The following is a 57,671-nucleotide window of genomic DNA, read 5'->3' on the forward strand; positions in this document are numbered from 1 at the left end:
ATCTACGCTATTCGGGAATCGCCGGTTGCGGCAGGTGTCATTTGGGTGGGTGCCAATGATGGGCCCGTCCATCTTACACGCGACAATGGTGACAGTTGGCAAAATGTTACACCGGCCTCTTTGCCCAAAGGCGGACGAGTAGACGCAGTGGAACCTTCGCCACACGATGCAGCGAAGGCTTACATTGCGGTATTACGATATCAGTTGGGTGACTGGCGACCGTACCTTTATCGTACCAATGATTACGGAAAATCGTGGACACTGCTTAGCGGCCCCAAGAGCGGTATTCCACAAGATTTTCCCACGCGGGTCGTCAGAGAAGACCCTGAACGAGCAGGCGTTTTGTATGCCGGTACAGAATTTGGGATGTTCCTATCTATGGACGATGGCCAGACCTGGAAATCTTTTCAACAAAACCTTCCGGTGACGCCAATCACCGATATCAAAATCCATCAAGGAGATTTGGTTTTATCAACGATGGGGCGCGGCTTCTGGATCATGGATAATGTGCGCATTCTCCATGATGAAGCTTTGGCTGATTTGGCCGGCGAGCCATATCTGTTTACCATTCCCACCACTATTCGTCATCGTTCCCCAATGGGACGTAGTAATAATGAGGATTTGGAGTATACGAGCCCAGGGCTATGGGTGGATTATTTTGTACCAAAAGGAAGCAAAGCTCCGGTTGAACTACAGATTTCCGGCCCGGATGGTGCCTGGATAACGACTTTGGCCAGTGATAGCATCAAAGCCAGTCGGGAGTTGGTCGAAAACATGGGCCTCAACCAGCAAGAGTATTTGATCACCAGGGCCTTGAGTGCCAAACCTGGCTTGCAGCGTTACCGCTGGGATATGCAGGCACGCGGGCCATGGTCGGCCAACAAAAACAGGGCATATCGCAATGGCGCACTGGTACCCCCCGGCGAGTATACCGTTACCATGAAAGTAGGAAAATGGGAATCGAGTCAGCAGTTTTATCTATTACCTGACCCCAGGGTCATAGGGACTGGTGTCTCGGTTGCCGACATGAAGGCCCAATACGCATTGACCACAGAAATTACCAACCTTCTTACCCGTGCCCGTAAACTGGAACAAGCCTGGGAGAAAGCACTAAAAATAGCCAACGAAGATAGTAGTCAGAAAGCCTATGCGGAAGCGTTGAGCAGAGCTTTACCACAGTTGCAGACAGAAAAAGACATGATCTACCCCCAACCAAAATTACTTGATCAAATCGGGTACTTGGGCTATATGCTACGCGGCGCCGACCAACGCCCAGGCGATGATGCCTACGCTCGACTGGCTGAACTGACCAAACAGCTTAATGAGTTGGAAGAAAATGTGGAGGGGGCAAGGTGATGAGCGTATTCGGCAGGTCACTAGCCTTTAATTGGTAAAAGAGGAAATGAAAAGGATACTCGTAACAGGAGCAACAGGTAATATAGGGAGAGAAGTAATTCACTATCTCTGTGAATTGGATCAAGCATCTGAAATAATTGCTGCTGTCCGAAATGTTGAAACCGCTAAAAAGAAATTTCCTTCCGTTCAAAACTTAAGCTATAGGCCGTTTGATTTTGAGAACGAGGAGTTATTTGATACAGCATTTGAAAATGTTGACATCCTCTTTTTACTTCGACCACCTCCTATTTCACAAGTGGAAGCCGTTTTTCGACCTCTTTTATTATCTGCTAAAGAGAATGGCATCGATAAAGTTGTATTCTTATCGGTGCAAGGGGCAGAAAAAAGCACCGTGATTCCTCATAATAAGATCGAAAGGCTTATTAAATCGTTGGGCTTCAGATACATTTTTGTACGCCCTAGCTATTTCATGCAAAACCTGACAACAACCCTTCTTCCTGAAATACTAAAAAACCAAACGATTACCCTGCCTTCGGCGCAAGCTAAATTCAACTGGATTGACGTAAAAAACATTGGAGAAGCCACCGCTGTACTGATTAAATCATTTGAGGAACATCATAATAATGCTTACATCATAACAGGGGAAGAAAACAAACACTTTCAAGAGGTAGCGGACCTAATGAGTAAGGTTACAGGAGTGGATATTACGTTCAAAAGTAAGAACCCACTGAGTTTCTACTTCAGAAAGAGAAAAGAAGGAATTACGCACGGTTTCGCTTTGGTGATGACCATGCTTCATTTCTTACCGAGAATACAAGGGGAACCTGAAATTACAGATGATTTTTACAGAATTACAGGCAAGAAGCCTACCTCTTTGGCTGAGTTTCTCGAAAGAGTAAAAGACGAGATAAAACCATCTTCAAAGTGAGCTTTAAGAACTTTGCTGATCAGATTCCAAACTACATTCAATGTGCTTAATGCGACTTGAATATGGACAGTAGATATGACAACCTACTAGACGAAGAAACCCACCCTGTGTGGGGTAAATATGTTAGAAGTAATGAAAAAATCTTCTGGGAGGGTAACCCTCAAGTAGACATGTCTATTCGTCTTTTAGAAATTGGGCCCTATCATGATGTGATGATGGGAGCGTCGTCTAATTTTATCATTTATTTAATGGTACTATTTGTCATCGCAAGAGCGATCTATGGAGAAGATGGACTAGTGGCCGCTTTACCCTTTATTCTAACAGGAATCGGCTTGATCTTTGTTTTTGAATTATTAAGAAACAAGTCGAACAAGCGGATCAGGTACGCCGTCACTTCTAACTACCTGCTCATTAGATTTGACTACCTCGTTTTAAAAAAAATAGCGGCAATTCCTCTTTCTAAAGTGATATCAATATCACCAATCAACTATCAAGACAATACGACTAGTTTGTTGTTTCCAAATCACAATGAAACGAGAATCAAGACCATTGATTTTGTAACCGGAAAAAGAAGAGATCATACCTCGTTTGAGAGAATCGCAGATGGAGAAGAGGTACTGCAACTAATTACGGATCTAATCAAAGACAACAAACTAGCTCCACTTCAATATCATTATCCGATGATGAGGGAAAGTGTTGTACGTTTTTCGAGAAAGGTATACCAATTATTACTTTTTATTTCTGTATTGTACGTAGTCGACTTCTATGTTTTACCGAAAAGAACAACAACGGATTTCGTAATAGAAACAGTTTGGAAGACGCCGTTGGGATTTAACACAGGAGCTACCCATTACACACAAAAAGGATTTCGTTTTAGTACCGATAATGTATACTCTTTTTATGGTGACGAAAGCGAAGTAGTTTTCGATTACAGCCCTGTTTTTAAATCAGTTACAGCCCTTAAAACGTATAGAATGGATTATACTGATCGGCTTGATAATGATTTGAATTTACTAGGCAAATACGCAGCACTTATCTGTTTTATCACATTTTTAAGTGGAATAGTGATCTTAAATAAAACACCACTCAGCCAAGAAGCATATATGCAACTGATTGTTTGTACTGTCTTTTTCCTGATCTTGTTCTGGGTGGTCAATAATTGGTTATAGAAGCTGTCTGAAATGAATTACCAAATAGAAAGCATAGAAAAATCAGCATACCAAGAAGTCGTCGACGTTTGGGAGCTATCTGTTAGAGCTACGCATCATTTCCTCAAAGAAGAGGATATTGCGTATTTCAAACCCTTAATTTTGAATACCTACCTGGATGCGGTAGAGCTGAGGTGTGTAAAAAACAAGGATGGAGAGATCATTGGATTCAGTGGTGTAGCAGAAAACAACCTGGAAATGCTGTTTATTCACCCTGATGAGCGGGGGAATGGTATAGGAAAACTACTCTTAACATACGCAATCAATGAACAGGAGGTAACGAAGGTGGATGTTAATGAAGACAACAAACAAGCTCTAGGCTTTTACGAAAAATTTGGTTTCAAAACCTATAGCCGCTCGGCACTGGATGGGACTGGTAAGCCGTATCCCATATTGCACATGCAACTAAACAATGATGAAATTCGTAATTAACCAAAAACAAAGCCGAAGCTTACTGGAAGAACACGCAAAGTCTTCATTCAATTTTACATTCCTGGGTAGAAATGAATTATTTGTAGCTATTACATTCGTAATGGTTGGCATGTTTGTTTATCTGTTGAATGAGGAAAACAGATTAATTGGTCTGCCTGCGATGGTAATTGGCTTGTTAGAAATAATCAAATACCCAAATAGAGTGAAGCGATGGGTAAAGAAAAAGGAAAAAGAGATCATTTTTAATAAGGATCTGCTCTTTGATATTTCAAAGGATACTTTAAAAATCACTTATGACAAATTGGTTAAAACGCATGCATTTAGTAATATGCGAAAGTGTTTGGTTTCCAAAACAGGTATACTTTTTAAAATTTCATTGGCTGAATACTACTATATTTCCTTTAAATCTTTAGAGACAAAAACAGAGGAGGAAGACCTCCTAAACACGCTTATTGAGGGGTTTAGAGAAGAGCAAATAATCGTAAAGCGAACATAAAATAGTTACTCGTTTTTCAGGGTGAGCAAACCACACGTTAAGTTAATTCAAAGCCCGATACTCCGTTGGGGATATTCCTGTTTTTTGCTTGAAGAGCCGGGTAAAATGCTGTGGGTACTTAAAGCCCAATTCGTAAGCAATTTCACTAATGGATTTACTTTGGTCAAATATCCTTTCCTTGGCCATATCAATCACTTTAGCCTGTATGTATTCCTGAGCTGTTCTACCGGTTTCTTTCTTCACGAGATCACCAAAGTAGCTGGCGGAAAAATTTAATTCGCTGGCGCACCAAGCTACTGATGGTAAGCCAAGAGACTGCGGCCGATCGGTTTGGAAATAATTATTCAACAAATGCTCAAACCTTTCTAAAACGCCTTTATGAATATCGTCTCGGGTAATGAATTGACGGTCGTAAAATCGGATGCAATAATTCAATAGCATTTCTATATTTGATACCACAAGCCTTTTGCTGTGCTTGTCAATACCATGTTCTAGCTCAAACTCGATCTTGGCAAGACAGTCTTTGACGATTTTCCTTTCCCGTTCAGAGATATGGAGTGCTTCATTAGAATGATAACCAAAGAAGGTATAATCCTGGATGTTAGTGCCCAGTGAGGTACCACGAATTAGATCGGGATGAAAAACCAGCGCATAGCCTTTTGGCTGATACTTTTCGCCGGTGTGCTCTACGCTAACGACCTGCCCAGAGCCGATAAATACCAAGGTCCCTTCCTGATAATCGTAGGTGTTTTTTCCGTAGCGCAAATCACCACACTTTACCTCTTTCAGAAAGACGGTGTAGAAGCCAAAATACATATTGTAAGCATGTCTTGGGTTTGCGTTTGCGAGATCAATCACACTCACCAGCGGATGCAAGGTCTCCGCATTGTTAAAGGCGTTGTAATCGCTGACGGTCTCAAACCGAATTAGGTTATCCATCCCTTTTCTTGTTTATCCTCTTCAAATTTACCGTTTTATTTTGCTGTTAACCAACAAGCTTGTCGCTGATCAGCAATATTGGTAGCTAAACCCGTAATCTGTATAACACAGATACAGGTTTTTACAATGATCTTTGTACAACAAAGAAAAAACAATGAAACAAATAGCCTATTCTTTTTTATTGCTAGCCGCGCTTACCACCACAGTAATAGCTCAAGAAACACCTCTTTTCCCGAAAGGAGAAAAAGCCCCCAACGTTCATCATACTGGAGATGTTTGGCTTTATCATGTAAGTAATGCCGATGCGACTTTTGCATATAACCTGACCCTTGCAACTTTTGCTCCTGGAGCCAAACTAGATTGGCATCTTCATCCTGCCGGGCAGCAGTTACTCATCACAGAGGGCATTGGCTACTACCAGGAAAGAGACAAGCCAGTGCAAGTTGTTCATAAAGGCGAGGTCATCAAATGTCTCCCCGGCGTGGAGCATTGGCATGCTGCAACCCCAGATAGCGAGTTTGCCTATCTTGCAATCACAGGAAACCAACCAACACAATGGCTGGAACCATTAACAGAGGATGAATACAAGAACATCAACAATATCAGTAGTGTCGCAGCACAGGAAGTCATAGAACTCTCAAAAGAGAAATGGTTGTGGATGGCCGAAAAAAAGGTAGATGTCCTTACCGATCTCTTTCATGATAATGCGGTCTTCGTACACATGGGAGGAAGTTGGGGAAAAGAAAAAGAACTTGATATCATTCAAAGCGGAGGCATTCACTACAAGCAGGCCGACATTCATGAAGTATCCGTAAACATCATTGATGATACCGCCATTTTATTGAATAGAATAACGCTACTGGCGGTCGTTGGAGGTAATGAAGTGACCAATCCTTTTATGGTAACGGAGGTGTATAAACGACAAGAAAGTGAATGGAAATTAGCGTCTCTTTCCTTTACAAAGTTGTTAAATTAAGATGCGGTAATCAGCGTTGGATTTGCTTATCAATCGTTATTCTTTCCGAAAAAAGCAAAAAATGCCTTTGGTTAAAATGAATTTCAACAACCATTTCTTTTTGAAAATTGCTATCTTGGTAAAAGGTGGTTTAGTTATCCTGTTTTTCGGCTTGGTATCGTGTATTTCTTCTCCCGGCGATGCAAGCAGCATATCACCAGCCAATACCGACGAAATGATGGTGAGAATAGCAGACATTGAAATAGACTCCGCTTATCTGGAGGAATACATCGCCATCCTGAAAGAAGAATCAGAGGCATCCATTCGGTTGGAGCCAGGAGTGATCTCCATTTTCCCGATGTTTCCAAAAGAGAAGGCAACAAACATCATTATTGTAGAAGTCTATGCCAGTAGGGAAGCGTACGAGTCGCATCTGCAAACGCCTCATTTTAAGCACTACAAAAGGGCGACGCTCGACATGGTCAAGTCATTAAAATTGATTGACATGGAGGCTGTCGATAAAGAAAACATGTCCAAGGTTTTTGGTAAGCTAAACTCCTAGGCAATTAGGACGATCAATGAAAACTACCAGATAAAGTGTATTTTCGATTTATTAAAACAACAAAATGGCAATCGTAAAAACTTCCTTTAACAGACGGTCTTTTCTAAAAACTACCGCCATCGCCGGAGGGGGAATGATGCTTCATTTTTGTTGGTTTACTGCTTGTGAATCCTCCTCAAAAAAAGACGCTACAAGTCCTCCAGAAGAGTGGTTCAATTTCAATGGCTATCTGAAAATTGGAGACAACGGGCAGGTCATTATTTTGTCTCCCAACCCCGAAGGCGGGCAAAATGTCAAGACCTCCATGCCCATGATTGTGGCCGAGGAGCTGGATGTCGACTGGAAGGATGTCATCGTAGAACAAGCCCCATTGAATACCAAATTATACAGCCGCCAGTTTATTGGTGGTAGCCAGGCGATACGACATGGTTGGGGAGGACTGAGGATGGCAGGTGCTTCGGCGCGACACATGCTTCGTGAGGCGGCGGCTCAAGCTTGGCAGGTACCTCTGGCCGAGGTCACTACAGAAGCTGGCATTTTGCAGCACCAGCAAAGTGGGCAATCGACGACGTATGGCGAAATGGCTGCTGCTGCAGCCAAGGTGCCCGTACCTGATGAAGTACAGCTAAAAGAAGTACAGGAGTTTAAAATTATTGGCACTTCCCGTAAGAATGTAGATGCCAGAAAAATTGTAACCGGCCAGCCATTGTTTAGCATAGATACCAATAAGGAAGGTATGTTAATCGCGATGATTGTCCACCCTCCCGCTTTTGGGATGAAATTCAAATCAGTTGATGATTCCGCAGTTAGGTTGATGCCGGGAATTCAGGATGTTTTCACAATAAAGGTCTTGGCCGACGATTTTGACCGACAACACTTTGATACCTGTACCTTTCTGGAAGTTGTTGCTATTGTAGGCAACACCACCTGGGAGGTCATGAATGCCAAAAAGGCAATTACTATTGAGTGGGAACCTTTTGAGACTTATACGGAAAACCGAACGCCCTATGGTAGACCCAAAGAGGTGTTTACTATTCCTGCTGGCTTGGAGAGTTCTAGTGACCACCGGGCGAAGATGGCAGAAAAAGCTGCTCAGCCAAAGCAAGTTGCTCGCAAAGATGGAGATCCAGAGGCCGCTTTTAAGAACGCAGCAAAAACTATTGAACGAACCTATACTGCTCCATTTCTTGCCCACAACTGTATGGAGCCGATGAATTTCTTTGCGCATGTAACAGCAGAAAAAGCAGAACTGATTGGGCCTTTACAAAAAGCAGAACTGACAGAACAAACGCTATCCGCCCGATTGGGCTTGCCCGTGGAAGCTATCAACATCCAGTTGCCACGACTAGGAGGAGGATATGGACGACGCTCTTATGCGCATTGGGCGGTGGAGGCAGCACTCATCTCTCAAAAAATGCATGCCCCTGTGAAACTGATTTACACTCGGGAAGATGACATGACAGGGGGGATCTATCGTCCTGCTTATCAGGCGACCTACCGGGCAGCCATAGACGCAGACAACAAACTCACGGGCATACACATCAGTGCTGGCGGGATACCTGAAAGCCCATTGTACGCAAACAGATTCCCTGCAGGAGCCGTCGATAATTATCTTGCCGAAAGTTGGACTGTAAATTCCAATATCACTATTGGCTCTTTTCGTGCACCCCGCTCGAATTTTATTGCTTGTGCCGAACAGTCTTTTCTAGATGAAATAGCTGAAGCGATGGGGAAAGACCCTATTGATTTTCGTTTAGCATTACTCAAACGAGCCAAGGAAAACCCCGTGGGAGAAAACAATGACTATGATGCCGCCCGTTATGCTGGGGTATTGGAATTGGTGCGGGATAAATCAGGTTGGGACGATCCCTCCTCTGCTGGTACGCACCGTGGAGTCGCGGCTTACTACTGTCATAACTCCTATGCTGCACAGGTCCTAGATCTAAAAATAGACAATGGCCAGCCTATTGTGGAGAGGGTATGCTGTGCCATTGATTGTGGTATCGTGATAAATCCGGATGCAGCAACCAATTTATCAGAAGGTGCTATTGTGGACGGCATAGGAAATGCGCTGTACGGTGAACTCACCTTTAAAGACGGTAAGCCGGAGAAAAACAACTTTCATCAATATCACATGATTCGGATGTCGGAAGCACCGCGAAAAATAGACCTTCACTTTGTAGAAAATGACATTGACCCTACGGGATTAGGGGAACCAGCTTTCCCTCCAGTCTTTGGAGCTTTGGCCAACGCTTTGTACCAAGCAAAAGGAAAGCGCTTTTATGATCAACCGTTTAATAATAGACTTATTCATCCGGGAACATTTGGGGGCTGACTTGCTCTCTTCTGCTCCCACTTCGCAACCAAAGTGGTCACGTAGCTAAGGCTATGTTCCTACTTTGCTCGCTTGCGGGAACAAAAGATAGCTACGTCTTCCCACCAAAGCTCCCCGGACGAACAAGTCTAATGGAATAAATAATAATAACATGGCAAATTTTAGTCTAAACATCAATGGCAAAACCCAGCAAGTGGACGTCGACCCTGCGACGCCGGTACTATGGGTGTTGCGGGATCACCTCAATCTGGTGGGAACAAAATATGGCTGCGGGATTGCGCAGTGCGGAGCTTGCACCATTCACCTTGATGGGGTTGCGATGCGTTCGTGTATCATCCCTGTTTCTGCGGTGCGCGATCAGGCGATAACTACTATTGAGGGGCTTTCTGAGCAGGGAGATCATCCTGTTCAGCAAGCTTGGCTGGAGCATGATGTGCCACAATGCGGCTATTGCCAAGCAGGGCAAATTATGAGTGCTGCTGCACTGTTGAGTGACAACAGCAAGCCCAGCGATGAAGATATTGACATCGCTATGCACGGTAACATTTGCCGCTGTGGCACCTATACCCGAATAAAAGCAGCCATAAAAACGGCAGCGAAAGTAGGATAGTTGTAAACACGCCTGCAAAGCAGGTGGAAAACTTGGCCTAGCGATGTGTCGTAGTGGCCGGTTAGGCCAGACCCCAGGTTTTCCTGGGGGCCGATCCCGATTATATCGAGAGCTACAGAACGTAGCGCCCCAGTGCAAGCTGGGGAGGCCCCGTATTATTAATACAAAGATTAAAAATAGCATAAGATGACTACCCTTAAAACATCCATTGGTCGCCGTTCTTTTTTGAAATCCGCTGCTTTGACGGGAGGCGGTATGATGCTTGGGTTTAGCTGGTTGAGTTCTTGCCAGTCGAAGACGGAAGAAGAAGTGATGGCGATGCCAGAGGCCTGGTTTGAAATCAATTCTTACCTAAAAATTGGAGACAACGGTGTGGTGACGATCTATACGCCCAACCCTGAATTTGGGCAAAATGTTCGTACCTCGATGCCCATGTTGGTGGCCGAAGAATTGGATGTAGACTGGGACAAAGTGCTGGTAGAACAAGCTCCTTATCATCCTGAAAATTTCGGTTTTCAGTTTACGGGCGGTAGTCGGGGCATCATGTCAAGATGGGAACCGCTACGGATGGCAGGAGCATCGGCCAAGCACCTGCTACGGCAAGCGGCGGCTCAAGCTTGGCAAGTACCCTTGGAAGAAGTGACCACCACCACTGGCATGTTGCACCATCAAGCCAGCGACCGCTCAGCGGGGTATGGAGAAATGGCTTCGGCGGCAGCAAAGTTGCCCATCCCGGAAGAAGTGACCTTGAAAGAGGTGAAGGATTTTAGGATCATTAGCACCTCCCGCAAGAATGTAGATGCCAAAAGTATCGTTCAAGGCCAGTCCCTATTTGGGATGGATTACCATAAGGAAGGAATGTTGATTGCCATGATCGTGCATCCACCCGCTTTTGGTCTGACCCTGGAATCGGTAGATGATGCAGCCGCGAAAGCAATGCCAGGGATCAAGGAGATCGTTACGATAAAAAGCTTCCCCGACGGATATGAAAAGGGAGGGTTTGACACCAATGCATTCCCTGAGCTGGTCGCTATTGTCGGCAACTCTACCTGGGAAGTGATGCAGGCAAAAAAGGAACTGAAAGCTACTTGGAAACCGATTACAGCAACTACCGAAACGATCAATGGATTTAGAGGAAAAGAAACCAAGCATACCCCCGCTGGCCTGGAATCTACGGATAGCCACCGGGCTCAAATAGCAGAAGTAGCCAGTAAACCAGGGAAGATCGTCCGCCAAGACGGCGACCCGCAGGCGGCTTTTGATAATGCAGCAAAGGTTATTGAAAGAAGTTATTCCGCGCCCTACCTTGCACACAACTCAATGGAGCCGATCAACGCTTTTGCGCATGTAGAAGGAGATAAAGCAACGATTGCCGCGCCAATTCAAATCCCTGCATTGATCATCCCTACCATTGCTGCTGGCCTGGGGATTCCGGCAGAGAACATCGCTATGGAAATGCCGCGAATGGGCGGTGGTTTTGGTCGTAAAGCGTATGCCCACTACGTGGTGGAAGCGGCGTTGATCTCGCAAAAAGTACATGCTCCTGTAAAGCTGATCTATACGCGTGAAGACGATATGACCAACGGTATTTATCGCCCCACCTACCAGGCTACTTACCGGGCTGCTTTGGATGAAAACAACAACTTGGTAGCACTACATGTAAAGGCTGGCGGTATTCCAGAAAGCCCCTTGTTTGCCAATCGCTTTCCGGCTGGTGCCGTAGCCAATTATTTGGCAGAAGAATGGTCGATTGACTCCAATATTACCATCGGAGCTTATCGTGCACCACGCTCCAATTTTATGGCTGGCGCCGAACAGTCGTTTCTGGATGAAGTGGCCGAGGCCGCGGGTAAGGATCCGATTCAATTCCGGCTCGACTTACTGAAACAAGCGAAAGACAACCCGGTTGGGGAAGAAAATGACTACGATGCCGAGCGTTATGCCGGAGTATTGGAGCTTGTTCGCGAAAAAGCGGCCTGGGGGCAAAACCAAGGGAATGTCCATAGGGGCGTCTCGGCGTATTTTTGTCATAATACCTATGCTGCGCACGTTCTGGATCTGACGATAGAAAAAGGCAAGCCCGTGGTGCAAAAAGTATGTTGTGCTATTGATTGCGGCATCGTCGTGAACCCGGATGCTGCTAAAAACATGGCCGAAGGCGCTATCACAGACGGTATCGGGAATGCTTTCTACGGAGAGCTGACCTTCAAGGATGGTGCGCCGGAGAAGAGTAACTTTGATAAATACCGCATGATCAGGATGGGTGAAGCTCCTAAAGAAATTGACGTGCATTTTGTGCAAAACGAAATCGCACCAACAGGCATGGGAGAACCACCCTATCCGCCTATTTTTGGAGCCGTAGCCAATGCTATTTTCAAAGCCACCGGAGAAAGGCAATATGATCAACCTTTCCTTGGGGATAAGCAGGTTTTGGGATAGGCGCAAAAGACGAATAATAGATGAACCACGTACTGGTAGAACAATTGTCACAAATGACCGGGCTCTCCACAGAAGAGAAGCAGGCCATTGAGCAAAGTTTTCCGATCAAAACATTCAAAAAAGGTACTTTCTTGCTGAAAGAAGGGCAAATTGCCAGAGATGCATTTTTGATCATTGAAGGCTGCATCAGAAGGTACCATATTGAAGACGGAGAGGAAATTACTTCAGGACTTTATACCGAGGGGGATTCCATTGCCGACTTTAACAGCCTGGCCAACCAAAGCCCGTCGAAGTATTTTTTCGTTTGTTCGGAAAAGGTGACAGTAGCGGTTATCAATACAGAAAAAGAAGCTGCCTTGTACAAAAGATTCCCTCGGTTTGAGGCCATCTGTCGGGTAGAATTCGAGAAGATGGTGGGCAAAAAAAACGAAGAAACGGAAGCCTTTACCAGAAAAACGCCAGAAGGTAAATACCTTTCATTACAAGCCACTCGGCCAGGCTTACTCCAACGGGTACCGCAGCATCAAATTGCCAGTTACCTGGGAATAAAACCGGAGACACTTTCTAGAATTAGAAAGCGTCTCGCGGTTAAGTGAGCCTTTAGAAATTTAGCCCAAAGTGTAATCCTGGCTCAAACAAGAAGTACTTATTCCATTTATCTTCCTCAGCTTGAAAAGAGGCAGGAAGATTGGTATTGATGGGCCAACTTGTAGCAGCGATAGAAGGCTCGATAAATAGCCGGTTTTTAAATAACTCAAAGTGATAACCAAACCGGAGCGTCGTAAAAAGTTGAAACCCGTGTTGAATCTTATCTCCTTCTTCATCCAGATAGTTTTGCCGAAAGGCTGTGGCATGGACTTGCCCGTAAATACCTTTCCATAAGAAGCGCTTGTACGCCAATCCCATTCCAAAGGCTTTTACTTTGCCCGGAAAATTGGAGCTCTTGTTATCATAGTCAGGTCCGTAAGGTCGACCTAAAGGGCCTTGGTACGCCCAGGTGATGGCCTCGACCGAGATCACATTCTTGGGACTTAATCGGTAACCGTAATTGAGTTGATAATATTCCGGCGATGGCGACAAGATGGGAGTTGCCAACACAAATAAAGTGCTGCCAATGAAATGCCTTGGTGTAGGCGTTTTCTCGTCAGCTGTTTGGGCGGAAGCCGTTGTAAGGACTAGAAAACATAATGCGATTAAAAAACTAAAATGCTGTCTCATTAGAAGTAATTTTCTTCAAAGGTCAGCCGTAATCATCCGTGATCCATTGACTTTAGTCAAGAAATGAGGTTTGAAACATATTAGGGGCATATAGGAACACGCAAGTATCTCTTATTTAGCAACTTGGATGACCTTACGTTTCTTACATAGTTCAGTAATTTGTGAAATTCCTTATTTTGAATAAATGCGATTTATTAACGCTCTTTTTTGAAAAACTAACGTGCTTTATGAAACCATCTCTGACCTTTGCTACACTCTTTTTATTACTCAATATAACCTACAGCCAGAAGACCTACGCCCCACTACACGCCGAGTGGAAGTACGAAGGTTTTGATGTCTATTGCGAGGGCAACCACATCAAATACACCGTCACCAGCGAGCAATTTATTGACGATAAGGACTGCTCATGGATTACCGGTTATCAATGGAGCGATGAAGAAATGGGCTGGCTAACACAAGACTCGCTCTTGGTCTGGGAAAACGACCACAAAGTCTATTTTTACGAGGATACTTCCTTTTACCTGATGTACGATTTTGAGGCAGAGGCCGGCGATACGGTCATGTCTTACGATCCGGTAGATCGCAGGCTTTTTTCCATTACGGGCTATATGGAGGATGAAATGCTGCCTCATCTAATTCCCTATTATGTCATCACAGTGGAAGAAATAGAGATCAATGGCGTAATGTATAAGACCTTTGTTACCCCCGAAGAAGGAATAGAAAGTTGTACCACTAAAAGCATCATTATCGAGGATATAGGAAGCACTGGCATGGGGCTTACTGGCGAAACGTGTTTTTTGGTGACCATGGGGTGCCCTGGGCAATTTGTCTGCTACAATAATGGAACTGTGAGTTACGAATCCGGTTTCTTGTCCTGTGATTCGTTGACCAATGTGGGGGATATTCCGCTCAAAGACGAGGTCAAAATTTACCCCAATCCGGCTAGTGATCTCCTTCACCTGGATGTGCCATCCTCTATATCCATTATCGGTTATGTGATCCTCGATGCAGGGGGGCGCTTGCTACTAACGGGTGAGGACATTAGTACTATTGATATAAGCACTTTACCGAAAGGGGTATTTTATCTAAAAGCAAACCTAGCCAACGGAGAGGTGTTTCTGAAATCCTTCCTTAAACAATAGTCTATGTTACGTCGCCTCTGGAAACGCCTGAACGAAGGCAAATACGCCTCTTTTGAACAATTGACCCAGCAAGATGTCGGTAAAAAAGAAATTATTATTACAGCGTCTACCGTATGTACTGCGAACCTGGAAGGCGTGTCTATCTTGGTAGATGAAAAGGCCGCGTTTGTAAGTAAAGGCAACATCAAAGGCAACATCGTTTCCAAAGGAGGTAAGGTTATCATTTATGGTGAGTTTGAAGGATACTTACATTCTCTTGGTTTACTTCAGCTAAAAAAGGAAAGTGTTATTTCAGGCGATATTATTTGTAGCGAACTCATTGTCAGTCCGGGTGGTAAAATGGATGGAACATTTACTTTTTCTTCTCCCAATCAAGAGATTTCAATTGATATAGAACCGCTATCTCAAAGAGAAAGAGACTGGTTAGAAAGGGTTTAGCAGCATTTTTTTCCAAAACCGGTTACGAAACGCGATCTTTGGCAATCAACTAGGAGTAAGAGAATCATTATTCATACAAACAAGAAACTATGCGCTTAAAACTAAGCTTATTAACGATACTGTTTTCAATGGTATCTGTAGTGGCCATCGGGCAGGTCNNGCCACCTCCACCTCCACCTCCATCGGAAGAAATATTTATGGTAGTAGAGCAGATGCCGGAATTTCCAGGCTGCGAAGACATGACTGATAAGCAAGAACGCAAGCAATGCTCGCAGGAGGCCTTATTGGCTTATGTTTATTCCAACTTGGAGTACCCTGAACAAGCAAAAGAAAACCGCCAGGAAGGTATGGCAGTCGTTACTTTTATTGTTGCAAAAGATGGTTCTTTAGAAAACATTAAAGTAGTACGTGATCCAGGCGCGGGCTTAGGAGACGCCGCCGCTATGGTCATCCACAAGATGAACAAGGAAAATATCCGCTGGAATCCGGGCTTACAACGCGGTAGATCCGTTGCTGTAAGGTTCAATCTTCCCGTTAGATTCAAACTCGATAAAGAAGAAATTCCTACTCCTCAAGAAGAAGAGGAAGCCGTTGAGGAAGAAATGGAAATCACGGTAGCAGATATAGCGCCATCACGGGAGATGTTGCAACAAAGTGCCGTCGCTCGGGAATGGAGAGACGAAGAGGTGGTGGAAGATGCGCCGCCGCCGCCACCACTACCTGTAGTGGAAGCAGAAATAGAAGAAGACCTTCCTGTAGTAGAAGCAGACGAAAACTACCCACCCCCACCGCCGCCGCCACCTCCCCCTCCTGCAAGACAACAAGTGGCCGAGATATTCAAGGTAGTAGAAGATATGCCACGCTATATGCAGGCCGATTGCGAAAGCTTGGCTACGAAAATGGAAAAAAAGGAGTGTGCGCAAGAGGCCATGTTGTCTGCTATTTACGATAACCTACAGTACCCATCAATCGCCAAAGAGAATGGTGTAGAAGGCACGACGGTCGTAACTTTCGTTGTAGAAAAAGACGGGAGCCTGAGCGATATCCGCCTTGTTCGTGATATCGGTGCAGGCTGTGGTGAGGAAGCTGTACGTCTTGTAGAGCAAATGAGTGCGCCAGGCCAATGGGTGCCTGGAAAGCAGCGGGGCCGTGCAGTGAAGGTGCAGTTCAACCTTCCAATTAAGTTTCGTCTCGACGATTAATATAATGGTTGGGGACCCGACCGAGGCAACTAGGATAGGATAGACCACGGATTACCTTGCGGTGATCGTTGTTTCACTCCTCAGAGTTGAACGGATCAGACTGATTAACACAGATTTTTCTTAAAATAGGCCGTGAGCCTCTGAGAAGCTTGCTGCAACTCCGAGGTACTGCAAGAACAACTCTGAGAACAGGAGGGACGATCACCGCAGTAATCCCGTCAAATCCGTTCGATCCGTGTTCTATTAGGTCATATTAGCCGCTGATAAGTTTTGGTGTGTTCGCCAAAAAAAGGATAGAGGAACTAACTTCAACGAAGTCTAGTCCCTCTATTTTTTTTACAAAACACCTTGTACCTAATACTTGGTACCAAGTACCCAAAAAGTTACCACATCATGATCCAGCGCCAACCCAAGGCAGTGCTGTTCATAGCGCGGTACATTTCATTTCCTTTCCAATCTAGTTGCCCTCCTTCGTTGCTGCCGCTATCGCTATCGGTTGCAAAGAAAGTCTCTTTGCTATCGTAACTCAAAGGCTCCATGTCTTCTTTTACCAGCAATGCATTGATAGCCATTACCTCATTACTGAGGCGTTGGGCGAATTGAACATTGATTTGCTGCATGGCAAGGCTTAGGCGCTCTGCTTCTGCTACTTGCGAATCAGAAGGTTTACCAGGGTATTGGCTCACCTTCATGTAGAGGTTTGAGATACGTTCCCGGATCTGCTCGCCTTCATCTACATAGAAGTCCCCTTCCAAGGCTACGAGGGAATTCATGGTCGTGCGAATGTCCTGTGCCAAACGATCTACCGCTAACTGTCGCTTCTTCTTTAATCCGTCCAAGGCTTCTAATTGACCTGCCAGTTGGTCATACACTTGGTAAATGTAGGCCAGGTCTTCACTCATATCATAAAGCTGCTGGGTGACCTTGCGTTGCAAAGCACGTTCCTCAAGAGTGTAAGGGGCATCAGGGTCAAAAGCCAGGGTAAAGCTGGTGGTGTAGGTGTCTCTACCTTTGATCAGCTTTACTTCGTATTCGCCAGCTTCCAGGTTAGGGCCAAAAATGGAACCAAAGAGGGCGCTCCGATTGCGAGTAGGTGCTGCTTTGGGTTGCGGCAGGCTTGTAGGCATCCTCACCACATTGATTCCCGCAGATTTGCTTGCTTGAATTTCTTTGATCTTCTCACCGTCTTTGTAAATTTCGATATACATCTTACCAAAAGTATGGCGCTTCTGGCTGTAGTACATCACTGGGGCTGCCGAGCTGGGGTTGCCAGCGGTAAAGTTACCAGAACCTCCAAACCAGCTTCCGCCTGCACCAGGGTCACGCAGTAGTGTGGGAGGAAGTTCAAAGAAAGCTACTTTTTCGGTGAGCATTTCTGCGGTGATTTGCCGCAATGGGCTCAGGTCATCCAAGAGTATAATACCCCGGCCGTGGGTGGCCATCACTAGTGCATTGTCGCGCGGATGGATCACCATGTCACGTACGCCTACCTTCGGCATATTGTTGGTGAAACGTGCCCAGGTAGTACCATCGTCTAGTGATATGTATAGCCCAAATTCAGTGCCCAAAAACAAGAGGTTGGGTTGTACCAAGTCTTGGCGAACACTCAGGGCATAGCCTGATACATCTTCGGTATTGGTCAGGCATGTCCAGGTAGCACCCAGGTCGGTAGTTTTATAAAGATAGGTCGTCATATCACCCATTCGGTGGTGGTCGAACGTCACGTACGCAGTATTGGCATCATGTGGACTGGGATCAACGAAAGTGATCCAGGTATTTTCCGGGAGATCGGGAACATTGGCAATGACGTTTTGCCAATTTTTGCCACCATTACTAGTGACCTGTAGATGGCCATCATCAGTTCCTACCCAAATGGTTTGGTCGGCTACTGGCGACTCTGCAATGGTATATATGGTACAGTTGTTCTCTGCTGTAGAGTTGTCAATGCTCAATCCGCCAGAGGCAAACTGCTGCTGCTTGTCTGGGTTGTCTGTGGTAAGGTCTGGAGATATACGATCCCAGCTTTCACCCATGTCTTCACTGCGGTAGAGATACTGACTGGCAAAATACATCCGTTCCGGGCGCAGGGTACTGATATGAACTGGTGAGTTCCAGTTGTAGCGTAGTTCCTCCTCTCCTTCTCCACGGTAAGGGGCTATTGATTTGGCTTGTCCCGTTTTTTTATTGTAGCGAACGAGGTTGCCACCCTGGTATTCAGCAAAAATGATATCCTCTTGTGTAGGATGAGGGAAGGTGTAGAAGCCATCGCCGCCGTAGACATTGGTCCAGTCATTATTACTAATGCCACCGGCTCGGCGTGAGGGGCCAACCCAGGAGCCATTGTCCTGTAAGCCACCATAGACGTTGAAGGGTTTAGCATTATCTACACTTACGTGGTAAAATTGAGAAACAGGCAAATTCATCCACATTTTGGTGGTCCGGCCCCGGTCGATACTTTCGTAGATACCTCCATCAGTTGCTACCAGGATGTGTTTGGGGTTGGTAGGGTCTATCCAGATATCGTGAATATCGGAGTGGACGCTATTTCCTATTGCACGAAAAACGCGGCCCCGGTCTTCACTAATAATGGCATTCAATCCACACTTCGCAACAATACTATCGTTGGTAGGATCAACGGTCAGGTTACTAAAGTAAAAAGGGCGCACGGTAGTGCCAAAGTCATTGCTGGCCATTTCCCAGTTGGCACCAGCATCGGTGCTAAGGTATAAACCTTTCTTATCGGCACTTTTACATTCTACCGAAAGGTAAATGACGTCGCCGTTGGTGGGGGCTACACCGATAGCCATCCGACCGAGTTTTTCGTCGGGCAGACCATTTTGGATAGGTGCCCAGTTACTTCCTCCATCGGTACTTTTATAAACACCGCTGCCTCCGGTAAATCCAGAGTCAAATGACCATGGGTAACGGCGGAAACTCCAGGTGACAGCATAGACGATTTCAGGGTTTTCGGGATCGAAATCAAGGTCGGTTGCGCCTGTATTTTCGTCAATGTAGAGGATTTTCTCCCAGGTTGCGCCACCATCGGTAGTTTTAAAAACGCCTCTTTCTTCGTTGGCGTTCCACAAATGGCCGAGGGCGGCCACGTAGGCTGTATTAGGATCAGTAGGATGGATGATGATGTCAGAGATTCGTTCGGTATCATCCAGGCCGATAGCTTCCCAGCTTGTACCACCGTTGGTACTTTTGTACATCCCGGTTCCAACAGAGACGCTATTACGTGTCCATTGTTCACCGGTACCAACGTAAACCGTTTCCGGTTCACTGGGGGCAATGGCAATTTTGCCAATAGATTGGGTATGGTCATCAAATATAGGGCGGAGTACAGAACCTCCGGTAACGGTTTTCCAAACACCTCCGCCGGCGGAACCTAGATAAATGGTGGTAGGGTCATCGGGATGTACCGCAATGCTACTCACACGGCCACTCATTACTGCCGGACCGATCTGTCGGGCACGAAGGCCGTCGATTAGCATAGAGCTGGTCGTGATTTGGCTATCCTGGGCTTGGGCTTGATGGAAAAACAAAAAGCTAAAAAGAAGGGCGCAAGAGGTAAAAAGAATTCGCATAATGGATGTGTTTCTAGATATTTTTTTTCAGACTGTTCCCTGACGAACACTGGCCCTGACGACGTTTGCCGCAGGGCCAGTGAATAAAATTTCTGGCAGGCAGGGCAATTAGTTGCCTTTGTCTGCGGCCTTCGGGTAGACAAAAATGGTTTCGTCTAACTCTAGGTTTAGTTCAATCTTGGTAACTGTCATTGAAAACTGAGTGGCACCGCCTACTTTTGATTCGATGTATCTCGGGATCATTAGTCCTTCGTACTCTTCGTAGTCACTCAGGTAAGTCTCTACAGCTTGACCAGCCATCTGTCCTTCAGCAATGATGGTCTTTTGCATGATAGGCACTAGGTACTCGGGCTCAAAGTAATGGAATTCTTCCGTACCGTCCTTTTTTGTCAATTTAAGCTCGTAAGCCATTACTCCGTCTACTTCTTTCTGGCCCAACAACTCTATTGTGTGGCCTTTGTCAGCATAGTCGATGAAGTCATCCTCAAAGGTTTCTTTGGTGAATTCATTGGCCATTTCAGCAGGCATTGGCTGTGCGTCAGCAGCTCCCATAAATGGGTTGATCCACCATGCTGTTTCTCCATCATAAGCCTGGATCATTTCCTGGCCTTGAATGTTGATTTCCATACGCTGCTTGTTAGGTGGCATTTGCATGATTACGCCAGGGAATTCCATCCCCATCTGAGCCATTTTGGCTTCCATTCGCATAGAGGTCAGGGCTTTCCAGTTGTCTTTACCACCAATGTTTTCGAGGTAAGCCTCAATGATCTCATCAGCAGTAATATCCGTAACGGCCTTCTCTTGCGCGTTACCCATGAAAAATCCTAGAGAAAGTGCGCAAAGCAAGAAAATGTGTTTCATTCTGGTTTATTTTTTACGAAAATGATTGTGTAAGTTTTTAACAGGGTGCTTAGTCAGGCTTGTTGAAAACGAGCTTGCAATACCATTAGTAGCATCTGCTTCAAAAATATTACAACTGTAAGGTGAGAATTGTACGGGAAAAACCGAAAAATATTCGATGAAATAGGAAAACGGAGGGATGAATTTGCAAACTGACCAGGGTGATGGGCTACCTCTAACCTTTGCGTCACTCCTTCCTTGCGAGAAAAAAGCCGGAGGGGCGGGTCTAAAGCCAGTGCGTAGGCCAGCAGGCCGTAGCTCGGGGCCCGGAGGGGGCAAGGACAAAGGATGGGCAGCCGCTCCGTAGGGTCGGGTTTAAAACCCGACTACGGAGCGGCAGACAGCCTGGTGCCGAGGCACGAAGGCATGGCCCCTAGGGGTAGGAAAGTAAGTACGGTCGATAGATGTAACTTGTGGGGAGCCCTAGTCAGGAGCTTTGTATCTCTAGGCTTCGGTAAGAATATTTTGGGTGTGGAAAATAAAAAAATAAAAAAAAACAGATTTTCACTAACCTTTTTAATTTCTCCAACGATAGTAGGGATAGAAGGCATGATTAAGACGGCTGTATTAAACAGCATCCTTTATAAAGTCCTTCTCTAAAAAAACATTATCAACGTATATGTCATACGGAAAACATAGCACCGAAGAGAACTTGCGACAGGGATGCCTGGCGGGGGATCGGTTGGCGCAAAAGGAGCTTTACCGCCGCTTTTACGGTAAGCTTCTGGGTATTCCGATGCGCTATACCCGCGATAAGGAGGAAGCTACTGCAATATTGAACCAGGCCTTTCTAACCATTTTTAATGGACTCGGAAAATACCGGGAAGTAGGGTCGTTTCAAGGATGGATGGCAACCATTACTTTTAGAACAACGATGGATCACTTGCGTTACGAGCAGCGCTATCGGGAACGCATTAGCCTGGAAGCCAAAGAGGTACCCATTATGAGGAGCAAGGCCGAGGAAAATCTGGCTGTCGAAGAACTCATTCAGATTATTCAGCGCTTACCGGATCACTTACGTGTTGTTTTCAGCCTGTATGTGATCGAAGGATACAAACATGAGGAGATTACCAACCTGTTGGGCATCACCCTCAGTACGAGTAAATGGAGACTAGCTAAAGCCCGCGAGACCTTACAGTCTTGGCTGGGGCAATTGTATAACCAAAAAGGCAGATCGGCATGAGTTTCGACTACAACAAATGGGAAGACGAGCTTCGGTCTAAAGTAGAAGCACACGAGTTTGCCTTTGATGCCTCGGCTTGGGAGCAAATGGATGAACTCCTGGACCAAGGTGGCGGTACAATGGCACCCAAAGAAGAGGCTCCGCCAGCTAGCGGCCGCTTGACGGCATGGATATTTAGAGGCTTTATTCTGATCATTATTGGCGCCTTATGCTGGTGGATGCTTAGTGATACCAACAAAAACACTGTTACCCTGAGTAGCTTTAATATTACAACTACTCTCGAAAATACACCGACAGAAAACCCATTACACACCGAGAACGCGCCCTTTAAAGTGGAGGCAGGAAGCACGACGAATCCCGAGTACCGTCAACTTCCTGCCAATACCACGGAGTTTGTGGAAGCGGCGCCAGAGGCTACAAGCTTTTTAGCTACAGAAATAAACGCCAGCACACCTCCTAAAGAGGAAGAAACACAATCCTTACCCGACAGGAGTGCTGCTTACCTTACATTTCCTCTAAAAGGGAACACGACGATACCATTGCTGCCAAGTTTATTAGATGATAAACTTTCAGCGCCGGTTCTTGAAAGCCGAAAGCGAAAACGTGACCGGCGAACATTATACCCCGATGTGATCGAGCGGTATTAGGAACTCCTCTTATTAAATTATTCATTGAAAAAATAATAATCATGCATCGTATGAAACACCTCCTCTATGCCTGTTGCTTCCTTTTTGTGGGGATGATGAGCCAGGATTTAAATGCCCAGACAACAACGACTAGCCCACTTACCGTAGGTTTTGATGTTGGATTTGTTTTCAACCACAACAACAACGACTCGATAACAATGGCAAGGAATGCCCACACCCTTCAGCTACGCTCCAGTTATCGTTTTATGCGTTGGTTGGCGGTAAGTGCAAGTATTGGCTACGGCAATGTTAGTGAAGCCGGCGATTATTTCTTTACTCGCAACGGGAGTGCCCGTATAGGAGAACCCTGGACTTTTGTTAGAAAAACGCATCGCATTCCAGCAGCTATAGGACCAGAACTTAATTTTCGAATAGGGCAAGGAGATTTGAGTATTGCCGCGCAATTTGGTTTCATCTACAACCAGTCAAAAGTTTTTCTGGCTAATGCAACAGATGGTTACGGTCTACAGTACAAGTCTACACTTGATACCTATAACAGCCTTGCCTTTTCCTATACCTATTGGCCGCAAGAGCGCTTTGGCGTGCGTATCGGCATACAGTTTCAGGATTGGTTATCGAGCAGCTATTCATCGACGGAATTGACTGCTAATTCGCAGCAAAACTATCCAGACTTATCATCACTTGTTATTGCTCGTTCAAGGCCTTCTACCAATGCCTTGGAACTAGAATTATTTCAAATCGGGCTTACTTATCGCCTCTAAGAACGTGTTGCGTGCTCTCTCTAATTTCTGACCTCTAAATTCAAAACGAAAAATCATGAAATATTCCGTCCTGTTTGTCACCTTGTTACTGTCCGTTCTCTCCTATTCATTACGTGGACAAACCAGTACTAAAACCCAAATTTGGGTGGATGCTACTACCTCTTTTGGCTTCCTTGATTTTGATCCATTCAAGCTTGGTTTTGGGGGAGGCGTACAGCTCAGTCTGGAAAAACCGATAAACACCAAGAGTTCATTAGGTTTGTTTATTGGTGCTAGCAAAATGGGCAGCTACAACCGGGTATATGGAGAATATACCTACAACATACTCCCTAGTGGCTTTCAGCAAAGAGAGCAAAATACCAAACTCCAAGCGCTTGGCTTTTTTGATACCGGCTTGCGTTTTAAGCATCGCCCACAGCAGGCGTCGCCCTGGTCGTGGAGTATTGGTATAAATGCGTCGCTACTATTTCAGCCCGTTGGGCAAGAATACGATCGTTATGCCATTAGTGTCAGAGAACCTGAAATAGGAGAAAATGAATACGTGCATGGCTTCGTCACAAGTGGATTAATAAGCAGTAGTTCACTGGATGCTGAAGATTTTGCCAGCTACGACATTAGTGCGGAAGCAACGCTCTACTACGAAATAACGAAAGGTTGTGCATTGAGGGCTTCTTTCCGGCAGGGGACGAAAAACCTGATCAATCCATCTGTAGCTTCTACTGGAGATGCACAGCATTACCTCAGTATGTTGGCTGTGGGCTTTAGTGCGCGCTTGCGCTAAGCTGCTAATTAATTTACCATTCTAAACACTTTGGCAATTTTAGCTTTCGCTTGATTTGTCAGAGTATCTAAAAAATAAAACAATGAATTACTTATCCTACCTCGGATCAATGATCCTTTTTTTGAGCTTACTATCCTGTGATGAGGAAAACTACCTGGATATTGAAACCAATTATGACACGGAGTTTTTACAAATAAAAGGTGCGTACCAAGGCCCCGACGAGGCCAGTTTTGTTGACTTTCAGATTGATATTGGTACGCCGAATGATAGTACCATCTTAGAACAATACTTCTATTGGAACGCAGATGTATCCGAAGGCGAGCTAGGGCCAACCTTGATCGTTGGTGCTTACACCTCCCTGTCTACAATTGATCCTGTCAGTTATTTTGGGCTGCAATTCTGGTCCGACCAGTTACCTGCAACCCGGAAATGGACCAGCGAAGAGTTGGAGCAGTTTTTTGCCCCTGGTAATGTTTTTGAATTGGGCGAGGGCCCAGGCTTGGTGGATGTTTCTTTTCGTTATCCTGGTGTTGACGACTTTGGCTCTTTAGACGATATCTCTTCTAAATCCAGTTTCCTGGAAAACCCTGTTGGCCAGTTGACGGTCACTAAAGTTGAAGAATACAAATTTGAAGGCACAAGATTAGCCGCAAACAGGGGGACAATTTATGATGGAAAGCTGATTTCGTGCATAGTCAATGCAGAAGTAGGACTAAACCGTAGCACACCGAATTGGAGAAACACGGCGTCGTTGGCTACAGATGAAGTAGTTGCATTACAGGAGGTGGAGCTTACTTTTTTTGTGAGTTATTAATAAAAACACATTAAACACAAAAGCCCTCGCTGCCAATGGCAACGAGGGCTTTTTTATAGTAGCAATTAGCGCTAAGCTAACTTACTTATCTTCTGGTTCACGGCCACCATCAAGGTGATCCTGGTAAGCTACAAGCTCGTCCCATTTGCCATCGGCAGCAAGGCGTGCCTGCTTGGCCCATGTAGTAGGCTGGTGCATACGGTAGCGTGGTCCGGCTTCGTCGAGGATGCCTTGTACGGTTTCCGTAGCTGCGTTAGCTAGGTCTTCCCAAGTCTTGATGCCACCGTCGTGTAGTAGGCCTTCGATCTTAGGACCGACACCTTCTACCATCTTCAGGTCATCTTGCTTGATGCTTTTACCGTTTGGTAATTCAATTTTAGCGCCCGCTTTTTTAGGAGCAGCTTTCTTTGGTGCTTCAGCCTTAGGAGCTTCAGCTGCTACAGAACGTGCTTCAGCTACAGGAGCTGGAGCAGCTTTTTTAGCTGGAGCTTTCTTTACTGGAGCAGCAGGTGCTTCAGCTACTGCATCGGCAGGAAGAATGCTTACGTAAGTACGGTTAGAACGACGCTTGCGGAAAGTTACCGTGCCGTCGATCTTAGCGTGTAGGGTAAAATCTTTCCCCATGTATACGTTATCACCAGGATGGTACTTGGTACCACGCTGACGAACGATGATGTTACCTGCGATAGCGTTTTGACCTCCGAATAGCTTAACGCCAAGTCGTTTACTCTGACTGTCGCGTCCATTGTCGGTACTACCTACACCTTTTTTATGTGCCATGGTTTAATGCTTTTTAGATGAACAATGATGCAACCGACTTAGCCGGCGATGCTGTCTATTTTAATTTTGGTAAAATGCTGGCGGTGACCATTCTTGACGCGGTATCCTTTACGGCGCTTCTTCTTGAATACGATCACTTTGTCGCCTTTCTGGTGGCCTAATACCGTAGCATTAACCTTGGCGTCCAAAACCGGCGTGCCAATCGAGGTGTTACCGTCGTTGTTGATCATTAAAACCTGATCAAACGACATCTTATCACCTTCGCTTGCTTCTAGCTGGTGGACGAAGATCTCCTGACCTTCCTCAACTTTGAACTGTTGACCAGCTATGGTTACGATTGCGAACATTAGTAGTTGTTTGTTTGAAAAATTTCCTAACGGGCTGCAAAGATAAGCTTTACTTTGAAATTATTAGCGTTTCTGTTACTTTTTTTGTTAGTAGGTTGGTGGTGCTTATTCCCCTTCGAGGTTTACCCTGAGGGCGCAAAGCAGTCCACATCTTCCTACGGCCTTTTGCCGAAAGTCAGGCTTATTCATTTCTCGCCACTTCCCATAAATGATCAAGCAGCCGCCTGAGTAGGCTTTTGTTCTCGCTAAGTAAGATGGCTTGGGCGCGCATTTGTTGCCGAGGTTGCAATGTTATACCATAAGAAGTACGCAGACTATCTGGGAGCCCCAAGACCAAGCGATAGCTTCCTTCTCCTTCTGCATTTGCAGCTAATGCTATTTGCTGTACTTCTGCGCGGACCTGTCCAAATTCGCGGCTAGGGTAAGCGTCCAACTCCAAGTAGGCTTTAGCTCCGGGGAAAATTTTACCGCTGGCTATTTGTGGGAGCAGCCCCTCGGCAAGGTATATGCCTGTGGTATCGGCTGGAACAATACCCATGACGACCTCGTGGGGAGATACAAAAAGGCCGGGGTAGATATTTTCGTAGAAAGAAATACTGCCGCTTTGCGTTGCTCGCAGCAAGTAAAGTTCTTGCCATTCGTAAAGCTCTTGCTGCAGAAGGCGCAACGAAGCCTGCCATCTTAGCCAGCGTTCCATGATTTGGTCGCTGACATTTTCACCGAGCGCGAGGCGGCTTTCGCGTAGTTCAGCTTCTCGGTTCCGGCTTTCGATCAACCTATTTTCTTGTTGTTTTATTTGCCTTTCCGAGCGTAAATAATTGGTAGCAGCTTGATCTACTTCCAGTTGGCTGGCTGCTTCTTTAATGAAGAGTTCCTCATATTGATCCAATTGGTTGCGGGCAATTGCTGTTTCTAACTCCTGGGTTTCCAGTTGTTCCTGAAGACTGGTTTGCAGTTTTTTTATCTCTTGTAATTGTTTCGCTATTTCCCGGGCGCGTGGACTATTGCTCTGCCGTTGCAGCCAATAATCAATTTCTGTACTAAGGTTTTGTAATTGGGTATAAGTACGCCCCATGGCACCCAGCTTAAGGGAGGAAGGAAGAACAACGGAAGGGATGTCCAAAGGGCTGGAAAAGGGCGTTAGGTTAGCAATCAATTCCTCCATTTTCAAAACATCTTCCAAATCGGCAGGATTGTCGAGGGCGATTAATAACGCGTTGGTTTCTACAAATTCTCCTTCTGTTACAAGAACCTGGGCAACAACACCTTCTGTGCGCGTAACCACCGGTACAGGAGGAGCTCCCGATGTGATGATCACTTCCGTCGTAACCTTATCAGGATAGTTGACCCAACTGGTAAACAGCAGCAGCAAAGCAAAGAACACTACAATCACCCCACTACCCCAATACAGCATCCAGCCGGCAGGACGACCAAAAATGGCCAATGTATCCTCGGCTGGTTCAAGTGGAGGCAAAGAGGGGCGAGCGGGCATAAAGAATAATATTTAGTCCCCGTAAGATAAGTCAATTGTATTGCGTAAAAAACAAATTGAGCCTTCTTTAGGTTTTCAAAACAGCTAAAACGCTTAAAATGAAACGCTTAGCCCTCTACTCAGAAAACGAATACTCAATTTGTTTTTGTGCTGTTTTCTACCCTGTTTTTTTACGTTATTTTTGCACCATATGTAAATTTAGTTACCCAAAGAATGGATCCCAAGTGGTTGAGTGCCCTCAGGCAAGAACAAGCGGTAAAACGGAAAAAGAAAGCGACACAGTCTTCTGCTGATTTCCATTTTCGGTTATATAAAGAAGAGCAAGGAATCGCGCTACGAGTCGTCGATCCTAATGGAGCAGAAGTAGAAATAGATTACAATGAGAGCGTCGGCTACGAAAGGCAGCTGCTCAGCACTCTGCATCAATTAAAGCAACAGCAGGATTTTGTGATTGATTGGGCACAACCCAGTAACAGTATTTTCCTACATGAGCACCCCTACCTGCTAGCATTGTTGCGGCATTGCCCCCGATTGGAAAACGAAAAAGGGGAAAGCATTACTTTCTCAACAGCTAAGGGGCGGATGGTTTTTCAACTTGACCCCAAGGAAGATGACCAGCTAGAGGCCAGGCACTTCTTGATTGTTAATGAAAAGCGCCATGCGAATTTTGTGATGCTCACCGAAGATATGGTGCTTTGGGAGCAGCAAATTATCGAAGTCTCTCCCCTTGGTGGTGGCTTTGCCTTCCTTTCTGTTTTTAACACCACCATTAATAAAGCCGATGAGGTTTTCTTCTTGTCTCTCTATTTTAGCCAAATTGACAATATAAAACTGGTTTACAATCAATACGAGCTTCATCAAACCGAGCAGCTCATCGAAGCAGAGCCTTGTCTAGTATTCGAAAAAATCGACGTTGATCAAAGTCTCTATTTGAGGGTAGGCCAAACGCTGCCACATATTGACATTGACCGGATGCAGGATTATCCCTTGGTTCGCTATGCTCAGGTGAATGAACTGGAGAAAAGAATCACGCTGCGTGTGATTCGCCAAAATCAGTATGAAGATTTACTCTACTCCATGGAGCGGATGCTGCAAAAAGGGCGAGGTAAGCAGCAATCCTTCTTTCGGGAAGATAACTTGTTTGTATTGGAGCAGGATTGCGCCAGCACCTTTATCACCGAAAACCTCCCGAAGTTGTTGCAAAGCTACCGCGTATTGGGAGCAGAACAGCTGAAAGAATATAAAATCACGGTACAATCCCCGAAGGTAAGTATGCGCCTCAGTCACGGCATCGACTTTTTGGAAGGAGAGGTAGACATTGACTTTGGTGAACAAAGTATCGGGCTTTTTGATTTGCTGCGCCAATTTCAAAAACAACGCTACGTCGTTTTAGGAGATGGCACCACGGCGATTGTCGATGAACATTATGTGCGCCGGCTGGAACGGCTTTTTAAACATAAGGACAAAGAAAAAAAGACCCTGCAATTGTCGGTATTCGATTTGCCACTCATCGAAGATTTGATTGCAGAACAGACCGACCAATCTCCATTTAAGCGTTCGCGGGCTGTTTTTGAAGGTTTTGCTGATTTAGCAAAAAAGAAAACACAGCTACCTAAACTGAACGCTACCATGCGGCCCTACCAGAAATATGGGTTCAAGTGGCTGAACTATCTACGGGAGCAAAACCTGGGCGGCTGCCTTGCCGATGATATGGGCTTGGGGAAAACCCTACAAGCCATCAGTGTACTGGCCAAAGTTTACAGCAACCCGGAAGAAAAGCGACCTTCGCTGGTTGTGGCTCCTCGGAGTTTGTTGCAAAACTGGCGTAAAGAATGCGAGCGTTTTGCACCACAGCTCACCACCTACATCCACTACGGAACAGACCGAAACTGGGAAGCTACCGCTGGGTCGCAAGTTGTGATTACAACCTACGCTACGATGCGTAATGATATCAAAGACCTTAAAGACATTGATCTTTGTTATGTGATCCTGGATGAGTCGCAGAACATCAAGAACATTGAAACCCAAACCACCAGGGCTGTTTTGTTATTACAGGCGGATCACCGCCTTGCGCTCAGTGGTACGCCGATAGAGAATAATTTGGGAGAGTTGTATTCCTTGTTTCGTTTCCTCAACCCTGGTATGTTTGGCACGCTCAAGCAGTTTATGCAGGATTATGGCTATCCCATTCAAAGGGAAAACGATGCGGTAGCGACCCGTCATTTGCGTAAGAAGATATTCCCATTCATTCTTCGTCGACACAAAGAAGATGTATTGGATGACCTGCCCGACAAGGTAGAACAGACGCTGTATGTGGATATGAGCCCCGAACAAGCTCAGCTTTATGAGATGCGCCGCCGATACTATCAGGAGTTGATTGAGCAACAGGTAGCTAGCAAGGGAATTAACAAAAGTCAGTTTATCATATTTCAGGCCCTTAATGAACTCCGCCAGATAGCTACCATCCCGGAAAGCAAGACCAATGGCAAAGTGCAGTCGGCCAAAAAAGAATTGCTACTCGAACAACTTTGGGAAGTAATCGGAAATGGCCGTAAGGCACTCATTTTTGTCAATTTCCTGGCTGGCCTTGAGCTGCTGGGCAATGCGCTCGACGAGCAGGGCGTAGATTACGTAAGCATGAGTGGAGCCACCCGCAACCGGCAGGAATTAGTAGACCGTTTTCAGGAAGACCCTTCTTGTCGGGTCTTTTTGATGACGCTAAAAACCGGTGGCACAGGCCTCAATCTCACAGCTGCCAGTACCGTCTTTATCTATGATCCCTGGTGGAATGTCGCTGCCGAAAAGCAGGCCATCGACCGTACACACCGGATAGGCCAGGTCAATAAAGTCCATGCCTTGCGGCTTATTACAGTAGGAACCATTGAGGAGAAAATTCGACTTTTACAGGAAAAGAAACAAGAGTTATTCGATAATGTTATCGGTGCTGACGGCGCTGCAGCTAAGAATATTACGGCAGAGGATATCGATTTTATCTTAGGGAAATAGCCAGGAGAGATGATACAAGAAGATGGAAATTTAGGCTGGAAAACGAGTGATGTTGCAGAAGGTTTTGATGAATTGACTAAGAACGATTTGTCGCAAACCTTTTGGCGCTTGGCAGTGCCTTTCGTAAAAAAAGAGCGGAAGCTGATTTTGAGTCAGTTGCCTGCTGCTTCGGCTATCTATCGCGAGTGGGCGACTTATGGCAACCGCTCCCCTCAGAAATCTTTGATGATCAAGGTGTGTAGTTTGCCGTTCATGTCCAAGAGCTTGTATCAGCGTTTTGTAGCAACCCTTGACCCTGAGGTGAAGACCTTGATGGAATACCTGGCCTTGAAGGGGCCACTGAGTCATTTGATGATTGAGAAAGAACTGGCAATTACCACCTATGAAAAAGAATACCAGGAAGGTGGAATGCACCGTTACAATCGGCCGAGTATAAAACTACTGCCCCAGTTTCGTGTCTTACCCTACCGCGAGCCGTATAGTTATTATTATGGCAGAGAAGCTAAAATTGTCTTCCTGTTGCCCAAGCTGCTGCAAAAGATCGTCGCTATTCTCTCTTCGCCGATTGAGGCAAGGCTGCCGTCTTATCCGGAGTTGCCTGATAGTGCAAAAAAGATGAATGTCTTTTATGGGGAAGAGCTGATCTTACGAGAGTTGCCGGGGTTAATTATTTTCCTGAACAACAAGCGCCCTAAACTCAGTAAAAAAGGGCGCCCCAATGCTGCTTCCATCCGCGCTTTGGGTAAAAAGTTGGCACTTACGGAATTTTATCCGGCGACCAAGCAAAAGGAACTCATGCATATGCGGGCCAATATGCTGGCCAGCCTCTTGTTGCAGCTGGATGATTTGCCCAATAATGCAAGTCCGCCGGATTTGATCAAACATCTTTTTACGAAAACCTACCCCCAGCAATTTCGTTCCGCCCTGCATTTACTGACGTACGTTAATGGCGTTTCCAGCTTAAGAGCGCCCGCTTTCCGGAAGGTGGAGCATGATTCAGTGGAGTACTTTCAGCCGCTCTACGAACAAGGTTGGGTAGAGCATAAAGACTGGCAGCATCAAAAGGAGAGAACCGCCTACCATATTGATTTTGTTGAACCCAGAGAGTTGAACCGCTTAATGCTGGAGGTTCCAGGAGAATTTACAAGCAGTTCTTTTTCTACGACAATGGAGGTTGCTCCCTTTTACGGGCAGAAACTTATCCAGTGGCCGATCCTACGTGCGCACCTGTTCCTCTTTGCGGCCTGGGGGCTCCTTGACCTGGTGTGCGAAGAGCCCAATTGTAAAGGGATTGGCTACACCTGTGACAGTCCCTACGATGGCGTGAGATATATTCGACTTACCCCCTTGGGAGCCTATGTTTTAGGATACACAGATGAATACGAATCTGAAATCACGCAGCCCTTTGAGTTGGAACTCTCTGACGATGTTCTCTCCATTTTGCTAACTGCCGGCGACATGGAATTGGCCAGCCGTGCCATTGCATCTTTTGCGCGGCCCGTAGGCAGTAAACGCTTCCAGACCAATGCCGATATGTTTTTGCAAGACTGCAATACAGCAAAGGATTTAAAGCAGAAGATTGATCTTTTTAGCACCCTCTTTCCAGGTGACCTCCCCTCCAATTGGCAGACCTTCTTTAAGGAGCTTTCGCAAAAGGCCAATCCGCTAACCGAAGAAGAATTCCTCGTCTTTTCAATCAATCCCAATGATCAGAAGCTCTTGCAACTATTAGCTCAGGACGAAAAGATCCGGGAACTTTGCAGCAAGGCAGAAGGCTATCGTATACTGGTGCGAACCAAGGATTTTAAACGCTTACAGAAGCTATTGCGGGCTTATGGGTATTTGGTGGAGTAAGGGAGTTGCTTGCGTTGCATAGGCTGGAGAGTCTTTCACCGTTTCATCGGGATTTCATGGGTGCCGGAACCATTCTGTCAACCTGGTGAGGCTATCCTTCCCAATTTGCTGCAGACGCACATGGTCGGGCGATATTTCTTTTATTTTATAGATGATGTCGTCATGGGGAGGTTTTTTTTCGATTAATAAAACGGAGTCACTGAGGCGGATGGACCAGTGCCCACCCCCATACATCTTGCTTTTCTCGATGCCCCGATAAGTATAACTTGCGTCTGCACTCAAGAGGTGGTAACATCTATCATTGTCCAGCCCGGCAGGGTAGTCATTATGGTTCCACTTTCCTACTAACTGCTTTTCCAATATATTTCTATTGCCTATTTCTTTTAGTTTGGCTTTTTCTCGTTCTTCTTCGGTGGGCAAGAACATGTCAAGTAAAACCCATAATACAACGCCGCCGAGCAATACTAGTATTTTTGGAAGTTTCATACTTCGGTTTTTTCGATATTTGTGGGGCTGAATCAAGTTGAACATTTATCACCCCTGATGGAAGTTTTCGATAATGTCTATAGTATGAAAGCGCATTTCATCCGTTTGGCTTACCGATTAATTTAGGCTTTATTGAGTACCATCTTTTAAATATTTTTTATTCTCCTCCAACGCTAAGAAATCCGAATAGGATGCCAAAAGCGTCTGCTCTCCATCAATTACGTCCGCTAGGAGATAGGCGAATTTCAACATCACCTCTTCCTCTTTGTCGTTAACGTGCTCATAGGCAAAATCCGCAAATCTTTTTACTTTATCTGAAAGCAGGTTTGTTTGTAACTCAATATCTAACAGTTGCGAAATGAGCTTGAAATCAAGCAATTCGGCTTTGTTGGAGACGAAAAACCTTAAGCTTACATTCTTGATGGATGCGACTTGAAAGCCACCCGAATTTGCCACCAATTCACCGAGTGTCTGATCCTTTTCCTCTATTTGTTCTTCCAGGATTTCAAAAAGTTTGACATGTTTTTTTAGCACAGTATCTACCTCATTGTTGCTCAACCTAATTTCGTTTTCAATCGCCAAGAGTGTTTGTTCGATATACTTCTCATTGTCTTTTCTTTCTTTGTAATTACTTACTGAAACAGCAATCAATACCCCAAGGACCACGATGGCAATTTCCCGTAGAAATGAAACAATTTGGCTTCTCTTTTTCATTTTCTTTAGTTTGCTCACTAAAATTAGGCTTTTCCGGTATTCTGCACTTCTTTTTGAGGAGTTTGTACCACAAGGGCTTGCCCGAAAGTTGCGGAAATTTTTTTTTTTGACAAAATCTCTAAAATTGTCTCTTGAGATGAAAATACCTTCCCCCTAAACCACCCCATTCAACTTTGCATACTGCAACAACATAATGGTTTTCGCGTCCTTGATCTCGCCAGATTTTACCATCGCCATCGCCTGGTCGAGCGTATATTCCAGTACTTCGATGTCTTCGGTTTCTTCGGCCAGTCCGCCGCCTTCGCTTACTTTTTGGTGGGCTTCGTAGGCACCGATGAAGAGGTAAAGAATTTCCGTGACTGCCCCGGGCGACATATAAGCCTCCATCACTTTTTTAACCTCCTGAATGCGGTAGCCTGTTTCCTCTTCCGTCTCCCGGCGTACGCATTCGGCGGGGTCGGCCTCATCCAATAGGCCAGCACACGCCTCTATCATCATCCCGTCAGAATTACCGTTCAGGAAGGTGGGCAAGCGAAATTGGCGGGTAAGCAGCACGGTCGCTTGTGCTTTGTTGTACAAAAGTATCGCCGCGCCATTGCCACGGTCGTAAGCTTCACGTACTTGTTCTACCCATTCGCCATCTCGTTGCCGAAATTCATAGGTGTGCTTACGGAGAATGTACCAGTTGTCAGAGAGGAGTTCAGAGCGGTGATTGCGGATCATCTTATTGGAATTTCAGTGGACGCTAAAATAAATTTATTCAAAAAAAGAGGTTACCTTTTTCGTTGGTAACCTCTTCCTTTAAAGTTATGTTTTTTTATACATTTCTGAACGCTTCTTCCAAATCTGCGATCAGATCATCAACATCTTCCACACCCACGCTTAGGCGGATGAGGCTATCCGTTAGCCCTACCTTTAGGCGGTCAGCCTTCGGGATAGATGCGTGGGTCATACTCGCAGGATGGCCGATGAGGCTTTCCACACCGCCCAGGCTTTCCGCCAGCGTAAAGTAACGGGTGTTGGCCAAAACTTTATTAGCAGTCTCGAAGGTACCTTTAGGAAAATCAAAGGAAACCATCCCGCCAAAGTCTTTCATCTGTCGCTTGGCTAGCTCATGCTGTGGGTGGTCCTTTAGGCCAGGATAGTAGACCTTGCCGACCTTAGGGTGCGCCACCAGATATTTAGCAATCTTGCGGGCATTTTTACAAGAGCGTTCTACCCGTAAGTGCAAGGTTTTGATACCCCGAAGCATCAGGAAACAATCCTGTGGGCCAGGGATAGCCCCAACGGCATTTTGCAGAAAATACAACTGATCTGCAATCTTATCTTTATTGACAACCAGTGCTCCCATCACCACATCACTGTGTCCACCGAGGTATTTAGTAGCAGAGTGCAAAACGATATCCGCCCCCATATTCAAAGGGTTTTGAAGCACAGGACTGGCGAAGGTATTGTCTACACAAGTCATGATCCCCTTGACCTTGGCAATGGCAGTAACCGTTTCGATATCTACCAACTTGAGCATCGGATTGGTTGGCGTTTCAATCCAGATAAGCTTCGTATTCTTATTGATCTGCTTTTGGAGCTTATCAATGTTCCCAAGATTTACAAAATGAGTCTTGATACCATAGCGCTGGTGTACCTTTACCATCTGCCGGTAAGAACCGCCATAGAGGTCGTTCGTCGCGATGATTTCGTCACCAGGCTGCAGCAGGCGCATCACCGCATCCATCGCAGCTAGGCCACTGCTGAAAGTAATTGCGTGCTTACCGTTTTCCAGACGAGCCAGGTTGCGTTCCAAGGCTGATCGTGTCGGATTCTGTGTACGGGCATACTCAAAACCCTTGTGTTTACCAGGCTCTTCCTGAGCGTAAGTAGAGGTTTGGTAAATGGGCGTCATAACTGCTCCTGTAGCCGGGTCAGGAGAAAGGCCAGCATGAATGCACTTCGTTCCGAATTTCATCTTGCGGATATGTTCTAATGGCCACAATTTTAGGTTTTGTGACCACTACTTGATTAGGAATATACTATAGGGCCGCAAAGGTAAGAGGATTGGATTAGAATCTTAGAGCTTGCCTCACTATTTATCATGGGCCATGCCGGTAGTGGCGTTGCTGCGCACACGCCCCTACGGCACCAGGCTGTCTGGTCGCTATCGCTTCCGCCCATCCTCTTGTCCTTAGTCCCTCCGGGCCTCGCGCTCCGGCCTGCTGGCCTGCGCACTGGTTTTAGGGTGTCGATTGAGTTGGGCTGATCGTATCAACACGATCATACATTCAGGTGAGGCCAATCGTACCAGTGCGATCATACATTTGGGCCGCACCCTCAAAACCCAAAGTAGAAAATCGGAATTGGAAAACAGGAAGCTTTCACCGCACCTCGCACTCTGCCCGCACCTCGCACCCCAATCACACTTTCAGCGTGGAGCGAACAGCCGATCCCGCCGCATCCCGTTTTTTTCATCGGGAGCGGAGCAGCAGCGATAGTAGCGGTATGCATTGCTGCGCACTGCATGAGAGCGGATAGCGCGGTGGCCAGCCGCCAGGCGAGGCCAGCTGCCCACATAAACTAGCTTCTTGTTATAAAGACCAGTCTTTTGGTTTACGTAACTAATAACTTAGAAGAAGCCCCTCAAAATTGAAGCCCTTTTTTCTCCTGCATTTAGCAAAACATTAACGTTCTTTGTGTGTTCCAAACACCAATAAGCTGCGTCTAAAGGACGTTAAATGCTCGGAATAAACAACCCAAGATGACTATGTTTAAACAACTGATAATTACCAGCCTTGCTTTACTCTTTACCGTGAGTACTTACGCCCAAGATTATACCAAGACCGAAGACTCTGATCCGGAGGCACGCAAAATCCTGGATCAGGTACGGCAGAAATACGAAGCCTATTCTTCGATTGAAGCTGATTTTGCTTTGGACATTGAATTTCCAGAGCAGCCAAAAGAAACCCAGCAGGGTAAACTGGCCCGCAGCGGCGACAAGTACCGGGTAGAGTTTGGTGGTCAGGAAATATTCTCTGACGGCAATGCTTTGTACCTTGTTATGCACGGTAATCAGTCGGTGCAAATCAATACACTCCCTGCTCCTGGCGAGGATACCGGACTCCTGTCCCCACAGTCGATCTTTAATTTCTACGATAATGGTGAGTTTATTTATACCCTGATTGATACCCGCACCGAGAATGGCAAGGTGGTACATATCATCGAATTCAAACCCACCGATCGTAGCAGTGAGTATGCTAAATTGCGGATGTTGGTAGCCCGTGACAATAAGGAAATTGTAGAGGTAAAAGCATTTGCTAAAGACGGAAGCCGCTATACGTTCAAGTTGAAAAATGTAAACGCTAACAAGCAATTTGCCAGTGGTTACTTTGGCTTCAACAAAAACAAGTACCCCAGTTACTACGTAGAAGACCTACGTGACTAGGTCTCTTATTGCACAGAGAACTAAGTTCCATTTCTCTAAGGTTTTCAAATAGCCAGTACACTTAATGTGAACTATTTAGCTTGCTATTGAAAAAACGAAATAGAAATTTATTTTCGTGCTGTTCCTCGTTTTTTTACCTTTGTAAGGTGAGTTCCCGAGTACTGTAAGTGAACAGTATTCGGGATTTTTTCTTTGCCAATGGGCGATTCCCCGAGATCATTTTTTTTCAAAACCTGTTTTAGGTTTCTGCGATCTAATTACAAAACATTAACTCCTGTATGGCAGCCTGGAAATCAAAACTTACCCGCCCTTTTGCCAACTTGATTGCTAAAAGCATCGATCGCTGGTCTTCAGCACCTTTGGTAGCACAGGAATCCGTTTTTAGAGACCTGATGCGTGGTGTAGCACAAACCCGATTTGGACGTGATCATCAGCTTACGGCCAACACCAGCTACGAAGCCTTCCGCGAGCAGGTGCCACTGCGCGACTACGAAGACCTGAAGCCTTATATTGAGTACATCAAGCAAGGGGAAGAAAATGTGCTTTGGCCAGGTAAACCGGCTTATTTTGCCAAAACCAGTGGCACTACTTCGGGCGTGAAATATATTCCGCTGACGAAGGACAGTCTGCCCAATCATTTTGGCACGGCCCGTAATGCCCTCTTCAATTACTACGCTCGCACGGGTAAAGGCCAATGGATGGACGGCAAGCTGATTTTCCTTTCAGGCAGCCCGGAGCTGGAAGAGGTAGGAGGCATCAAAACGGGCCGCCTATCGGGAATTGTCAACCATCAGGTGCCGGCGTGGCTACGCACCAACCAACTCCCCTCCTACGACACCAACATCATTGAGGATTGGGAAACCAAGTTAGAGCGTATCGTTGCGGAAACACTCCCCGCCGATATGCGCCTGATCAGCGGAATACCACCCTGGGTACAGATGTATTACGAGCGGCTGCTGGAAAAAACCGGCAAAAAATACGTCAAGGATATCTTCCCAAACTATGACGTCTTTGTTTACGGTGGCGTCAATTTTGAACCTTACCGGGGAGCACTGGAAGAGCTGGTAGGCAAACGCCTCGACAGTGTCGAAACCTACCCGGCCAGCGAGGGGTTCATCGCCTTTCAGGATAGCCAGGCGGAGCCAGGGTTACTGCTAAATGTCGCCAGTGGCATCTTCTTCGAGTTTGTTCCTGCTGACGAAATTTTCAACGAGAACCCTACCCGCCTTTCCTTGGCCGAGGTAGAACTGGGGGTCAACTACGCCATCATCATCAACAACAATGCAGGCTTGTGGGGTTACAATATTGGTGACACGGTAGAGTTTGTAAGCACCCAACCCTACCGTATTAAGGTCACGGGCCGTATCAAGCACTTCATCTCCGCTTTTGGCGAGCACGTGATTGGCAAAGAAGTAGAGACGGCCATGCTGGAAGTTACCCAAGGAACAGAGGTTCGTACGACCGAATTTACGGTGGCTCCTCAGATTAGTCCGCCAGAAGGAGGCCTCCCCTACCACGAATGGCTGGTTGAATTTGAACACCCCCCCGCCGACTTGGACGACTTTACCCGCAAACTCAATGAAACAATGGTGGCCCAAAATATTTATTACCAGGATTTGATTGCCGGGGGGATTTTGCGACCACTTGTTGTTCGGCCTCTCCCAAAAGATGCTTTCCGCAACTATATGAAAACGCAGGGAAAGCTGGGTGGACAAAACAAGGTGCCTCGGTTAAGTAATGATCGGAAGATTGCGGATTGGTTTCAGGTTTGATTGTTGGATTGTTGGATTGTTGGATGGAAAACAAGGATTAGAGAAGCATAGTCGTGGCGTCGCAATGCGTCGCGACCTTGGCTCATATAATTCCGATTTCCCTCTTCCGATCTCCGACTTTAAGTGCCCTAGGGTGCTGGGTGCAACCTTAATGTATGATCGCACTGGTACGATTGGGGCGCCGCGAGCTGGGTGCGAACGTTTACACTTTTCCAACCCCCTACACCTTTATTCCGACTTTCCTTAAATTTGTGGTGTTCAAAAAATGGAAATATTATGCGTAGAATATTTGTTCTAGTGAGTTTACTTCTTGTAGTTACTGGCGGCTGGAGCCAGTCGGCGGAAGAACGTGCGCAAACAGCTTTTCAACAGTTGGATGCCCAACGTTACCCCCTGGCCATCGGTGCTTATGAACAACTGCTAAGTGAGGGCTATTCCTCGCCCGGGTTGCACTACAACCTGGGTTTGGCATACTACCGGACAGAAAAGCTTGGGCCCGCCATTTTACAGATGGAAAAAGCAAAAAAGCTAGCCCCTTATGATAAAGAAATCCGAAAAAATCTGGACCTGCTCAGGAATGAACAAGAGGACGGGCTACTCCCTATTCCCACCTTTTTTCTCTACGATTGGTGGCACCGCGTTGCGGCCAGGCTACAACCCGACACTTGGGGCGTATTGGCTATTTTTTTCACCTTTATCGGTGCGGCTATATTGATGAACTGGTTGTGGTTTCGCAACGGCGCCGGCACTCCGGCCTGGTACCCAACCAAGCGAGCAGCACAACTCCCTTTCTACGGCGCAATGTTGATATTGCTGGCCATCCTCTTTATCTTCTTCGCTAACAGCAGAACCAAGGCACTTGCACGTGCCGATCAGGCCGTCATTCTTTTCAAAAAAGTAGAGGTAAGAATTGCTCCGGGTACAGACACCGAGATCGACTTTGAGGTGCATGAAGGCCTCCGCGTACGCCTACTCGATAACTTCGAAGGGTGGAGCAAGGTAGAACTTGTGGATGGCCGAACAGGCTGGGTACAGGACGCTGAAGTGGGGGTGATTTAAATAGTTATTGGTTGGTTATTTTTTTAGGGGGAGCTATGCCATCGTTCCTCGGCACCCCGTGCTCCAGACGCTGTCTTACGCACTCCTTTAGTGCTCAAGCTCCCATTTCTATCTAAAAAACAGGGGTAACTACTCATTACTCCAAGCAAAAAGACTGAGCCTATGCAAGATAAACTTACCAACTTCTTTCTTAATCAAGAAGAGCCGCTACAGGGAACCTTGCTAGCGCTACATGACTACATTTTGGCGCTACATCCAGGAGTAAGCGTGGCATGGAAATGGAGTTCGCCTTTCTTTACCTACCAAGGCAAAAACTTCTGCTACCTATGGATGGATAAGAAAACCCGCCATCCTTACATCGGTTTTATCGATGGACATAAAATTGATCACCCTTTGCTTATCAGTGATGGGCGCAAGCAGATAAAGGTATTATCTATTAACCCCGAAGAGGATTTTCCTCACGAGGCCATGAAGCATATTTTCAAAGTAGCATTGAAATGGTCGCAGAATGAGGATAATAAATAAGATAAACAGTATAAATTAATCCTATCACTGCCCAAAGAATCGCGAGATAGGTGGCATGCCTGTCCTCTCGTTCATCTCTTTTGTCTTTGTGCCAGTTTTTTGTTGGTGAAATAAAAGAATATCGAACGAGTAGCCTTCTACTAATCTCCCCAATAGCTACTGCAATAAGACAGTAACTGAAGGTAGGAAACCACCAATAGTCAAATAATTCAGACGGAATATGATCACCAGCTACCCACCTCCAACAGCAGGCAATGATAAATAGTACTCCAAGGTGGAGTTTATTATTCTTTTTGATGCTTTCGTAAATCAATCTAAATTGTTTAATCGCATAGGATAATGTTTAGTATAATATAGCAAAATACAACCAACTTCTCCTCATGGAAACAACTCCAGAAATGCTCCTTCACTTCCCTTGCGGAGTCGCTATGAAAAATAGGTTCATGCTGGCCCCTATGACCAACACCCAAAGCTTTGAGGATGGCCGCCTCTCCGACGACGAATACCACTGGCTGACCATGAGGGCAAAAGGGCAGTTTGGGCTGGTCATGACGTGCGCCTCACACGTTCAGGAAATCGGAAAAGGATTCCCAGGACAGTTAGGCATTTTTTCAGACCAGCATATTACCGGACACCAAAGGCTAAGCGCCGGTATAAAAGCACACGGTAGCCTCGCTGTGATTCAATTGCACCACGCGGGTATGCGATCCCCTGCTGAATTGATCGGGCAAGCTCCGGTTTGCCCTTCCGACAGTGGAAAACACGGCGCTCGCGGATTGTCACTGCAAGAAGTACAGCAGTTAAGAGATGACTTTATCAAAGCCGCTCTTCGCGCAAAAGAAAGCGGTTATGATGGCGTAGAAGTTCACGGCGCACACGGCTATATCTTAACTCAATTCTTAAGCTCTAAAATCAACCATCGGACGGATGAGTACGGAGGAGGTTTAACAAATAGAGCTCGTTTGTTATTTGAAATCGTCAACGGCATCAGAACTGCTTGCGGCCATGAGTTCCTCCTGGGTGTTCGCCTTTCGCCAGAACGGTTTGGCATGGATTTACTAGAAGTCAAAGAAGTCTGCCAGCGACTAATCGACGAGGGGCAGATCGACTTTCTTGACATCTCATTATGGGATTGCTTCAAGCTCCCCCATGAGGAACAGTTTCAAGACAAATCGTTACTAGCCCACTTTGCTGATCTCGACTTCAAGCAAGTCTTATGGACGGTAGCAGGAAAGATTCAAACAGGAAAACAAGTACGTGAAATTCTTGATGCTGGCGTAGATTTCGTTTCCATCGGCCGCTCGGGCATCCTGCATCACGATTTTCCTTTAAAAGTGATGGAAGATGCTGATTTTACCCCTACGGATACTCCAGTATCCAAAGCCTATCTGCGCCAAGAAGGGCTGGGGGAGAAATTTATCAAGTATATGCAGCGATGGGAGGGGTTTGTGGGGTAGGGTGACGCCTTACTGTGCTGTTCAAAAGATGCTTTTACAAGGCAAAACTCATGGTATTAGGTACTTGATGCGGGCTGCTTCGCGCCCTCAGGGCAAAGGCTAGAGGGATAGTAGACCATTAAGCATTGATCCCAACTTCGATTATAAAAGCCGATGTTGGGAAATTTATTAGCCGTTTCTACTAGCGTCATCAACTCCGAGGAACGCAGGGACAACTCTGAGGAACGCAGTGACGATCACCGTAGGTAATCACCGAAGATAAAGCCCCTCTACACTTTACTCAAAGTGGCGATACAATCGACGCGCGTCCCTCTACGACTTTCGGCATTTTGCCGAAAGTCCAGCTAACCCCAACAAACAAAAAGCCTGCTTCTTGTTACAGAAGCAGGCTTTTCATTTAGCTGACTACGCTTGGCTAAAGCCAAGCTAGTCCCTTACCCTCCGAAATCATCAAAGGCGATGTTCTCTTCAGGAACACCTAGCTCGTCGAGGGCATTAATTACTGAAGCGTTCATCAATGGAGGACCACAGAAGTAGTACTCGATTTCTTCCGGCTCGGGGTGCTTGGTGAGGTACTGCTCCATCACAACCGGCATGATGTATCCCTTGAAACCATCACCAGGAGATTCTGTATCTTCCTTTACTTGCCAGTTGTCTTCGGGTAGTGGGTTATCCAGTGCCACGTAGAAGCGGAAGTTTGGGAATTCTTTTTCGATTTTACGGAATTGTTCGATGTAGAACAACTCGCGCTTGGTACGTCCACCATACCAGAAAGACACTTTACGGTCGGTCGTCTTCAGGGTGTGAAACAAGTGGAAGAGGTGCGAACGCAACGGCGCCATACCAGCTCCACCACCAATGTATACCATTTCCTTCTTAGTCGGCTTGATGAAAAATTCACCGTAAGGACCAGAGATGGTTACTTTATCGCCAGGCTTCTGATCGAATACATAGGAAGAACATACACCAGGATTTACATTCATCCAACCGTTGGTAGCACGGTCGAATGGAGGAGTAGCAATCCGGATATTCAACATGATGATATCACCTTCCGCAGGGTGGTTGGCCATAGAATAGGCACGGAACTGCTCTTCATCGTTGACCATCTTCAGGTCCCACAACTTGAACTTATCCCATTCATCCTGAAATTTATTAGGATCATCACCGTGGTGCTCAGGGTGAGCACTGATGTCGAAGTTCTTATAATCAACCGTAACTACAGGCACATCAATCTGAATGTAACCGCCGGATTCGAAGTCCATCTCTTCTCCTTCAGGTAAGCGTACAACAAACTCCTTAATAAAGGAGGCTACGTTGTAGTTAGAAACTACCGTACACTCAAACTTCTTGATACCAAAGATTTCCTCAGGAATACGTACCTGCATGTCCTGACGAACTTTTACCTGACAAGAAAGGCGCTTATTTTCAGCAGCTTCCTTACGAGTAAGGTGGTTCATTTCAGTAGGCAGTACGTCTCCACCACCAGCATCAACGTGACATTCACACATGGCACAAGTACCACCACCGCCACATGCAGATGGCAGGAAAATATTCTGCTCAGACAGGGCGCCTAGTAGCGTACCACCTGGCTGCACCATCAGTGGGTTCTCTTCATCGCCATTCACGATGATCTTGACCTCACCCTGTGGTACTAGACGTTTCCGTGCTACAATGAGCATGAAAGACAAAAGCAGAATAATTGCTGTAAAAACAATAACCGCGTATAATATGATAATCATCAGCTATAAATTGTCAGTTCACTAATTATACTCATCCTTACTTAGGACCAGCAAATACCGCAGGGTCAATACCCATGAGACTCATAAAGGCGATTCCCATCAATCCCGTCAAGATAAATGCCATACCCAAGCCGCGTAGCGCAGGAGGCACATCTGAGTAACGGATTTTCTCGCGGATCGCCGCGATAGCAATAATCGCCAGGAACCAGCCAAAGCCACCACCTAAACCAAAGGCGATAGAGTTGCTCAGGTTATATTCCCGTGAAACCATAAACAGAGATCCACCAAGGATTGCACAGTTTACTGTAATCAGCGGAAGGAAAATCCCCAGTGCCGAATAAAGGGCAGGTGAGAATTTCTCTACGACCATCTCTACCAGCTGTACCATAGAGGCAATCACCGCAATAAAGAGGATGAAGCGCAAGAAGGTCAAATCTTGGCCAAAGAGGCCCGTTTCACTCAGAAGGTATTCATTGATCAACCAGTTGATCGGCATCGTAACACCCAGTACGAAGATAACGGCAAGCCCCAGTCCAAAGGCTGTATTCACTGACTTTGAAACTGCCAGGTAAGAACACATACCAAGGAAGTAAGCCAATACCATGTTTTCGATAAAGGCCGACTTGATGAAAATATTGATAAATTCTCCCATGAGAACATAAATTTTAAAAGTGGAGATTTTGTTCTGCTGATTTTACGCTTTTACAAGAAAATCAGGCATTCCAATCACTAAACTTTGTGAATTAAGGAACAGCACAATAATATTAAGATACGTCGACCAGCTTAGTATTGTAGCTACGCTGAATCCAAATCATAATACCAATGATAAACATTGCCGCAGCAGGCAATACCATCAGGTTATTGTTGGCGTACCAACCAAACCAACTGCCCAAACCAGATTCGGCAGCAGTATTAATCATGTATTCAACCTTACCTGCATTAGCGCCGATCAATTTCATCTCGATAGGGCTACCTGCGAAGAGGGTGCCTTTGCCAAAAATCTCACGTACTACACCCACAGCAATAAGGATAGCTCCGTAGCCAACACCGTTACCGATACCATCTACAAAAGAACGCCAAGGCTTATTGGCCATAGCGAAGGCTTCCAGACGGCCCATTACGATACAGTTCGTAATGATCAGACCGATATAAACCGAGAGCTGCTTGTAAACAGGATAGTTAAAGTACTTCAGCGCCATTTCTACCAAGGTTACCAAGGTAGCGATGATCACCAACTGTACAATCATCCGCACCGCCTTGGGGATAGCATTACGCAACAAGGACGTAAACAAGCTGGAAAATCCACAAACAAAAATTACGGCGATAGACATCACCACCGATGGATAAACCAGAGATGTTACTGCCAGCGCAGAACAAATACCCAATACCTGTACCGTAATTGGGTTGTTATCGTTGAGAGGATCAGTCATGAGCTTCTTTTCGACTTTGCCGAATAAAGGCTCTTTTACTTCTTCCACATTTTTCACCTCAGCCATTGTATTGCTTTTTGGTTGAATTGTTAATTTCTTAATTATTGAGGCTTACTCCTGAAGCATGGATTCCATGCCACTCCCTTTGATCTTATTCAAGTAAGGAAGATAAAGTGCAATACCACTACGCAGCATTTTATCAACGCCGTCAGCCGTAACTGTAGCACCAGAGATACCATCTACTTCGTAGGTAGGGTCCTGAGCACCGCCTTTACGAACTTTTACAGACACAAACTCACCATCGCGGAAAATTTCTTTATCCTTAAAGTTATCCGAGAAGGTAGGATTATCCTTGATTTCAGCTCCCAGACCAGGGGTTTCGCCCTTGTGGTCAAAAGAAGCACCAGCAATGGTGCTAATATCACTTTTCAGGGCGATATTTCCCCATATTTCATCCCATAGTCCATTACCACGAACAGAAAGAATATAGAATTCCTGGCCTTCGTATGCGTACTTAAACAGAGGAAGAACACGCTCACTCTCGTCTTTCTTCTTCTCTTTAGCCATATCTATATCCTCGGCCATTATGCCGTCTACTTCTTGTCCTTGTGTATTGAGCGTTGTTTGCTCTACTTTCTCGTTAAAGATTTCCAGCACCTGCTCATCGGTAAGATCGTTGGCACCAACGTTTTCGCCCATGCCGAGGTAATCATTTACCGCCGCCAAAACGGCTCGCTTATTGAAAATATCTTCGTTCTGATCAGCAGTAGCTTTGGTCGCCTGACGAATACTCGTCAAAGCAAAAGCCACAATCACCGTCATCGTAACGACGAAAAATAAAACGTAATTCGTGCTATTCTTATCCATCGTATTTAACTTTTATAACAATCCGGCAGTGCTCTATTAGGGTATCACCCTGCCTTCTTATTGTTTTTTATTCTACACTTACTGTTCTCCACGTGCTTTGGCCAATGCTGCCTGCCGCTTAGCACGGCGATTTACATTTGCTTCAAACACGTAATGGTCGATCAGCGGAGCAAAGACATTCATGAACAGAATGGCCAGCATCCACCCTTCCGGATAAGCAGGGTTAAGGATACGGATTATCAAGCCAATGAAGCCAATGAAGAAACCGTAAATCCACTTACCTGTAGCCGTAGATGCTCCCGTAACAGGATCGGTAGCCATAAACGCCATAGCGAAGAAGAAGCTACCCATATAGAAATGGTAGTACCAAGGCACTGCCATGAATTTGAAAATGCCGTCGGTCTCAGGCCCGAAAGTATCGGGTGCAATACCATTGATCATCAATCCACAGGCTACAAAGCCAACAATTGCAGAAACCATGATACGCCAGTCTGCCACCTTAGTAAATACGAGCATCAAAGCACCTAACAGGATTAGCGGCTTAGATGTTTCACCGATAGAACCAGGGATGTGTCCCCACCACATATCGCTTACCGAATAATGCTCGGTAACAGCTGCCCAACCACCTTTGGCGGCAAGCCCCAGCGGTGTAGCACCCGTAAAGCCATCAACGACAGCCTGTTTGCCTTCACCAAAAGTTGCCCATCCAAAAGATCCGAAGATGCTATCGAGGATACCATAAATACCACCGTACTCCTGGCTAGCATAAGCACCAGCACCTACTTTTTCGATACCTGCAATCCATACTTCATCACCAGAGATATAAGTTGGGTAAGCAAAGAAAACGAATACCCGTGCCAGCAATGCAATATTCAGGATGTTCATGCCTGTACCACCAAAAGCTTCTTTACCAATAACAACCGCAAAGATGATTGCAACAGAAAGAATCCATAATGGAATATCAGGAGGCATGATCAATGGAATCAATGCACCAGAAACAAGGAAACCTTCTTCTACAGCGTGCCCTTTCTTGGCGGCGTAGTAAAATTCAACACCCAAACCAACAACGTGGGTTACCACAAAGATGGGGAGAATCTTTACCAGACCGTAGAATATTTTAAGGTGGATAGCCTCAAATGTACCGGTGTACATCCCCAAAGCATGGAAATGCTGATTACCGATATTATAAGTGCCAAAAACGTAGAGGAGTTGGAGCGCAACTACCACGGTAACCATGGTGCGCTTCAAATCCATACCATCGCGAATGTGAACTCCTTTGGCCGTAACCGTATCAGGAGTAAAGGCGAAGGTGAAAAAAGCGTCGTAAGCGGTATGCAAAAGTGGAGACTTTGCCTTGTCCGGTTCGATGCGCTCGAAGAAATTGAGCAGTGCCTTTTTCATATTATCGAGTATACTGAGTTATTGTTTAATCTTAATTATTTGTCCTAGCATTGCGCAGAAAATAAAACGCGATTTTTTTGAGTTTTTCAAATAGTTAAAACACTTGAAATGAATCGTTTATTCAACTATTATAAAAAACAAAATCACTTTTATTTTCGTGCTGTTTCCTAGCCTTGCTCACGCATGGTTTCCAATCCTTCGCGCAAAATCTGCTGAAGGGGTTGCTTGGATACACAAACGAATTCACAAAGTGCAACATCCTCTTCTACCAGTTCCAGAATTCCGAGGCCTTCCATCCGCTCAATATCATTGATCAGGATAGACTTCATAATTTGCTGTGGGTAGACATCCATTGGCATCACCTGCTCGTAGTCATTGGTCACTACAAAAGCACGCTTTTCACCATGCGTATTGGTATCTCCTTCAAACTTCACCTTCGGGAAGAGGAAGTTGGGGAAAGTATTGGAAATTGTAGGCCGTGGGCTCAATGGCAACAACCAACCGAACATTTCAAAGTAGTCACCTTCTTTGATCACTGTAATTTGATCATCGTAGAAGTTGAGATAGTTGTTCATCGCCTTTTGCTCACCAGAAAGCACATCGCCTGAAATGACGCGCACATGCTCTTCTTTTAGAAGACCTTTGAGTAACTCTCCAACATTAGCACCAGCGTAGGTACGTACGTAGTGGGGTGTTTCCAATTCAGATCCTGTCAGTGCAACAACACGAGAAACATCAAAACGACCTTCCTGGAACAATTTACCCAAGGTGATCACTTCCTGTACACCTAATACCCAAACAGTATCACTGCCACCTACAGGAGCAGTATGGTGAATTTGCACCCCAACATTACCTACTGGGTGTTTGCCCTTAAAGTAACGCTTAGATGCATTAGCCGCTTGCGTAAAGACAGCTGGAGGAGCCGTATCACCGCGGCCATCAAGGCCCAAATGCACTTGCCCATCGGTAAGACGAGCCAGAACATCAACACCTCCTTGGAAAGCTGCTTCCTGGCCTGCAACCACAACGGCGCTATCAGGAGCCAAAGGAGCAGAATCAAAAGTGCTCACGAAAATATCGCGAGGTGTAACTTCCGGGTTAGGAATCGTATTATAAGGACGCTGGCGCAGTAAAGACCACCCACCGCTTTCTTTCATGAAATTGACGATCGTCTCCCGGTCAGCTGTCTTCATATCAGGCTGACTGAAAGTACGGTATTCTTGCTTTTTATCAGCCAAGATTACGATCTCAGCGATTGCACGCTTCGCACCGCGATTAAGCTCAATCACTTCGCCACTTACAGGAGCAACGAAAGCTACGTCCGGCATTTGCTTATCGAAGAAAATTTGGTCACCAGCCTTAACTGATGCACCAACTTCTACCGTCATTTTAGGAATTGGCTGCAAGCCGCGGAAGCTGGGAGGTTGTACAGCGAAGCGGGTTACACCACTTGCTTCTTTAACCGCTCCGGTAGCTTCGCCTTCCAGCAAAATATCGTGGCCGCGGCGTAGAATGGTTACAGGGCTATTCGCCGTGTAATCAGCGACTTTACCGCCAAAAAGGTGCTTGAAGCCAGGAATCAATGCAAGGCCGCCATCTTCTACGTCGATATTATTCTGTTTGGCTTCAATGCCAATCAGGTTGTCTGCAACGTTGATCAGCATGCCGAAAAAGAGGATCACGGCAATACCAACCAAGGTATAAATAAAGATATTGGACCCGCTAGCTCCCTCATTTTGGGCTGAAAGCTCGAATGCCATAAAAAGCGTACCTAAGGTCAGCACAGCTTTGTTGAGGATACTTTTCATTATAATGGTTACCGTTTGTGTGGTCTGCTTAATTGCGCAAAAAACTCACTAAACAGCTCAAAATCAAGGAGTTATCCAAGAAGTGAGCCTTAAAACTCGACAAAGATATAAAGGTTCTTTGTTTTAATGACAATGGGGCAAATCCAAAATTTATAGTTTTCACCTATTTAGACTTAATCTAAATAAACAATTACTCTTTTACTTGCTTCCGCCAGGTGTAATAAGCATATACTACAATAACCGTATAAATGACCATTAGCAAGGCAAACAATACTGCTCCTCGGCTGTAATACAACCCCGCATAAGCCAAATCAACGACAAACCAGTAATACCAATTCTCTAGTTGGCGGCGTACCAACATTATCGTGGCCAGCACAGAAAAAGAGGTCGTAAACGCATCCCAGTAAGTAGCCTCAGCATTTGTATAACTAAAGAGGTAACCAAGTAGCAACCCTCCAGCTATGCCAACAACAAGATATAAGAGGTGATCTTCTTTTTTCATTCGGCTGATGCGCATTACGCCACCCTCCTCACTACCTCTTTGCCAATTGTATAAGCCCCAGAAGCCCATCGCTACATAAAACACTTGCAGCAACACATCAGAATACAATCCATAACCATAAGAAACATAAGCCCAAAGTGCACAACTGACGATGCCAAAAGGCCAGCACCAGGCATTATTCCTTGCCGATAATACCACGTATACCAATGCAGTGAGCGTAACGACCCAATCGAGCCGACCGAGAGCCATTATTTCCTGTACAAGCTGGGGGAACATAAGCGAATTTTATGGATGATCTAATTCATGAACCAAAAGTAGGCATAAGTACTTTATGGCAAAGCTATCATTCAAAATAGTGAAACTAAAAAAACATGAAATACCTAATTGTTATTTTGGCTTTACTTGGTAGTTATTCACTCCACAGTCCAAATTAGTTCTATCGACCTGTTCACCTCCAATGCACGGATGGATCAACGCAATTACGGCAACGGCGTTACCAAGCAATTGATTGATCGAGACAACCTAGCTAAACCTAGACTTGTGCTCTTTCTAGAAGTTTTCATATAATTTATATAATTCTTATTAGCGGCTGCAAATCGGATTTGCAGCCGCCTTTTTTTATCCCACTTAAAAGGATACCATTACCTTTGGTCAATGAGTAACAGAACGCTTGTTTTCAGCGCCACTAGTCTTGCCTTTTTATTGGTTTTTGTGGGTGCTATTGGCTACAGTAGCAAGGCCATTTTTATTAAGCTGGCCTACCGCTACGGTGCCGACAGTGTCTCGCTGGTAGCTTTGCGCATGGCTTTCTCCCTCCCCTTCTTCTTGATAGCAGCTGCATACAGCCAAAAGCAACGAAAAGCCAGTGACTTCCAATTGAGCAAAAAGCACTGGGGACAAATCATTGTGCTAGGCATCATGGGTTATTATGTAGCCAGCCTATTCGATTTTTGGTCTTTACAATACCTCACTGCCAGTCTGGGTCGGCTCATTCTCTTCACCTACCCTACCCTGGTATTACTACTTTCAGCTATTTTCCTCAAGCGCCGTATCAGTTGGGGCGAAGCGGGTGCAGTATTGCTTTCTTACATCGGTATAGCCCTGGCATTTTCGCAATCGGTCGAACTGGCACAGGGCGAATTCTTCTGGCGAGGGGTAGCCTTATCCTTTGGCAGTGCCCTGGCTTTTGCCATTTACTTGATGGGCAGCGGAGAGTTTTTACCCAAAATGGGTACACTGCGCTACAATTCAATCACGATGAGCATCGCTTGCTTTGCCATTATTATCCACCACGGCATCCAACACCAGTGGGCACTTTTCGATTTTCCGGCGCCCGTCTACTGGCACTGCTTTGGCATGGCCATGCTAGCAACTGTAATACCGAGTTTTATGGTTGCCGAAGGTATCCGCCGACTGGGAGCCGGACCAGCATCTATCATCAGCAGCGTTGGGCCCATTTCTACCATCATGCTGGCAGCTGTATTTCTAGGAGAAAGCTTCGGAAACTGGCAATGGCTCGGAGCCGTCTTGGTAATTGGTGGTGTGCTCCTGCTTTCGTGGTGGAAAAGAAAAAGAGGAACACCTTCCTCTACTAGCAATCGTGCCTAAATTATTATGGGCCTCCGCCTACCTACGGTGGCGTCAGGCTGTCCGTCTTTTCAATCCTCCCATCCTTAGTCCCTGCGCGCTCCGCTTACCGAGCTTCGGCCTGCTGGCCTGCGCACTGGTTTATCAAACAAAGACTATAAAGTTCAACGAGGCAACGCTGGAGAACGCTGTGACGATCTCTGTGGGTCATTACCACAAATAAAACCTCGACACCTTCTATCCTAGAGACGCAAAGTGGCACCTCCTCTTCTACAAATCTCCATCAATAGTCCGGCTAAGGGATAAAACACCCCACAAATGTCCGGAACATAGCAGTTGATATTCAACAAATTAGCGCTAACTTTATTGAAAAGGGAGAACTCCTTTTATAAACCCTCTTCCGATGGCAAAAAGAATACTTTATTTGTTGCTACCTATCTTCCTCTTGTGCGCCTGTACCGACCCCATTGTTCGGCAGGCTCCGGTAGTCGTTAACGAGACGGTTAGTTTAGGTTTTTTCGCCTTTACGGATGAAACACCCAACTTTACCCCTTATTACGACAAACGTACCCTTGTTTTCGAAAATGAAGACGGTCTGAGTTATATCTTCCAAATGAATCAGCCTATTCTGCAAAGTGAATACAGCTATCTAAAAACTTTTCCACATCCAGATCGACCGGGCGAATTCATCGACTACCGCTACGCTGGTAATCGGGCCTCTTTTGAATTTGTGTGTAATGAACTTGGTGCGAAGCTAGTGGTTGCTTTGAAGCCTGAATTATGCGAAGACCCTCAACTGAATCCGGAAATACTTCCAGTCGATTTTTTAGAGGTACGCGGCATTGGTTTCAATGATGGCGACGTAAACCTTCGAGACCCTGCACTAGCTGTAGACATCAAAAACAATAGGCCCTGCCCAGGAGGCCGAAGACTTGGAAACATTACCCTTGGAGGCAGGGAATTCAGCAATGTTACCTCCGAACGCCAGGAATTAGGAAGCCGCTATTTTGAGGTCTACTACTCCCCCGAAGATGGTATTGTCGCCTTCGGTACTACTTATCTTTTCTTAGTGCTAAAAGAGGCTTATTGACATTGAAGATATCAGTATACAATTAGGATAAGATTTTCATTGCCGCAGATTCGGCCTACTGCTTCCTATCAAATAGGCAGTACCTTTTACTCGTCAACTAAAGTCTTCTGCAAAGAAGGCCAGCAGTGCACAAACGGTATGGGGGTGCTTAAAACCGCCAGTGAGTAGACGCTGTTTCACCTTGTCGCGCGGCATGGCCACCAGCCTGATATCTTCGCCATCATCCATTTGAAGAGCGCCTGCCAGGGTAACATTTCTGGCAGAAAAGTGGTGAACAAAACCTTCCATAAATGCGGGGTTAGAAGGGTGACTACCGAGGGAATTCCATAAAGAAGCCCGGTATCCCGTTTCTTCTAGTAGTTCCCGGCGGGCGGCAGTGAGGGGGGCTTCACCAGCGTCAATCAGTCCGCCCGGTAGCTCATATAGGTATTCCCGGACGCCGAAGCGGTATTGTTTCACCAAGAGAATTTCGCCCGTGGCTGTTTCTGCTACTACCTGTACAGAATTGCCCCCTTCCAACAGAATCATTTTCTCTTCATGTCCATTACGCGGGTTCACCATCCAGTCGAAGCGTACCTTGAAAAGCTTCAGGTCTGGGCCGGGTTCGGAACGAGTGCGATGCCAATGCGGGGAGGTCGGGTTGTTATTATCCATATACTAGGGGTTGTTGTTTGGAACCACCAAAGGCACCAAAGATATTTTTATTGAACCATATGAGGGATTATAAGGAAATATAAGGCGGGGTCCAATAGGTTGGATTCACGATTTAGCACGCCGGCCCATTTTGAACCACCAAAGGCACATAGAGTTATTGAACCATATGAGGCATTATAAGGAAATATAAGGCGGGGCCCAATAGGTTATCACAATTCAGCACGCCGGCGCAAATGAAGCCCAAACCCACATCGGACATATAATAAAAAAGGTGTGCAGGGCAACCGCCCGTAACACGCCGGACGGAGGAGGAGCGGCAGCGATAGTAGCCTCCCCCAGGGGGCGAATAGCGCGGCGGCGAGCACCACCACCCGAAGGATGGTGGTGCGCTGCCGGCTGCCCAAAGACAAGAAGCTGCTAAAGCAACCAAAATGCAGGCTTATCGCCCAACTTTGGAGACAGCTTTTTCACACGTTTTTCGAGAAAACTCGGGATATCGGCGGTCTTTTCGAAGCAAAAACGCTTGGGAAGCTGGGTGTACAACGACTTGGGCGGTTTACAATTTTTGAGCATACAGCCGGCGTCGTAGGTATGATAAAAGATGCGGCTCACCCCTATTTCTTCCCACAAGAAGCGTAAGGTAGCAGTGAGCATGGCTTCGGCCCACACCTTTCCGTAAGCTTTTAGCACCTGCTGGAGGTAGTGTTCGTATTTGTCTACCTCCAGGCTGTGGCGACTACGCTTGGTGGTCCATTCTCGCCAGTTTCCATTGGCGTCGCGTTTGCGGTGCCGGTGCTCGATGACCTCCTCGTTGGCAGCTTTCCACCAGTCGGTCTGTACCTCCTCAATGAGGGCTTCTTCCAGGTTTTCGCTGAGGTCGATCCGTGCCCAAGCCAGGGTAAACTCTTTGCCTGCTGCCCGGCTTGGGTGCCCCCAATATTTGAAAGGATGCCGGTGTGTGCCATTCACCAATTGTTGGTACTCGCGATTGTGGTCGCTGGCAAAGTTTAACTGCAGCACCAAATTGTATCCCGGACGAGACGTCTGTGCCCAATTGCGGGAAAAATGACGCTCCTGCCCCCACTGGCCAAAGCTAAGGCGAAAAGACAACGGGTCTGCGGCACGAATAAGCTGTAGCCGATTGAAGTCAAGCATACCATCACCCCAGTTGCCACGAGCTTGTTGTAGCAGCGGCCGATCCAATAAACGCCCCCAACGACTATTGGCAATTGTTTTGATTTTTTGGGCAGCGGGTAGCGTTTGTCTTTCTAAAAGGTAGCGGGCGTATTCATCCTTGGCATAATAGAATACACGGCGCTGGCCTTCCAGCACTTCCAGGAGGAAGTCTAGTGAAGAACGATCCATAACCGTAAATTTTGATAGTCAAGCACTAAGCACTAGAGCAAGTAGATGAGCACATCACTTAGCCCTAAATAGTCTTGCTAATTCAGCTAAAAAATTGGTGATCCCCCTCTCTAATAAAGAGGAGCGGAGGTTTTCAGCATATTGGGAATTCGTCAACCAATGCTAGTCAGCCCGGCCGTATCCACAGTAAGCATGCTGAAAATCGAGAGGTTATGAAGGCAAAACATGGTAGGTAGTTTTTTGTAACTGTCCACCCTAACAGTAGAGGAGAACGGAAAAGTTCCCGTAGAAGAAATTATTCGTACAATCTTACGTCAAAGATGTACCGACCTTGCGTAGGTGTTTTTTTTGTTTTTTATTTAAAAAATGAAAACACTTCATGTTTTTATTAAAAATTTCATACCTTTACACACTCTTAGTAAACTGACAAATACTAAGAACATCGAAGGTCACTACCCCCAGTTTGTCACGGGGCATTCAGCGGTTGTTTTTTTTTGCGTATTGCTTGGCTGTTGCCGCTCTGGCAGCAGAGATAGACGCACGCCCTATACGGTCGTTTGGCCAGGGGCGGTTTCGGCGATCTGGCAAGAGGGTGGGCCCTCCACTTGGGGCTGCTATATCACCTTATTTTCACTCTTCCAGCAAGTCACTTATCCTCTTCCAACCTTTCTCTTTCGCTAGCACAGCCCTTGTCATCAGGGCGTAAGTATTATTAAACCCTAGTGGACTAAGCCAAAGCACTCCATCTTTTTGCTCACAATTTTCTTTCACATAATCATACACAGCATCGGCATTGGTAAAAATGACATCCCGGATACTGTCAGTAGGCTGTAGCAATACTTGAAATCCCGTACCGGTATATTCAGGATAGATATCAATCTCGCCCGTACGCAAGGCATCGTAGCAAATCTTGGTTCCCCCTAGTCCCGGCTTTGCAACTACTCCGATGCTAGTGTGACCTTCAATAAGCTGGCGAAAAATTTCTACCAGGAGGTATTGTTCTGTAAAAAGCTTGGAGCCAATGAGTATTTTCCCCTTGCGCTCGCCATCAGGCGCTTGCCACAGGTTTTGTTGGCGCAAAAAACCGGTAGCGACCTCACTCACTGATCGGTGCAGGTGGTCTACCTCATAATTGAGCCTCGTCATGAGACTGTCGCTTATTTTATCACTTAGCAGCTCTATAATTGGTCTTAATTCCGGGTACTTCAATGCGGTTTTGCCATTCAATAAAGCGGCACACTGATAAGGCGGAAAAGCATGCTGATCATCTTCCAAAACTTTGAGATCATAGGCTTTGACGCGACCATCGGTAGAATAACCACTTATGATTTCTACCTCGCCTTCGGCTACTGCGCGATACAGCAAACCGGCATTTAAGATCAGAGTATTGAATGCTATGCCCGGGTACTGCTGCTCTATACTAGGAAGGCCATCGGATCGCTCTGAAAACTCGGGGTCGAACGCGGCCGAGAGCAGCTCTGTATCCACCGGCCCTCGCCAAGCCATCCATCCCAAGAGGGGGATCAATAATAAAAGGGCCGAGGGGTGTTGTTTCCGCTTCTTACTTAACAATGCTAATCCTTGATCGAATAAAATTGCCAATATTGCAGCAGGAATGGCTCCCGCCAAAATCATCTGGCTGTTATTGAGCGCAATACCTCCGAAGATAAATTCCCCCAAGCCCCCCGCTCCAATATAGGCAGCAAGCGTAGCTACGCCTACATTAATCACAGCTGCCGTACGTATGCCTGCCAAAATCACAGGCAAAGCCAGCGGCAATTCTACCTTTTGCAACATTTGCCACTTGGTCATCCCCATACCGGCAGCGGCTTCACGCACTGCAGGGTCGACGCCCTGAAGCCCCGTGAATGTATTCCGCAGAATCGGTAGAATAGCATAAAGTAGTAGAGCAAAAATGGCAGGTTTAACACCAATACCCAAGAGGGGAATCAGGCTTCCCAACAAGGCAATGCTAGGGATCGTTTGCAAAATCCCTGCCGCACCAAGTACCCACCGCGACCATGCATCCCGGCCGGCAATCCAAATCCCCGTAGGAATAGCAATCACACAAGCCAATAGTATTGACAGTAGGGTAAGCCCCAGGTGTTCAAAACTCAGCTCTAATAGTTTGTCGCTGTTCTCGTGTAAAAAGTTCAAAAAAGTCATCCGGTTGATTGGTATTATCGTGACGTTTGATTCTGACCTACCATTAATATTGGCAAGCTCAATGATATAAAACCTCACTGTACGAGGTAATTGGTATAGCGTTCAATATGGTTTTATCAATATCCCTGCACCCTGTACCTGATACTGTTATTATGCTTCCTGCAAAAATGCAACCGCTGTTTGGGTAATTTGAGCTGGCGAAAACCATTGGCCTCCTTCATTAACACCCATTTTGGCCTTGGGACCTGGTGCCAATAATTGCTCCAATGCCTCTTGTAAAGATGCTGTACGCAGAAATGGCACCTCTTGAAAAGAGACTGATGGAACGGTGTTATTCAGCCCTTCAAGATCATCAACCATCAGTACCTGATAAGCCAGTCCCAGGCGCTGAGCAGCGAAAAAATTGCGGACAAAATCATTGGCTGGGCTAAAAAGTAATTCGCGCGGACTACCCATTTGCTGCAACTGCCCTTTGTCTAAAAGACAAATCTGATCGGCCAATTCAAAAGCCTCCACCACATCATGGGTAACCAATATGACGGTCTGCTGCTGAAAAGCCTCCAATTCTCGAAAATCCCGTCGTAACTCCTGGCGAGTTATTGGGTCCAACGCACTAAAGGGTTCATCCATCAACAACACCGGGGGCTCGGCAGCCAAAGCCCGAGCAATACCCACGCGTTGTTGTTGCCCACCACTGAGTTCATGCGGATAACGAGTCAAGAAAACTTCAGGAGCTAAATCTAGGCGTTCTAGCAGAAGCTGGCAACGTGCTGCTATACGCGCTTCGGACCACTTCAGTAAGCGTGGCACTATCGCTATATTTTCGGCAATGGTATAATGTGGAAACAAACCAACGTCCTGAATCACGTAGCCCATCCTACGGCGCATCGCCTCTAAAGGTAACTCACGGACGTCTTCTCCTTTTAGTAATATTTCTCCTTCACTGGGCTCAATCAGGCGATTGAGCATCTTCAAGGTGGTGGTTTTACCGCTCCCGCTAGTACCTAGCAGCGCCAAGGTCTCCCCTTCTGCTACCCGAAATGAAAGGGCATCTACGGCGATGGTTTCGCCAAAGACTTTACTCAATTCTTTTACTTCAATCATAGAAGCAAATTACTAAAATAAAACTCACCCCAAATACTTGCCCAAAAAGCCGAGCATCGAACGATAAAACTCAAATCGATTTTCTTCATTTTGGAAGCCG

The 57,671-nt window shown here is 46.0% G+C and carries 51 protein-coding genes and 1 pseudogene (1 of these 52 only partly in view); 29 read left to right on the top strand and 23 right to left on the bottom strand.

Translation table 11 applies throughout. The annotated features are described in order from the left end of the window. The 5 genes from ACRBG0_RS08150 to ACRBG0_RS08170 form a co-directional block, all read left to right on the top strand. Positions 1–1,356, top strand: a 1,356-nt coding sequence (locus ACRBG0_RS08150) for a WD40/YVTN/BNR-like repeat-containing protein (protein ID WP_431486410.1), incomplete at its 5' end; no start/stop codon positions are given. 31 nt (positions 1,357–1,387) lie between these two features. Further along, positions 1,388–2,284 (top strand): NmrA family NAD(P)-binding protein, encoded by an 897-nt coding sequence (locus tag ACRBG0_RS08155; RefSeq protein ID WP_431486411.1) that lies wholly within the window; start codon positions 1,388–1,390, stop codon positions 2,282–2,284. Between the two features lie 62 nt (positions 2,285–2,346). Next, the gene (locus tag ACRBG0_RS08160) at positions 2,347–3,453 is read left to right on the top strand and encodes a hypothetical protein (protein WP_431486412.1); all 1,107 of its coding nucleotides are present in this window, start codon (positions 2,347–2,349) and stop codon (positions 3,451–3,453) included. A 12-nt stretch (positions 3,454–3,465) separates the two neighbouring features. Beyond that, a complete protein-coding gene (locus ACRBG0_RS08165) occupies positions 3,466–3,924 on the top strand; it encodes a GNAT family N-acetyltransferase (RefSeq protein ID WP_431486413.1) in 459 nt (152 codons plus the stop codon). Next, a complete protein-coding gene (locus ACRBG0_RS08170; protein WP_431486414.1) occupies positions 3,905–4,420 on the top strand; it encodes a hypothetical protein in 516 nt (171 codons plus the stop codon). The genes ACRBG0_RS08165 and ACRBG0_RS08170 overlap by 20 nt, the downstream gene beginning before the upstream one ends. A 42-nt stretch (positions 4,421–4,462) precedes the next feature. On the opposite strand, the gene ACRBG0_RS08175 is transcribed toward ACRBG0_RS08170, so the two are convergent. Then, positions 4,463–5,359 carry a helix-turn-helix domain-containing protein gene (locus ACRBG0_RS08175; protein WP_431486415.1) on the bottom strand — a complete coding sequence of 299 codons (897 nt, stop codon included), beginning with the start codon at positions 5,357–5,359 and terminating at the stop codon, positions 4,463–4,465. Between the two features lie 154 nt (positions 5,360–5,513). Between ACRBG0_RS08175 and ACRBG0_RS08180 the strand changes: the two are divergent. From ACRBG0_RS08180 to ACRBG0_RS08210, 7 genes and pseudogenes are all read left to right on the top strand, one after another. Continuing rightward, positions 5,514–5,882, top strand: a pseudogene (locus ACRBG0_RS08180) (cupin domain-containing protein); the annotation flags it as partial. Positions 5,883–5,918: 36 nt separating this feature from the next. Beyond that, positions 5,919–6,335, top strand: coding sequence for a nuclear transport factor 2 family protein (locus tag ACRBG0_RS08185; RefSeq protein ID WP_431486462.1), 417 nt, complete (start codon positions 5,919–5,921; stop codon positions 6,333–6,335). Between the two features lie 76 nt (positions 6,336–6,411). Beyond that, complete coding sequence (locus tag ACRBG0_RS08190; RefSeq protein ID WP_431486416.1) at positions 6,412–6,876, top strand: putative quinol monooxygenase; 465 nt, start codon at positions 6,412–6,414, stop codon at positions 6,874–6,876. Between the two features lie 64 nt (positions 6,877–6,940). Then, positions 6,941–9,211: a molybdopterin cofactor-binding domain-containing protein gene (locus tag ACRBG0_RS08195; RefSeq protein WP_431486417.1), complete on the top strand. Its 2,271-nt coding sequence runs from the start codon at positions 6,941–6,943 to the stop codon at positions 9,209–9,211. Positions 9,212–9,362: 151 nt separating this feature from the next. Beyond that, the gene (locus ACRBG0_RS08200; RefSeq protein WP_431486418.1) at positions 9,363–9,821 is read left to right on the top strand and encodes a (2Fe-2S)-binding protein; all 459 of its coding nucleotides are present in this window, start codon (positions 9,363–9,365) and stop codon (positions 9,819–9,821) included. 186 nt (positions 9,822–10,007) lie between these two features. Further along, positions 10,008–12,260, top strand: a complete 2,253-nt coding sequence (locus tag ACRBG0_RS08205; RefSeq protein WP_431486419.1) for a molybdopterin cofactor-binding domain-containing protein — start codon at positions 10,008–10,010, stop codon at positions 12,258–12,260. A gap of 20 nt (positions 12,261–12,280) precedes the next feature. Then, entirely contained in the window at positions 12,281–12,856 is a 576-nt protein-coding gene (locus ACRBG0_RS08210; protein WP_431486420.1) for a Crp/Fnr family transcriptional regulator, read from the top strand. Between the two features lie 4 nt (positions 12,857–12,860). Here the strand turns inward: ACRBG0_RS08210 and ACRBG0_RS08215 are convergent, their stop codons facing one another. Next, positions 12,861–13,478 carry a hypothetical protein gene (locus tag ACRBG0_RS08215; RefSeq protein WP_431486421.1) on the bottom strand — a complete coding sequence of 206 codons (618 nt, stop codon included), beginning with the start codon at positions 13,476–13,478 and terminating at the stop codon, positions 12,861–12,863. Positions 13,479–13,705: 227 nt separating this feature from the next. Between ACRBG0_RS08215 and ACRBG0_RS08220 the strand changes: the two genes are divergently transcribed. The 3 genes from ACRBG0_RS08220 to ACRBG0_RS08230 all read left to right on the top strand — a co-directional run bounded on the left by ACRBG0_RS08220 (position 13,706) and on the right by ACRBG0_RS08230 (position 16,260). Beyond that, positions 13,706–14,620: a T9SS type A sorting domain-containing protein gene (locus tag ACRBG0_RS08220; RefSeq protein WP_431486422.1), complete on the top strand. Its 915-nt coding sequence runs from the start codon at positions 13,706–13,708 to the stop codon at positions 14,618–14,620. A 3-nt stretch (positions 14,621–14,623) separates the two neighbouring features. Beyond that, positions 14,624–15,058, top strand: coding sequence for a polymer-forming cytoskeletal protein (locus ACRBG0_RS08225; protein WP_431486423.1), 435 nt, complete (start codon positions 14,624–14,626; stop codon positions 15,056–15,058). A 239-nt stretch (positions 15,059–15,297) separates the two neighbouring features. Beyond that, a complete protein-coding gene (locus tag ACRBG0_RS08230; protein WP_431486463.1) occupies positions 15,298–16,260 on the top strand; it encodes an energy transducer TonB in 963 nt (320 codons plus the stop codon). A 383-nt stretch (positions 16,261–16,643) separates the two neighbouring features. Here the strand turns inward: ACRBG0_RS08230 and ACRBG0_RS08235 are convergent, their stop codons facing one another. Next, positions 16,644–19,847, bottom strand: a complete 3,204-nt coding sequence (locus tag ACRBG0_RS08235; protein ID WP_431486424.1) for a WD40/YVTN/BNR-like repeat-containing protein — start codon at positions 19,845–19,847, stop codon at positions 16,644–16,646. 108 nt (positions 19,848–19,955) lie between these two features. Continuing rightward, entirely contained in the window at positions 19,956–20,708 is a 753-nt protein-coding gene (locus ACRBG0_RS08240) for a LolA family protein (RefSeq protein WP_431486425.1), read from the bottom strand. Positions 20,709–21,366: 658 nt separating this feature from the next. Between ACRBG0_RS08240 and ACRBG0_RS08245 the strand changes: the two genes are divergently transcribed. The 5 genes from ACRBG0_RS08245 to ACRBG0_RS08265 all read left to right on the top strand — a co-directional run bounded on the left by ACRBG0_RS08245 (position 21,367) and on the right by ACRBG0_RS08265 (position 24,933). Continuing rightward, positions 21,367–21,930 carry an RNA polymerase sigma factor gene (locus tag ACRBG0_RS08245; protein WP_431486426.1) on the top strand — a complete coding sequence of 188 codons (564 nt, stop codon included), beginning with the start codon at positions 21,367–21,369 and terminating at the stop codon, positions 21,928–21,930. Beyond that, positions 21,927–22,577, top strand: a complete 651-nt coding sequence (locus ACRBG0_RS08250; protein WP_431486427.1) for a hypothetical protein — start codon at positions 21,927–21,929, stop codon at positions 22,575–22,577. Before ACRBG0_RS08245 ends, ACRBG0_RS08250 begins: the two co-directional genes overlap by 4 nt. A 41-nt stretch (positions 22,578–22,618) precedes the next feature. Continuing rightward, complete coding sequence (locus ACRBG0_RS08255) at positions 22,619–23,338, top strand: hypothetical protein (RefSeq protein WP_431486428.1); 720 nt, start codon at positions 22,619–22,621, stop codon at positions 23,336–23,338. Positions 23,339–23,393: 55 nt separating this feature from the next. Further along, positions 23,394–24,119 (top strand): hypothetical protein, encoded by a 726-nt coding sequence (locus tag ACRBG0_RS08260; protein ID WP_431486429.1) that lies wholly within the window; start codon positions 23,394–23,396, stop codon positions 24,117–24,119. A gap of 82 nt (positions 24,120–24,201) precedes the next feature. Continuing rightward, complete coding sequence (locus ACRBG0_RS08265) at positions 24,202–24,933, top strand: hypothetical protein (protein WP_431486430.1); 732 nt, start codon at positions 24,202–24,204, stop codon at positions 24,931–24,933. Positions 24,934–25,014: 81 nt separating this feature from the next. Here ACRBG0_RS08265 and rpmA read toward each other — a convergent pair whose 3' ends face one another. From rpmA to ACRBG0_RS08280, 3 genes are all read right to left on the bottom strand, one after another. Beyond that, positions 25,015–25,713 (bottom strand): 50S ribosomal protein L27, encoded by a 699-nt coding sequence (gene rpmA, locus ACRBG0_RS08270; protein WP_431486431.1) that lies wholly within the window; start codon positions 25,711–25,713, stop codon positions 25,015–25,017. 38 nt (positions 25,714–25,751) lie between these two features. Beyond that, on the bottom strand, positions 25,752–26,060 hold the full coding sequence (rplU, locus tag ACRBG0_RS08275; RefSeq protein ID WP_020535832.1) for a 50S ribosomal protein L21: 309 nt from the start codon (positions 26,058–26,060) through the stop codon (positions 25,752–25,754). A gap of 181 nt (positions 26,061–26,241) precedes the next feature. After that, the gene (locus ACRBG0_RS08280) at positions 26,242–27,552 is read right to left on the bottom strand and encodes an HlyD family secretion protein (protein ID WP_431486432.1); all 1,311 of its coding nucleotides are present in this window, start codon (positions 27,550–27,552) and stop codon (positions 26,242–26,244) included. Positions 27,553–27,765: 213 nt separating this feature from the next. Here ACRBG0_RS08280 and ACRBG0_RS08285 point away from each other — a divergent pair, with 213 nt between their 5' ends. Both ACRBG0_RS08285 and ACRBG0_RS08290 read left to right on the top strand, forming a co-directional pair. After that, on the top strand, positions 27,766–30,558 hold the full coding sequence (locus ACRBG0_RS08285; RefSeq protein ID WP_431486433.1) for a DEAD/DEAH box helicase: 2,793 nt from the start codon (positions 27,766–27,768) through the stop codon (positions 30,556–30,558). Positions 30,559–30,567: 9 nt separating this feature from the next. Next, positions 30,568–32,412: a hypothetical protein gene (locus ACRBG0_RS08290; RefSeq protein ID WP_431486434.1), complete on the top strand. Its 1,845-nt coding sequence runs from the start codon at positions 30,568–30,570 to the stop codon at positions 32,410–32,412. A 54-nt stretch (positions 32,413–32,466) separates the two neighbouring features. Here ACRBG0_RS08290 and ACRBG0_RS08295 read toward each other — a convergent pair whose 3' ends face one another. From ACRBG0_RS08295 to ACRBG0_RS08310, 4 genes are all read right to left on the bottom strand, one after another. After that, positions 32,467–32,898, bottom strand: a complete 432-nt coding sequence (locus ACRBG0_RS08295) for a hypothetical protein (protein WP_431486435.1) — start codon at positions 32,896–32,898, stop codon at positions 32,467–32,469. Positions 32,899–33,027: 129 nt separating this feature from the next. Next, entirely contained in the window at positions 33,028–33,612 is a 585-nt protein-coding gene (locus tag ACRBG0_RS08300; protein WP_431486436.1) for a hypothetical protein, read from the bottom strand. A 153-nt stretch (positions 33,613–33,765) separates the two neighbouring features. Next, positions 33,766–34,335 (bottom strand): NUDIX domain-containing protein, encoded by a 570-nt coding sequence (locus ACRBG0_RS08305; RefSeq protein ID WP_431486437.1) that lies wholly within the window; start codon positions 34,333–34,335, stop codon positions 33,766–33,768. Positions 34,336–34,429: 94 nt separating this feature from the next. Next, positions 34,430–35,575 carry a cystathionine gamma-synthase gene (locus tag ACRBG0_RS08310; protein ID WP_431486438.1) on the bottom strand — a complete coding sequence of 382 codons (1,146 nt, stop codon included), beginning with the start codon at positions 35,573–35,575 and terminating at the stop codon, positions 34,430–34,432. A gap of 786 nt (positions 35,576–36,361) precedes the next feature. On the opposite strand from ACRBG0_RS08310, the gene ACRBG0_RS08315 reads away from it, so the two are divergent. The 5 genes from ACRBG0_RS08315 (at position 36,362) to ACRBG0_RS08335 (ending at position 41,858) form a co-directional block, all read left to right on the top strand. Then, positions 36,362–37,045 carry a LolA family protein gene (locus ACRBG0_RS08315; protein ID WP_431486439.1) on the top strand — a complete coding sequence of 228 codons (684 nt, stop codon included), beginning with the start codon at positions 36,362–36,364 and terminating at the stop codon, positions 37,043–37,045. A 278-nt stretch (positions 37,046–37,323) separates the two neighbouring features. Then, positions 37,324–38,817: a GH3 auxin-responsive promoter family protein gene (locus ACRBG0_RS08320; RefSeq protein WP_431486440.1), complete on the top strand. Its 1,494-nt coding sequence runs from the start codon at positions 37,324–37,326 to the stop codon at positions 38,815–38,817. Between the two features lie 276 nt (positions 38,818–39,093). Next, entirely contained in the window at positions 39,094–39,876 is a 783-nt protein-coding gene (locus ACRBG0_RS08325) for an SH3 domain-containing protein (RefSeq protein WP_431486441.1), read from the top strand. Positions 39,877–40,038: 162 nt separating this feature from the next. Then, on the top strand, positions 40,039–40,401 hold the full coding sequence (locus ACRBG0_RS08330) for a DUF1801 domain-containing protein (RefSeq protein WP_431486442.1): 363 nt from the start codon (positions 40,039–40,041) through the stop codon (positions 40,399–40,401). A gap of 380 nt (positions 40,402–40,781) precedes the next feature. Further along, positions 40,782–41,858 carry an NADH:flavin oxidoreductase gene (locus ACRBG0_RS08335; RefSeq protein ID WP_431486443.1) on the top strand — a complete coding sequence of 359 codons (1,077 nt, stop codon included), beginning with the start codon at positions 40,782–40,784 and terminating at the stop codon, positions 41,856–41,858. Between the two features lie 434 nt (positions 41,859–42,292). On the opposite strand, the gene nqrF is transcribed toward ACRBG0_RS08335, so the two are convergent. From nqrF to pnuC, 7 genes are all read right to left on the bottom strand, one after another. Continuing rightward, positions 42,293–43,597, bottom strand: coding sequence for an NADH:ubiquinone reductase (Na(+)-transporting) subunit F (nqrF, locus tag ACRBG0_RS08340; RefSeq protein WP_020536940.1), 1,305 nt, complete (start codon positions 43,595–43,597; stop codon positions 42,293–42,295). 37 nt (positions 43,598–43,634) lie between these two features. After that, positions 43,635–44,249, bottom strand: a complete 615-nt coding sequence (nqrE, locus tag ACRBG0_RS08345) for an NADH:ubiquinone reductase (Na(+)-transporting) subunit E (protein WP_020536939.1) — start codon at positions 44,247–44,249, stop codon at positions 43,635–43,637. Positions 44,250–44,361: 112 nt separating this feature from the next. Beyond that, positions 44,362–45,093, bottom strand: a complete 732-nt coding sequence (locus ACRBG0_RS08350; RefSeq protein WP_020536938.1) for an NADH:ubiquinone reductase (Na(+)-transporting) subunit D — start codon at positions 45,091–45,093, stop codon at positions 44,362–44,364. Positions 45,094–45,138: 45 nt separating this feature from the next. Further along, the gene (gene nqrC, locus ACRBG0_RS08355) at positions 45,139–45,894 is read right to left on the bottom strand and encodes an NADH:ubiquinone reductase (Na(+)-transporting) subunit C (protein ID WP_431486444.1); all 756 of its coding nucleotides are present in this window, start codon (positions 45,892–45,894) and stop codon (positions 45,139–45,141) included. 78 nt (positions 45,895–45,972) lie between these two features. Continuing rightward, entirely contained in the window at positions 45,973–47,295 is a 1,323-nt protein-coding gene (locus tag ACRBG0_RS08360) for an NADH:ubiquinone reductase (Na(+)-transporting) subunit B (RefSeq protein ID WP_431486445.1), read from the bottom strand. Between the two features lie 167 nt (positions 47,296–47,462). Further along, positions 47,463–49,103: a Na(+)-translocating NADH-quinone reductase subunit A gene (locus ACRBG0_RS08365; protein ID WP_431486446.1), complete on the bottom strand. Its 1,641-nt coding sequence runs from the start codon at positions 49,101–49,103 to the stop codon at positions 47,463–47,465. A 190-nt stretch (positions 49,104–49,293) separates the two neighbouring features. Further along, the gene (gene pnuC / locus ACRBG0_RS08370) at positions 49,294–49,881 is read right to left on the bottom strand and encodes a nicotinamide riboside transporter PnuC (protein WP_431486447.1); all 588 of its coding nucleotides are present in this window, start codon (positions 49,879–49,881) and stop codon (positions 49,294–49,296) included. 378 nt (positions 49,882–50,259) lie between these two features. On the opposite strand from pnuC, the gene ACRBG0_RS08375 reads away from it, so the two are divergent. Together ACRBG0_RS08375 and ACRBG0_RS08380 are read left to right on the top strand one after the other, a co-directional pair. Further along, positions 50,260–51,213, top strand: coding sequence for a DMT family transporter (locus tag ACRBG0_RS08375; protein ID WP_431486448.1), 954 nt, complete (start codon positions 50,260–50,262; stop codon positions 51,211–51,213). A 382-nt stretch (positions 51,214–51,595) separates the two neighbouring features. Beyond that, positions 51,596–52,282 (top strand): hypothetical protein, encoded by a 687-nt coding sequence (locus ACRBG0_RS08380; RefSeq protein WP_431486449.1) that lies wholly within the window; start codon positions 51,596–51,598, stop codon positions 52,280–52,282. 93 nt (positions 52,283–52,375) lie between these two features. Here ACRBG0_RS08380 and ACRBG0_RS08385 read toward each other — a convergent pair whose 3' ends face one another. From ACRBG0_RS08385 to ACRBG0_RS08405, 5 genes are all read right to left on the bottom strand, one after another. Further along, positions 52,376–52,936: an NUDIX hydrolase gene (locus ACRBG0_RS08385; RefSeq protein ID WP_431486450.1), complete on the bottom strand. Its 561-nt coding sequence runs from the start codon at positions 52,934–52,936 to the stop codon at positions 52,376–52,378. Between the two features lie 417 nt (positions 52,937–53,353). Further along, the gene (locus ACRBG0_RS08390; protein WP_431486451.1) at positions 53,354–54,301 is read right to left on the bottom strand and encodes a hypothetical protein; all 948 of its coding nucleotides are present in this window, start codon (positions 54,299–54,301) and stop codon (positions 53,354–53,356) included. A gap of 630 nt (positions 54,302–54,931) precedes the next feature. Further along, on the bottom strand, positions 54,932–56,467 hold the full coding sequence (locus ACRBG0_RS08395) for an ABC transporter permease/substrate-binding protein (RefSeq protein ID WP_431486452.1): 1,536 nt from the start codon (positions 56,465–56,467) through the stop codon (positions 54,932–54,934). A gap of 150 nt (positions 56,468–56,617) precedes the next feature. Further along, entirely contained in the window at positions 56,618–57,571 is a 954-nt protein-coding gene (locus ACRBG0_RS08400; protein WP_431486453.1) for an ABC transporter ATP-binding protein, read from the bottom strand. 24 nt (positions 57,572–57,595) lie between these two features. Beyond that, positions 57,596–57,671, bottom strand: the 3' end of a protein-coding gene (locus tag ACRBG0_RS08405) for a S9 family peptidase (protein WP_431486454.1). The gene runs 1,850 nt beyond the window's last position; the window shows 76 of its 1,926 coding nt (coding positions 1,851–1,926); its start codon lies off the right edge, out of view — the gene reads right to left on this strand; its stop codon occupies positions 57,596–57,598.

It is taken from the genome of Lewinella sp. (assembly GCF_050633125.1).
Lineage (GTDB): Bacteria > Bacteroidota > Bacteroidia > Chitinophagales > Saprospiraceae > Lewinella.

What these genes read in the sequence shown, in the direction of transcription:
- ACRBG0_RS08190 (WP_431486416.1), top strand. Translation starts at nt 6,412, where the DNA reads ATGAATTTCAACAACCATTTCTTTTTGAAAATTGCTATCTTGGTAAAA.
- ACRBG0_RS08225 (WP_431486423.1), top strand. Translation starts at nt 14,624, where the DNA reads ATGTTACGTCGCCTCTGGAAACGCCTGAACGAAGGCAAATACGCCTCT.
- ACRBG0_RS08240 (WP_431486425.1), bottom strand. Translation starts at nt 20,708, where the DNA reads ATGAAACACATTTTCTTGCTTTGCGCACTTTCTCTAGGATTTTTCATG.
- ACRBG0_RS08200 (WP_431486418.1), top strand. Translation starts at nt 9,363, where the DNA reads ATGGCAAATTTTAGTCTAAACATCAATGGCAAAACCCAGCAAGTGGAC.
- ACRBG0_RS08360 (WP_431486445.1), bottom strand. Translation starts at nt 47,295, where the DNA reads ATGAAAAAGGCACTGCTCAATTTCTTCGAGCGCATCGAACCGGACAAG.
- ACRBG0_RS08265 (WP_431486430.1), top strand. Translation starts at nt 24,202, where the DNA reads ATGAATTACTTATCCTACCTCGGATCAATGATCCTTTTTTTGAGCTTA.
- ACRBG0_RS08385 (WP_431486450.1), bottom strand. Translation starts at nt 52,936, where the DNA reads ATGGATAATAACAACCCGACCTCCCCGCATTGGCATCGCACTCGTTCC.
- ACRBG0_RS08390 (WP_431486451.1), bottom strand. Translation starts at nt 54,301, where the DNA reads ATGGATCGTTCTTCACTAGACTTCCTCCTGGAAGTGCTGGAAGGCCAG.
- ACRBG0_RS08215 (WP_431486421.1), bottom strand. Translation starts at nt 13,478, where the DNA reads ATGAGACAGCATTTTAGTTTTTTAATCGCATTATGTTTTCTAGTCCTT.
- ACRBG0_RS08165 (WP_431486413.1), top strand. Translation starts at nt 3,466, where the DNA reads ATGAATTACCAAATAGAAAGCATAGAAAAATCAGCATACCAAGAAGTC.
- ACRBG0_RS08335 (WP_431486443.1), top strand. Translation starts at nt 40,782, where the DNA reads ATGGAAACAACTCCAGAAATGCTCCTTCACTTCCCTTGCGGAGTCGCT.
- ACRBG0_RS08290 (WP_431486434.1), top strand. Translation starts at nt 30,568, where the DNA reads ATGATACAAGAAGATGGAAATTTAGGCTGGAAAACGAGTGATGTTGCA.
- ACRBG0_RS08235 (WP_431486424.1), bottom strand. Translation starts at nt 19,847, where the DNA reads ATGCGAATTCTTTTTACCTCTTGCGCCCTTCTTTTTAGCTTTTTGTTT.
- nqrF (WP_020536940.1), bottom strand. Translation starts at nt 43,597, where the DNA reads ATGATTATCATATTATACGCGGTTATTGTTTTTACAGCAATTATTCTG.
- ACRBG0_RS08325 (WP_431486441.1), top strand. Translation starts at nt 39,094, where the DNA reads ATGCGTAGAATATTTGTTCTAGTGAGTTTACTTCTTGTAGTTACTGGC.
- ACRBG0_RS08380 (WP_431486449.1), top strand. Translation starts at nt 51,596, where the DNA reads ATGGCAAAAAGAATACTTTATTTGTTGCTACCTATCTTCCTCTTGTGC.
- rplU (WP_020535832.1), bottom strand. Translation starts at nt 26,060, where the DNA reads ATGTTCGCAATCGTAACCATAGCTGGTCAACAGTTCAAAGTTGAGGAA.
- ACRBG0_RS08285 (WP_431486433.1), top strand. Translation starts at nt 27,766, where the DNA reads ATGGATCCCAAGTGGTTGAGTGCCCTCAGGCAAGAACAAGCGGTAAAA.
- ACRBG0_RS08210 (WP_431486420.1), top strand. Translation starts at nt 12,281, where the DNA reads ATGAACCACGTACTGGTAGAACAATTGTCACAAATGACCGGGCTCTCC.
- ACRBG0_RS08300 (WP_431486436.1), bottom strand. Translation starts at nt 33,612, where the DNA reads ATGAAAAAGAGAAGCCAAATTGTTTCATTTCTACGGGAAATTGCCATC.
- ACRBG0_RS08315 (WP_431486439.1), top strand. Translation starts at nt 36,362, where the DNA reads ATGACTATGTTTAAACAACTGATAATTACCAGCCTTGCTTTACTCTTT.
- rpmA (WP_431486431.1), bottom strand. Translation starts at nt 25,713, where the DNA reads ATGGCACATAAAAAAGGTGTAGGTAGTACCGACAATGGACGCGACAGT.
- ACRBG0_RS08205 (WP_431486419.1), top strand. Translation starts at nt 10,008, where the DNA reads ATGACTACCCTTAAAACATCCATTGGTCGCCGTTCTTTTTTGAAATCC.
- ACRBG0_RS08375 (WP_431486448.1), top strand. Translation starts at nt 50,260, where the DNA reads ATGAGTAACAGAACGCTTGTTTTCAGCGCCACTAGTCTTGCCTTTTTA.
- ACRBG0_RS08195 (WP_431486417.1), top strand. Translation starts at nt 6,941, where the DNA reads ATGGCAATCGTAAAAACTTCCTTTAACAGACGGTCTTTTCTAAAAACT.
- ACRBG0_RS08250 (WP_431486427.1), top strand. Translation starts at nt 21,927, where the DNA reads ATGAGTTTCGACTACAACAAATGGGAAGACGAGCTTCGGTCTAAAGTA.
- ACRBG0_RS08230 (WP_431486463.1), top strand. Translation starts at nt 15,298, where the DNA reads ATGACTGATAAGCAAGAACGCAAGCAATGCTCGCAGGAGGCCTTATTG.
- ACRBG0_RS08295 (WP_431486435.1), bottom strand. Translation starts at nt 32,898, where the DNA reads ATGAAACTTCCAAAAATACTAGTATTGCTCGGCGGCGTTGTATTATGG.
- ACRBG0_RS08395 (WP_431486452.1), bottom strand. Translation starts at nt 56,467, where the DNA reads ATGACTTTTTTGAACTTTTTACACGAGAACAGCGACAAACTATTAGAG.
- ACRBG0_RS08310 (WP_431486438.1), bottom strand. Translation starts at nt 35,575, where the DNA reads ATGAAATTCGGAACGAAGTGCATTCATGCTGGCCTTTCTCCTGACCCG.
- nqrC (WP_431486444.1), bottom strand. Translation starts at nt 45,894, where the DNA reads ATGGATAAGAATAGCACGAATTACGTTTTATTTTTCGTCGTTACGATG.
- ACRBG0_RS08320 (WP_431486440.1), top strand. Translation starts at nt 37,324, where the DNA reads ATGGCAGCCTGGAAATCAAAACTTACCCGCCCTTTTGCCAACTTGATT.
- ACRBG0_RS08365 (WP_431486446.1), bottom strand. Translation starts at nt 49,103, where the DNA reads ATGAAAAGTATCCTCAACAAAGCTGTGCTGACCTTAGGTACGCTTTTT.
- ACRBG0_RS08255 (WP_431486428.1), top strand. Translation starts at nt 22,619, where the DNA reads ATGCATCGTATGAAACACCTCCTCTATGCCTGTTGCTTCCTTTTTGTG.
- ACRBG0_RS08400 (WP_431486453.1), bottom strand. Translation starts at nt 57,571, where the DNA reads ATGATTGAAGTAAAAGAATTGAGTAAAGTCTTTGGCGAAACCATCGCC.
- ACRBG0_RS08160 (WP_431486412.1), top strand. Translation starts at nt 2,347, where the DNA reads ATGGACAGTAGATATGACAACCTACTAGACGAAGAAACCCACCCTGTG.
- ACRBG0_RS08280 (WP_431486432.1), bottom strand. Translation starts at nt 27,552, where the DNA reads ATGCCCGCTCGCCCCTCTTTGCCTCCACTTGAACCAGCCGAGGATACA.
- ACRBG0_RS08245 (WP_431486426.1), top strand. Translation starts at nt 21,367, where the DNA reads ATGTCATACGGAAAACATAGCACCGAAGAGAACTTGCGACAGGGATGC.
- ACRBG0_RS08330 (WP_431486442.1), top strand. Translation starts at nt 40,039, where the DNA reads ATGCAAGATAAACTTACCAACTTCTTTCTTAATCAAGAAGAGCCGCTA.
- nqrE (WP_020536939.1), bottom strand. Translation starts at nt 44,249, where the DNA reads ATGGGAGAATTTATCAATATTTTCATCAAGTCGGCCTTTATCGAAAAC.
- ACRBG0_RS08350 (WP_020536938.1), bottom strand. Translation starts at nt 45,093, where the DNA reads ATGGCTGAGGTGAAAAATGTGGAAGAAGTAAAAGAGCCTTTATTCGGC.
- ACRBG0_RS08260 (WP_431486429.1), top strand. Translation starts at nt 23,394, where the DNA reads ATGAAATATTCCGTCCTGTTTGTCACCTTGTTACTGTCCGTTCTCTCC.
- pnuC (WP_431486447.1), bottom strand. Translation starts at nt 49,881, where the DNA reads ATGTTCCCCCAGCTTGTACAGGAAATAATGGCTCTCGGTCGGCTCGAT.
- ACRBG0_RS08305 (WP_431486437.1), bottom strand. Translation starts at nt 34,335, where the DNA reads ATGATCCGCAATCACCGCTCTGAACTCCTCTCTGACAACTGGTACATT.
- ACRBG0_RS08175 (WP_431486415.1), bottom strand. Translation starts at nt 5,359, where the DNA reads ATGGATAACCTAATTCGGTTTGAGACCGTCAGCGATTACAACGCCTTT.
- ACRBG0_RS08220 (WP_431486422.1), top strand. Translation starts at nt 13,706, where the DNA reads ATGAAACCATCTCTGACCTTTGCTACACTCTTTTTATTACTCAATATA.
- ACRBG0_RS08170 (WP_431486414.1), top strand. Translation starts at nt 3,905, where the DNA reads ATGATGAAATTCGTAATTAACCAAAAACAAAGCCGAAGCTTACTGGAA.